Source organism: Streptomyces sp. NPDC036813 (genome assembly GCF_055609245.1).
The window spans coordinates 113920-169467 of record NZ_JBVJPV010000019.1; the positions used below are offsets into that span (position 1 = coordinate 113920).

A 55548-nucleotide genomic window follows, 5' to 3' on the forward strand; every position below is an offset into this window, starting at 1 on the left:
ATCGCCGGGACGCCCAAGGAGAAGATCTTCCGCGTCAAGTGCCCCGAGAAGGACAACCGGGCACACGGCCCCGGCCAGATCGAGGACCACGAGCAGCGCGGTGACGCGGCCTGGGGCGGCCACGACCAGAACGGGCCGCGCGGCGGCGTGCATGCGGGCGGCGGCGGCCTCGTCGACACCGCGGCCGCCTACACGCCGGTGACCGCGGCGGCGGGCGTCGGTGTGGTCGCCATCGGCGCCGCCGTGTACTTCCGGATGATGCGCCGGCGCAACCATGGTGCCGCCTAGGCGCAGACGCAGGCCCTGGTACCGGACCCGTGCCTACCGCCTCACCAGGACGGCCGTGCTGACGGTCGTCCTGGTGACGGTGGGGGTCCGGTGCTCGGGACACGACCACCCGGCCGCCCCGGCGCAGGCGGGCGCACCGGGCGCGGGCCGGGAGGGCGCCGGCACGGCCCCGCCCCGCAGCTCTCCTCCGGCGGTCCGCCCCCGGCCCAGCCCCAAGGTGGCCCGTGTCCGGGCCCGCCCCACGCCCCCGACCGGCCCGCTGCCCAGGTCCCGGCCCACCACGTTCCGCGTCCCGTCGCTCGGGATCGACGCGCCGGTCACCGGCCTGCGGCTGAACGGCGACCGGGAGTTGGAGACGCCCCCGGTCGACCGGCCCAAGCTCGTCGGCTGGTACCAGGGCGGACCCACGCCCGGTGAGCCGGGCACCGCGATCGCCGTCGGGCACCGCGACACCACCAAGGGCCCCGCCGTCTTCGCCGGGCTCGCCCTGGTCAAGCCCGGCAAGACCATCGAGGTGCGGCGCGCGGACGGCCGCACCACGGTCTACACCGTGGACCGGGTGCGGGTGTTCGACAAGTCCGGCTTCCCGGACAAGGAGGTGTACGGCCCGTCCCGGCGCCCGGAGCTGCGCGTGATCACATGCGGGGGCCTGTTCAGCCGGCGCACCGGATACACCAGCAACGTGGTCGTCTTCGCCCATCTGACCGGCGTCAAGTGACCTGCGGTGGCGGCGCTCCCGCCGCCCCGCGGGTCGGCCGACGCCGGCCCCCGGGGACCTGAATGCTCCCGTCCGCTTTCTCATCTGCTGGACGGGAGCGCATGATGCCGCCCGGTGTCTTCCCTCGGCCGAGTGCGTTCCGTTAACTTCCGTGACTCACAGGCCCCGTGCATCCCGGACGGGGCGTCCGACCGCGGAGCTCCAGCGCCCCCGTCAGGCCACAGGGACGACACTCATGACACGCGCCATCTCCCTGCACGACATCAGCAAGGTCTACGCCAAAGGCGCCCGCGTGGTGGACCGGCTCACGCTGGACATCGCGCCCGGCGAGTTCCTCGTCCTGCTCGGCCCCTCCGGATGCGGCAAGTCGACCGTTCTGCGCATGATCGCCGGCCTGGAGGAGGTCACCGAGGGCACGCTGCTGCTCGACGGCGAGTGGGCCAACGACCTGCCGCCCTCCGCCCGGGACATCGCGATGGTGTTCCAGAACTTCGCCCTGTACCCGAGCATGACCAGCCGCGACAACATCGGCTTCCCGCTGCGCATCGAGTCCCCGGGCGCCGACCCGGGACCACGGGTGGACGCCACCGCCCGGATGCTCGGCATCGAGGAACTCCTCGACCGCTTCCCCGCCCAGCTCTCCGGCGGTGAACGGCAGCGCGTCGCGATGGGCCGGGCCATAGCCCGGCACCCGTCGGCGTTCCTGATGGACGAACCGCTGTCCAACCTCGACGCCAAGCTCCGCAACCACCTGCGCGCCGAGATCTCCACCCTCACCCGCGAACTGGGCGTCACCACGGTGTACGTCACCCACGACCAGGGCGAGGCGATGTCCCTCGGCGACCGGGTCGCCGTCCTGCGCGGCGGCGTGCTCCAGCAGGTCGGCACACCGCGCGAGGTCTACGCCCTGCCGCGCAACATCTTCGTCGCCGCGTTCATCGGCACCCCGCGCATCAACCTGCTGCGCGGTCTGGTGCGCGCCCCGCTCGACGGCGCGATGACGATCAGCCTGGGCAAACAGTTCCTGCGCCTGCCCGAACCGCTCTCCCTGGACCACCAGTTGCTCCGCGTCCAGCAAGGCCGCGAGGTCATCGTGGGCCTGCGCTCGGAAGCCGTCCGTATCGCCAAGCACAGCGCGGCCCGCCCCGGCGAGGTGGCGCTCACCGGGCTCGTCGAGCACGTCGAGTTCCAGGGCCACGAGAGCCTGGTCCACTTCAACACAGGGTCCCGGCCCGCCGTCGTACCGGAACTCGAGGCCCCGCGCCCGGCGACGCGCCCGGTGCGCCGGCGCCGGCGTGAGGGGTCCGTCCTGGAGCGGCTGCGCGAGCGGGCGGGGGCGCTGCGGGCCGGCCCCGTCGTGGTTCTGGACCACCCCGCCGAGCCCGAGACCGACCCTGCGCCGACCGCCCGCGTCCCCGGCGACCTGGTCGTACGCACCACCCCCGACCTGCGGCTGCGCCACGGCATGCAGGTCCCGCTCCTGGTCGACCTGGCCCACCTCTTCGTCTTCGACCAACACGGCGAACGCATCTGCCCGTCCCCCTCCCACCTCCCGGACCTGGACGAATAGGAACGGGAAGGCCGGAGCCGCCCCCGTGGCAGCCCGCAGTCGCCCGCGGCCCCGCCCCACAACGCACCGCAGGCGCGACCGCAACCGACCACGCACCGCAACGGGCCGCCGCAGGCAAAAAAGGGGCGCGGGGAACGGCGCGACCAGCCACAACGCACCCGCAGCCGAAAGACGACCCGGCGCCGCAGGCAATGGCGACCAGCCACAACGCACCCCGCAGACGACAATGCACCCGGCGCCGCAGGCACCCGCAGGCACCCGCAGGCACCCGCACCTCCCCCCACCCCACGACTCCCCCCACCCCCACGACGTGATGTCATAAAGCGGCGTCTGGCGCCCGAAAACTATCGCCGCTAGTTTGTGTCGGAAGACAAGCCGCCCCGCCCGGAGGAGCACGATGAAGGCACACGACGGCATGTACCTCGATGGAGCCTGGCGCCCCGCCACGGGCGAGGGCGTGATCGAGGTGGTGAACCCGGCCGACGAGCAGGTCATCGCACAGGTCCCGGCCGGCGACGCCGCGGACGTGGACAACGCCGTACGAGCGGCCCGCGCCGCCCTGCCGGCCTGGGCCGCCACCCCGCCCGCCGAGCGCGCCGCACGCCTGGCCGCCCTGCGGGACGCGCTCGCCGCGCGCAAGGACGAGATCGCCGAGACGGTCACCGCCGAACTCGGCTCCCCGCTGCCGTTCTCGCAGAACGTGCACGCGGCCGTGCCGATCGCCGTCGCCGGCTCCTACGCCGAGCTGGCCGCGACGTACCCCTTCGAGGAGAGGGCCGGCAACTCCACCGTGTACCACGAGCCGATCGGCGTCGTCGGCGCGATCACGCCGTGGAACTACCCGCTGCACCAGATCGTCGCCAAGGCCGCCCCGGCCCTCGCAGCCGGCTGCACGGTCGTCCTCAAGCCCGCCGAGGACACCCCGCTGACCGCCCAGCTGTTCGCCGAGGCGGTGCACGAGGCGGGCGTCCCGGCCGGTGTGTTCAACCTGGTCACCGGCCTCGGCCCGGTCGCCGGCCAGGCCCTCGCCGAGCACCCCGGCGTCGACATGGTCTCCTTCACCGGCTCCACCGCCGTCGGCCGCCGTATCGGCGCGCTGGCCGGTGCCGCGATCAAGAAGGTCGCCCTGGAGCTGGGCGGCAAGTCCGCCAACGTGATCCTTCCTTCCGCCGACCTCGCCAAGGCGGTCAACGTGGGCGTGGCCAACGTGATGTCCAACTCCGGGCAGACGTGCAGCGCCTGGACACGCATGCTGGTCCACCGCGACCAGTACGACGAGGCCGTCGCCCTCGCCGCGGCCGCCGCCGCCAAGTACGGCGACCGCATCGGCCCGGTCGTCAACGCGAAGCAGCAGGAGCGCGTGCTCGGCTACATCGAGAAGGGCGTCGCCGAAGGCGCCCGGCTCGTCGCCGGCGGCCCCGAAGCCCCCCGCGAGCGCGGCTGGTTCGTCAGCCCGACGGTCTTCGCCGACGTCACCCCCGACATGACGATCGCGCAGGAGGAGATCTTCGGCCCGGTCCTGTCGATCCTGCGCTACGACGACGAGGACGACGCCCTGCGCATCGCGAACGGCACGGTGTACGGCCTGGCCGGCGCGGTGTGGGCGGGCGACGAGGCGGAGGCGGTGGCCTTCGCGCGCCGCATGGACACCGGCCAGGTCGACATCAACGGCGGCCGCTTCAACCCGCTCGCCCCCTTCGGCGGCTACAAGCAGTCCGGCGTCGGCCGCGAGCTGGGCGCCCACGGCCTCACCGAGTACCTCCAGACCAAGTCCCTGCAGCTCTAGGAGAGTTCACGTGGTTCGCGCTGCCGTCCTGCCCGCCGTGGGCGCCCCGCTGGAAATCACGGACATCCAGCTGCCCGATCCCGGCCCCGGCCAGGTCCGGGTCCGCCTCGCCGCCGCCGGTGTCTGCCACTCCGACCTGTCGCTGTCCAACGGCACCATGCGTGTCCCGGTGCCCGCCGTGCTCGGCCACGAGGGCGCCGGCACGGTCGTCGCCGTCGGCGAGGGCGTCACGCATGTGGCGCCCGGCGACGGAGTCGTCCTCAACTGGGCCCCGGCCTGCGGAAACTGCCCCGCGTGCGCACGCGGGGAGGTGTGGCTGTGCGCCAACGCCCTCAACGGCGCCGCGGACGTCCACGCCCGCACGGCCGACGGCACCGAGCTGCACCCCGGCCTCAACGTCGCCGCCTTCGCCGAGGAGACCGTCGTCGCCGCCTCCTGCGTGCTGCCGCTGCCGGCCGGTGTCCCGCTCGCCGACGCGGCCCTGCTGGGCTGCGCGGTCCTCACCGGCTACGGCGCCGTCCACCACTCCGCGCGGGTGCGGCAGGGCGAGAGCGTCGCCGTGTTCGGCGTCGGGGGAGTGGGCCTGGCCACCCTCCAGTCCGCCCGGATCGCCGGGGCGTCGACGATCGTCGCGGTCGACGTCTCGCCCGAGAAGGAGAAGCTGGCCCGCGCGGCGGGCGCCACGCACTACGTCGTCGCTTCCGAGGACACCAGCCGCGAGATCCGCGCCCTCACCGGCAAGCAGGGTGTCGACGTGGCCGTGGAGTGCGTGGGGCGCGCGGTGTCGATCCGGGCGGCCTGGGACTCCACCCGGCGCGGCGGCCGTACCACGGTCGTCGGTATCGGCGGCAAGGACCAGCAGGTCACTTTCAACGCCCTGGAGATCTTCCACTGGGGCCGCACCCTGTCCGGCTGCGTGTACGGCAACTGCGACCCGGCGGCCGACCTGCCGGTGCTGGCCGAGCACGTGCGGGCCGGCCGCCTGGACCTGTCCGCGCTGGTGACGGAACGCATCGCGCTGGACGGCATCCCGGCGGCCTTCGAGAACATGCTCGCGGGCAAGGGCGGCCGCGCCCTGGTCGTGTTCTGACCCGCGCGTACCCCGTCCCCGGCCGTGAGCGGCGGCCGGGGACGTCGGCATGCCCGCTGCCGAAACGAGTGCCACGTACAGGTAAAAGTCGGGGTGCGCGACCCGTTGACGGCCATACCGTCCGGTCAGTACGGTCCCGGGAACTCGAGCCGCCCCCCGTTCCGTCCCCCGCACCCACCGGAGTGTGCACGCATGGACACGGCACCTTCCGCTCAGCCGCTCACCACCACCGCACCGCCCGCCGGCAACCGCCGGCGCGTCGCCACCGCCGCGGCCCTCGCCTCGGCGGTCGAGTGGTACGACTACTTCGTCTTCGGCATCGCCGCGGCCCTCGTGCTCGGCGACCTCTACTTCCCCGCCGGCAGCTCCTCCGCCGGGGTCCTCGCCTCCTTCGCCACCTTCGCCGTCGGCTTTCTCGCCCGCCCCCTCGGCGGCATCGTCGCCGGGCACCTGGGCGACAAGCGGGGCCGCAAGCCCATGCTGGTCCTCGCGCTCACCCTGATGGGCCTGGCCACGACCGGCATCGGCCTGCTCCCGACGTACGACACCATCGGCGTCGCCGCCCCGATCCTGCTGGTCGTCCTGCGCGTCGTGCAGGGCGTCGCCGTCGGCGCGCAGTGGGGCGGCGCCATGCTGCTGGCCACCGAGTACGCTCCCGAGGGCAAGCGGGGGATCTACGGCAGCGTCGTCCAACTCGGCGTCCCGATCGGCGTGGTGACCGCCAACACGGTCTTCCTGCTGGCCGGCGCCTTCACCTCCGACGCGGCCTTCGCGTCCTGGGCCTGGCGCGTCCCGTTCCTGGCCGGCCTGCTCGTGCTGGTCCTCGCCTGGTACATCCACACCCGCGTCGAGGAGACCCCGGAGTTCCGGCAGGCCGAACAGGCGCTCGCGGAGCGGGAGAAGACCAAGGCCCCCTCGCCGCTGCGCACGATCCTGCGCCACCACCTCGGCACGGTCCTGCTGGCCGGCGGCTCCTTCGCCGTGAACACCGCGACGTTCTACATCCTCATCACCGGCGTCCTCGACTACACGACCCGCGAACTGCACATGAACCGCGGCGCCGTGCTCACCGTCTCCCTGTGCGTCAGCCTCACCCAGCTGGCGCTGATCCCCGCCTCCGCCGCGCTGTCCGACCGGGTCGGCCGCATCCGGATCTACGCCCTCGGCGCGGCCGGCATCGCCCTGTGGGCGGTCCCGCTGTTCCTGCTCATCGACACCGGCTCGCTGCTGTGGCTCGCCGTCGGCAGCTTCGTCGCCAGCTGCTTCCTCAGCATCATGTACGGCCCGCAGGCCGCCCTCTTCGCCGAGCTGTTCACGCCGGAGATGCGCTACACCGGCGCCTCCCTCGGCTACCAGATCGCCGCGGTGGCCGGCGGCGGTCTGGCGCCCTTCGTGATGGTGCTGCTGCTGGATGCGACCGGCACCTCGATGTCCGTCGCCGGCTACATCATCGGCCTGTCGGTCATCGCCCTGCTGTCCATCAAGGTGCTCGCCTCCCGCGCGCGTTCACGCTGACTCGCGGGCCTTCTCGGGTCGTGACGACCCCGCCGCCACGACCCGGGCGGCCCGCGACCGGGAGCGGGACACCGCAACGCCCGCAAGGCACAGCACACCGCCCGCCAGCGTCAGCAGTCCCGGTACCTCGCCCAGCGCCAGCCACGACATCCCCACCACCAGCGCGGGCACCGCGTACGTCGTCGCGCCCATCCGGCTCGCCGTCGTCCGGGCCAGCGCGTACGCCCACGTCGTGAAGGCCAGCGCGGTCGGGAAGACACCCAGGTAGACCATGTTGAGCGTGGCCGACACCGGGGCGCCGGCCGCCTCGTGCACCAGCTGTCCGGCGAACGGCAGGCACACCACCGCACCGATCAGACAGCCGAACGTGGTCGCCTGCAGCGGGGTCGCCGTCCCCAGCGCAGGCTTCTGCGAGACGACACCGCCCGCGTAGGCGATCGCGGCCAGCAGGCACAACACCACTCCGAGGGCCGAGGCGCCGCCCTCGCCGGACATCGACAGACCCACGGTCACCGCGCCCGCGAACGACACCGCCATCCCCGCCAGCAGCCGCGGCGGCATCGGATCGCCGAGCAGCCGGGAGCCGAGCAGCGCCATCAGGATCGGCCCGATGTTGACCACCAGGGCGGCCGTTCCGGCGTCCACCTGCTGTTCGCCCCAGTTCAGGACGACCATGTAGAAGCCGAACCACAGCACCCCGGAGATCGCGATGCCGCGCCAGGCGGCCCGCGGCGGCCACCCCTCCCGCCGTATCAGGCAGATCAGGCCGAGCGTCAGCGCTCCCGACAGCAGACGCCCGAGCGCCAGCGCTCCGGGGGAGTACGCGGTGCCCGCACTGCGGATGGAGACGAAGGCGGAGGCCCACAGCACCACGCTCACCGTGGCCGCGGCCGCGGCGAGCAGTTCGGGGCGGCGGGACGGCGTGGTGGTCATCATGCTCCCGAGGCTAGGGGACGGAGAGTCAGGAGTCTCGCGCTTTTCGGACCTGACGGCGGCGTGGCGTACCGAGGGACGGTCAGTGCAGCTCGGCGGGCTCGATGCCCAGCAGTTCCGACAGCGCGCGTTCGCCGCTCGCCGTCACCTTCACCGCCCGCTCGGAGCCGATCCGCACACACCAGCCGGAGTCCAGGGCGTGCCGGCACAGCGCGGCGCCCGCGACCCCGGCCAGGTGCGGCCGGCGTTCGGTCCAGTCCAGGCAGGCCCGGGCGAGCGGGCGGCGGGCCGAGCGCCGCAGACCGATGCCGACGCGTCCGAACCAGGTGACCCCCGCGTCCGTGAGCGCGAATCCGGTGTCCTGGCGCAGCAGTCCGCGCGCGGTGAGCGCGTCCGTGACCGCGATGCCGAGCCGGCCGGCGAGATGGTCGTAGCAGGTGCGCCCGCGGGCCATGGCCGACCCGGCGCTCGCCGCGCGCAGCGACCGCGGCCGTACGACGGCGTCCTGCGCGACCTGTGCCGCCAGGTCCTCCACGAGCTGTGCGACCCGGGCGTCGGCGAGCCGTACGTAGCGGTGGCGGCCCTGGCGTTCCTCGGTGAGCAGGCCGCCCGTGACGAGTTTGCCGAGGTGCTCGCTGAGCGTGGACGCGGCGACACCGGCGTGCCGGGCCAGCTCGCCCGCGGTCCACGCCCGTCCGTCGAGCAGGGCGAGCAGACAGGCGGCCCGGGTCTCGTCGGCGATCAGCGCGGCCAGCCGGGCAAGGCCCGGGGCCTGAGGGTCCCTGGTGGTCATGCCTTCCAGCATGCGGCACCGACGCTTCGGCACCCGCCGAAGTGTCGTGACCGGCGAGACACCGCCTAGGGCAGCAGTGCGTACTGCTGGGCCAGCCCGTCCAGCAGGGCCGTCAGACCGGTCTCGAAGGCCCGCTGGTCGATCTTCTCCTGCTGCTCGGCGAGCAGATGGGCCTGGCCCAGGTGGGGGTAGTCGGCCGGGTCGTAGGCGCTCGGGTCCTCGACGAAGCCCGCGGCGAACGAGCCGAGCGCGGAGCCCATGATGAAGTACCGCATCAACGCGCCGATGCTGGTCGCCTGCGCCGGCGGCCAGCCCGCGTCCACCATCGCGCCGTACACCGCGTCGGCCAGTCGCAGGCCCGCCGGGCGGCGGCCGGGGCCGCGGGCCAGGACCGGGACGATGTTGGGGTGGTCCCGCAGTGCGGCCCGGTAGGAGACGGCCCAGTCGTGCAGCGCGGTCCGCCAGTCCCGGCCGTCCTCGAACATCGACAGGTCGACCTGGGCGCTCACCGAGTCCGCGACCGCCTCGAGGATCTCGTCCTTGGTGCGGAAGTGGTTGTACAGCGACGGTCCGCTCACGCCCAGTTCGGCCGCCAGGCGCCGGGTGGAGACGGCCGCGAGGCCCTCGGTGTCGACGAGTTCCCGCGCCGTCTCCACGATGCGGTCGGTGCTCAGCAGGGGCTTGCGCGGTCGGGCCATGGCGCACATAGTAGGGCTGCGCATTGAAACTAGCAGTGCTAATTTAAATGTGCAGCTTTCAAGGTCCTTAGTCTGTGGGGTGGTCGCGTGGTGAACCTGGAGCTGAGCGAGGAGCAGGTGGCCGTCCGCCGGCTCGCGCGGGACTTCGTGGAGCGGGAGATCGCCCCCAACGTCGTCGTCTGGGACCGCGCCGAGGAAGTCGACCGGGCGATCGTGAAGAAGCTGGGCGAGGTCGGCTTCCTGGGCCTGACGATCGACGAGGAGTACGGCGGCTCCGGCGGCGACCACCTCGCGTACTGCCTGGTCACCGAGGAGCTGGGGCGCGGCGACTCCTCCGTGCGCGGCATCGTCTCCGTCTCCCTCGGACTGGTCGCCAAGACGATCGCGGCCTGGGGGAGCGAGGAGCACAAGCGGCGGTGGCTGCCCGGGCTGACCGCCGGCGAGCTGGTCGGCTGCTTCGGCCTCACCGAGCCCGGCACCGGCTCCGACGCGGGCAACCTCGCGACCCGCGCGGTGCGCGACGGCGACGACTACGTCCTCGACGGCACCAAGATGTTCATCACCAACGGCACCTGGGCCGACGTCGTGCTGCTCTTCGCCCGGTCCACCGACGCCCCCGGCCACAAGGGGGTGACCGCCTTCCTCGTCCCCACCGACACGCCCGGCCTGACCCGCCGCACCATCCACGGCAAGCTCGGCCTGCGCGGCCAGGCCACGGCCGAGCTGGTCCTGGAAGGCGTGCGCGTGCCCGCCTCGGCCATGCTCGGAGAGGAGGGGCAGGGCTTCAAGGTCGCGATGTCCGCACTGGCCAAGGGGCGGATGTCGGTGGCGGCAGGCTGCGTCGGCATCGCCCAGGCCGCGCTGGACGTCGCCGTGCGCCACGCCGGTGAGCGCGAGCAGTTCGGCAAGAGCATCGCCCACCACCAGCTGGTGCAGGAGCTGATCAGCGACATCGCCGTCGACGTCGACGCGGCCCGGCTGCTGACCTGGCGCGTCGCCGACCTCATCGACCGCGGGCAGCCGTTCGCCGTCGAGTCCTCCAAGGCCAAGCTGTTCGCCTCCGAGGCCGCCGTGCGCGCCGCCAACAACGCCCTGCAGGTCTTCGGCGGCTACGGCTACATCGACGAGTACCCGGCGGGCAAGCTGCTGCGCGACGCCCGCGTGATGACCCTCTACGAGGGCACCAGCCAGATCCAGAAGCTGGTCATCGGGCGGGCGCTGACCGGAGTGTCGGCGTTCTGACGCGCTTTTTGAGTACGTCCTGAGTATCCCGGCGGATGTGGCGGGCGCCACGTCCGCCGAGGCTTGTCCCCATGAGTGACACACCGGTCAAGCAGCAGAGCACGGCCGCCTTCTACGGCCAGGCCGTGGCCTCCTTCGCCGTGGCCATGGCGGCCACCGCCGTCGGCATCTTCCGGCTGAACGCCGACGCCTGGGTGCGCGGCTTCCTCGCCATCGCCGTCCTTTACCTCGTCACCTCCGCCTTCACCCTCGCCAAGGTGATCCGCGACCGGCAGGAGGCAGGGCAGATCCACAGCCGGGTCGACCAGGCCCGGCTGGAGAAGCTGCTCGCCGAACACGACCCGTTCGAAAAGCTCTGACCTCGCGGCGCCGCGCGACCGCCTGCTCTAAGCGGCCGCTCAGCTTCGGCGGTATGGTGGTGTCCCTGTCACCGGAAGGGGCGAACAGCAGATGAGTACGGCGGAGGAGACGGCCGGCGGCGAGAACGAGCCGTGGGACGAGGTCACCCCTGAGGCGGCCCGGCGATTGCTGGTCGCCGCCGTGGAGGCCTTCGCCGAGCGGGGCTACCACGCGACGACCACCCGCGACATCGCGGGCCGCGCCGGGATGAGCCCGGCCGCGCTCTACATCCACTACAAGACCAAGGAGGAGCTCCTCCACCGCATCAGCCGTATCGGCCACGACCGCGCGCTGAGCATCCTGCGCACGGCGGCCCGCGGTGAGGGCACCGCCACCGAGCGGCTTGCCGAGGGCGTCAGCTCCTTCGTCCGCTGGCACGCGGGCCGGCGCACCACCGCGCGGGTCGTGCAGTACGAACTGGACGCGCTCGGCCCCGAGGCCCGCGCCGAGATCCTCGCGCTGCGCCGTCAGGTGGACGCCGAGGTCCGGGGCATCATCCAGGAGGGCGTCGCGAGCGGCGAGTTCGACGTCCTCGACGTGCACGGGACCACCCTGGCGGTGCTCTCCCTCTGCATCGACGTCGCCCGCTGGTTCAACGTGGACGGCCCCCGCACGCCGGAAGAGGTCGGCGCGCTCTACGCCGACCTCGTGCTCCGGATGGTGGGGGCGAAGTGAGCCCCGCGTCCTACACGTAGTACCGGGACACCGACTCCGCGACGCACACCGGCTTGTCGCCGCCTTCGCGCTCCACGGTGAAGGCGACGCTCACCTGCACCCCGCCCGGCACGTCCTCGACACCCGTGATCGTCGCCGTGGCGCGCAGCCGGGAACCGACCGGGACGGGGGCGGGGAAGCGGACCTTGTTGGTGCCGTAGTTGACGCCCATCTTCACGCCCTCGACCGCGATCAGCTGGGGGCCGAACAGCGGCAGCAGCGACAGGGTGAGGTAACCGTGCGCGATGGTCGTCCCGAACGGGCCGGAAGCGGCCTTCTCCGGGTCGACGTGGATCCACTGGTGGTCGCCGGTGGCGTCCGCGAACAGGTCGATCCGCTTCTGGTCGACCTCCAGCCAGTCGGTGTACCCCAGCTGCTCGCCCACCGCCGCCTTCAGCTCGTCGGTGGACGTGAAGATCCTCGGCTCTGCCATGGTCCCGGCCTCTCGCGTCGCCTGTCGGGGAATCGACCCCATATCTCTAAGCAACTGCTTAGCATGGTCGCGCGGGCGGCCGCTGTCAACGTCAGACGAGCCGCCCGGTGCGGTCGGTAGGCTTCGAGGAGTGCCACAGATTCCCGAGAAGATCCACGAGCTGACCGTCGGGCAGCTGTCCGCCCGCAGCGGCGCCGCCGTCTCCGCCCTGCACTTCTACGAGGCCAAGGGGCTGATCAGCAGCCGCCGCACCTCGGGCAACCAGCGCCGCTACACCCGTGACACCCTGCGCCGGGTCGCCTTCATCCGTGCCGCGCAGCGCGTCGGCATCCCGCTGGCCACGATCCGCGACGCCCTCGCCCAGCTTCCCGAGGAGCGCACCCCGACCCGCGAGGACTGGGCGCGGCTCTCGGAGACCTGGCGCTCGGAACTGGACGAGCGCATCAAGCAGCTCAACCGGCTGCGCGACCACCTCACCGACTGCATCGGCTGCGGCTGCCTGTCCCTGGAGAACTGCGTGCTGTCCAACCCCGACGACGTGTTCGGCGAACGACTGACCGGATCCCGCCTGATGGCGGAGCCGAAGCGCTGAAGCCCTACTCGAACTCGGTGCCGCCCTTGCGGGTCAGATACGCCGGGCTCACCGCCTTGGCGATCGCCCGGCCCCCGGTCACCGGGCTGTACCGCTCGCGGGCGGGCCGTACGACCACGCCCTCCCGCAGGTGCAGCCCCCTCCCGGAGACGGTCTCCCGCCCACTGGCCCACTCCAGTACCCGCTCGATGGCGAACGGCCCCTCGTACAACTGCGGTACCAGCGGCAGCTCCCCGTCGAGCAGACCGTCCGGGTCCAGCCACCGCACCGCCCCGTCGATCTCCGCGGACACGTCGAACACGGCGTACCCGAGCGCGTGGTCGCGGCGCCCGTCGGCCCCGTACGACAGGTCCTGTACGCCCTCGCCGTAGACCTCGCCGAAGATCCCGACCCGGCGCGCCCCGAGCTGCCGCGCGAGCCGGGCCGCCGCCTCGGCGACCCCGTGCGTCCGCACCGCGCGCCAGTAGAGGTTGCGCGCGTCCTCCTTCAGCGCCAGCGACTTGGCGCCGAAGCCCTTGGACGACACGTACACCCGCTCGTCGTCGGCCACGTAGGTCACCAGGCACGCGGTCCCGTGCAGCTTCTCCGTGAGCACCACCGGCTCGCCCGGCGCGAAGACGTCCGGATACCGCTGGATGTTCTCGATGTCGACCCACGGCAGCAGCTCGGGCGCGGACTCCACCTCGCCGCTCATCGTCGGCGGCACCGGCGGCACCCACTTGGTGATGCCGAGCAGCTCCGCGAAGTCCGTGCCGTCCTTCGCGGCCTGCGCCAGGTCCACCCCGGCCAGCGCCTTCGGCCGGCACACGATGCCCTGCGACAGCTCGCCGCGCAGCCGCACCGCCTTGACCCGGTTCGCCGCGCCGCCCGCCAGCCGCCCGGTCAGCCCCAGCTCCTCGATCAGTCCGGCGGGGAGCACGGCCTGCTCGGGGATGTACACGGCGGCCTCTCCCGTGCGGTACGCGCCCTTGGCGACGACTGCGCGGTACAGGCCCACCTGGGCCAGCTCCAGCGCGTCGGCGTCGGGATGCGCGTGCACGGTCAGCACCTCGGCGGTGACGCGAAGCGTCGACATCGGTAACTCCCTGCTCGATCAGCGGTGTTCATCACCTCCGACTCTCCACGACCGAAACCGCTGGATCGAACGAATTACCGCCTGCTAACGTCCCGCGCCCAAGGGGCGCGGGGAACTGCGCGAGCAACCCTCCACGCACCCGAACGGGTCGCCGCAGGCGTTTGAGGGGTGCGGGGAACTGCGCGAGCAACCACCCACGCACCCGCACACATCGCCGCAGGCGTTCAAGGGGCGCGGGGAACTGCGCGAGCAGCCACGACGAACCAGCACAGGCCGCAGCAGGCCCCCACGCCCGTTGCCCGACGGAGTCACCCGGCCCCCGAAGGAGTCACGTCGCCCCTCCGACGGAGTCACCCGGTCCCCGACGGAGTCACCCCGCCCCCGACGGAGTCACCCCGCTCACGCCGACACGAGCAGCCGGCCGAACCGGGCCTGCGTCAGGGCCTCCGGCGTGAGTACCGGCCGCGGCACCAGGATTCCGCAGTGAACGCAGACCGGCCCCGCCGAGGGCTCGTGATCCAGGCCGTACCGCCACACCAGCCTGGAGCCGTCGCACACCGGGCACGTCGCACCCGGCTCACGCTCCAGCGCCGCGATCAGCCGGCGCAGCACCTCCGCCAGCGGCTCGTGCGGGTGCACCCGTGGGTCGTCGCACCAGGCGACACCGAAACCGCCCCAGGTCATCCGGTGCCAGTCGTCCACGCTGCCCGGCCTGCGTAGCCCGTCGTGCTTCTCCTTCCTGCGCCGCTCGGCGAACTCCACCTCGTAGGCGAGCCAGACCGACCGCGCCTCCTCCAGCTCGCCCAGCGCGGCCACGAGCCGCGCCGGGTCCGCCGACCTGTCTTCAGGCCCGAACCCCCACCGGGTGCACAAGTGGTCCCAGGTCGCCCTGTGCCCGTACGGCGCGAACCGCTCGAGGCACTTGCGCAACGAGTAGCGCCGTAGCGCCAGATCGCTCCGCGGATCACGTACCTGTCTCGCCAGACTCCGGAAACCGGCCATCGCCTTGCACCTCCGTCACACCTGCACCTGTACTTCGGTCACGTCGGCGTCGTCGTGCGGACGTCGCCGAATAGACGTATCGACACGCGATTCGGCTCCATCCGTTTTCCGATGCCGTCCATAAGCGCCTCCCGCTTGACCACCGACTTCCCCCGGCCCGGCGGGAGTTGACCTCCAAACTTGACGCATGTTCATCTTCAAACGCGGGGATACCGCCGGTAACATCCGGCCAACCCCCACGTCGGTAGGAGCCGCCCATGTCTTGGCGCACCCCACGAAGCACGCTGGACAGACTGAGAACTCCCCGCAGATTCCCCGGGTTCCTGAAGACCGCCTCGGTATGCGTCCTCGTTGCCGGGCTTTTGTCACCCTTTTCCCAAACCGCGGTGGCGGCCCCCGACGCCACGGCCGCCAACGACCACTGCGGCGGCCAGTGTTCGGACATCCTGCCGCCCGGTGAGAACGGCAACGCCACCCTCGCGCAGATCCTGCTCAACCAGGCTTTCGGCACCCAGCCGAGCCACGCCGAGGACCAGCTCGGGCCCTACGCCAACCTGGCCACCGGCTACCCGTCGCTGACCACCGACAAGATCAACACCTTCTTCGCCGATGCCTCCTTCGGCGTCCCCGCCGACCAGGTCGCCTCCACCCTCCAACCGGCCGGCCGCACCGACGTCACGATCGTCCGCGACAAGAAGACGGGCGTGCCGCACATCACCGGCACCACCCGCTACGGCACCGAGTTCGGCGCCGGTTACGCCGCGGCCCAGGACCGGCTGTGGCTCATGGACGTCTTCCGCCACGTCGGACGAGGGCAGCTGACCTCATTCGCCGGCGGCGCCCCCTCCAACCAGGGCCTGGAACAGCAGTTCTGGCGCAACGCCCCGTACACCGAGGCCGAGCTGCAGGCCCAGATCGACCGCGCCGTCGCCGCCGCGGGGGCCCGCGGCCGGCAGGCCCTCGCGGACGTCGACGCCTACCTGGCCGGAGTCAACGCCTACATCGACGCCTCCGACAGCGGCCGCTACTTCCCCGGCGAGTACGTCCTGACAGGCCACAAGGACTCCATCACCAACGCCGGCACCATCGAGCACTTCAAGGTCACCGACATGGTCGCGCTGGCCTCCGTGATCGGCGCGCTGTTCGGCTCCGGCGGCGGCGGTGAGGTGAACAACGCGCTCTCCCTGCTCGCGGCCCAGGAGAAGTACGGCGCGGCGGAGGGCACCCGGGTGTGGGAGTCCTTCCGTGAGCGCAACGACCCCGAGGCCGTCCTCACCCTCCACAACGGCGAGCGTTTCCCCTACGCCACCCGCCCCGACGACCCGCAGGGCGAGGCCCTGCCCGACGCCGGCTCGGTCGCCGAGGAGCCGCTCGTCTTCGACCGCACCGGCAGCGCGGCCACGGCCGGCGCCGGCACGGCCTCGAAGACGGCCGCGAGCAGCGCCCTGTCCTCGGCCCGCCGGGGCATGTCGAACGCCCTCGTCGTCAGCGGCGCGCACACCGCGAGCGGTCACCCCGTCGCCGTGTTCGGCCCGCAGACCGGCTACTTCGCGCCTCAGCTGCTCATGCTCCAGGAGATCCAGGGCCCGGGCCTGAGCGCCCGCGGCGCCTCCTTCGCCGGTCTGAGCATGTACGTCGAACTCGGCCGGGGCCAGGACTACGCCTGGAGCGCCACCACGTCAGGCCAGGACATCATCGACACGTACGCCGTCGAGCTGTGCCAGGACGACCACCACTACCTCTACCGCGGCACCTGCACGGCGATGGACCAGGTCGAGCAGAAGAACGCCTGGAAGCCGACCGTCGCCGACGGCACCGCGGCCGGCTCCTACACGATGCGGGTGTGGCGCACCAAGTACGGGCCGGTGCAGTACCGGGCCACCGTGGGCGGCAAGAAGGTCGCCTACACCACCCTGCGCTCGTCCTACCTGCACGAGGCCGACTCCATCATCGGCTTCCAGATGCTCAACGATCCCGACTACGTCAAGGGGCCGAAGGACTTCCAGAGCGCGGTGCAGCACATCAACTACACCTTCAACTGGTTCTACGCCGACGCCGCGCACACCGCGTACTACAACAGCGGCGACAACCCGGTCCGCGCGAACGGCGTCGACGCCGACTTCCCGGTGTGGGCGCAGTCCGCCTACGAGTGGCGTGACTGGGAACCGGCGAGCAACACCGCTGCCTACACCCCGCCCTCCGCGCACCCCAACTCCGTCGATCAGGACTACTACATCTCCTGGAACAACAAGCAGGCCGCCGACTACGCGGCCGCACCCTGGGGCGAGGGGTCCGTGCACCGCGGCAACCTCCTCGACGACCGGGTGAAGAAGCTGGTCGCGGCCGGCGGCGTCACACGCGCGTCCCTGACCCGGGCGATGGCCGAGGCGGCCCTGACCGACCTGCGTGCCGAGGACGTCGTACCGGACCTGCTGAAGGTGATCGACCGCGCCCCGGTGAGCGACCCGACGGCCGCCGCGGCCGTCGAGAAGCTGCACAACTGGCTCTCCTCGGGAGCCCGGCGCACCGAGACCTCCGCCGGGTCGAAGACCTACGCCGACGCCGACGCGATCCGCGTCCTGGACGCCTGGTGGCCGCTGCTGGTGAAGGCCGAGTTCGAACCGGGCCTCGGCGCGGACCTGTACAGCGCCCTCAGCCGCAACCTGCCGATCGACGAGGCTCCCTCGGCCGGCCACGGCCCCACCGGGGCGCACGCCGGAAGCTCCTTCCAGTACGGCTGGTGGAGCTATGTCGACAAAGATGTCCGCGCGGTCCTCGGGGAGCCGGTGCGTGGCCCGCTGGCGCACACCTATTGCGGCGGCGGCGACCTCGGCGCCTGCCGTGACCTGCTCGTCAGCACGCTGAAGGAGGCAGCCGGCAAGACCGCCGCCCAGGTCTACCCGGGCGACGACCAGTGCTCCGCGGGCGACCAGTGGTGCGCGGACGCGATCGTCCAGCGCACGCTGGGCGGCATCAAGCACGGCAAGATCAGCTGGCAGAACCGGCCGACCTACCAGCAGGTCGTGGAGTTCACCTCACACCGGTGACGTCCTCAGGCGGCGGGCCGGGCGATCCGGCCCGCCGCCACCACGACCCGGGCCAGCTCGGGGTGCAGGATGTCGCCGTGGGCCCCGGCCGGCGGTCCGCCGTGGCAGACCACCGCCGCCGCGTCCACGTTCACACAGCCCGACGCGGGCAGCGGCCCGGACAGCGCCTCGGCGAGCGGCATCGCACGCGTGCCGGGCACCGCCTGAACCCCGTCGTAGCCCATCGCACCCCACTTCACGCCGAGCAGCTGCCCCACGCCGAACTCCTCCACCGCCCCCTGCGCGTCGCCCGCCATCCTCGACGCGAGCGGGTAGAACGTGCCGAGCGCCGTGTCGTGCCGGGAGTGACAGCACACGACGGGGCCGTCCACCCGGTGCTGCTGGCCCTGGAGCACCCCTCCCGCGCGCGCGTCGTACGGCAGCCGGGTGGCGAACGCGTAGTGCGAGAAGGCGCCCTGCAACAGCGTCACCGAGGCCACCGTGCGCACCCCGTCGGGCAGCCCGCGCAGCGCGAACGACACCAGCCGCCCGCCGAAGCTGTGCCCCACCAGATGCACCCGCACCCCGGGCACCGCGGCGGCCAGCTCCCCGACGACCCGCCCGAGCCCCCGCTCGCCGACGGTCCCCGCGCGTCGCTTCATCGCGTAGTACGTCGCCTGCCGCAGCAGCTCATGGGCCCCGTCCCAGGGGTTGGGCAGCGCGAACCCCTCGGCGCCCGCCAGCGCTTCCGCGAACTCGGCGCACACCTCGGCGGCCGGCCGCGTGAACATCGCCGGCTCGTCCTGCGGCACGCCTTCCGCCACCGTGTCGGCGGCGAACAGCGCCTGCGGGCCGGGCGCCACGACCTCCACCAGCAGCCGCACCAGCCGTCCGAACTCCGCGAGTTCCGCCTCGTCGCCCGGTTGCTGTTCCAGCAGCCGGCCGATCTGCTCGACGATCGGCGCCCGCCCGGGGAAGCTCTCCAGCAGCGCGTGCCGGGTGTCCTTGTCGAGCGCCGGGCGGCGTGCCGGCTCGGCGGCGAGTGCCCGCGGGAAGTTCGGGATCGGCTCGTCGGAGAACCGCATCGACGGCCAGATCACGCCCACGTACCCGGTCCGCGCGCCCGGCGTCAGCTGCGGAAAGGGCGCGAAGAAGCTGCTGTAGAGCCGGGTGGCGCCGGAGCGGTCGCTGTTCCAGCCGTGCGCGAAGACCACCAGGTCCCGCACCCGGCGCTCGGCCGCCTGGGCCAGCAGCCGGTCCCGCTCCGCGCGGTCGACGTCGCCGTCCGCGTCGAAGGTCAGCTCCCAGTACGGCGTCACACTCATCGCCGGCTCTGCCATGACGGACTCCTTCGTCCCCCCATGCGCTGCGCGTTGTGGCGCATCGTCCTGCGAAAGGGGGAGATTGGCCATACGTCACGGCACCACCCGTACGACGGTTTTTCCCGGGTACGGGTGGTTCACCGCTGCGGCTTCGTCACCGGTACGGCTCGGCCACCGGCACGGCCGCGTCACCGGTACAGCAGATACCGCTCCCGCACCCGCCGGAAGGCGGCCAGTTCGTCCTGCCAGCCCGCCACCACCGTGTCCGTGTCGGCGCCCGCGTCGATCGCCGTGCGCACCCCGGCGGAACCGGTCAGCTTGTCGATCCAGTTGTCGGAGCGCCAGGCGAAGCCGCTGAAGACCTGCCTGGCGGTCACCAGCAGGGCGATCCCGGTGCGCACCGGGTCGTAGGCCGCCCGGTCGTGCACATGGATCTGCACGCCGCCGATCGTCTTCCCCTGGAACTTGGAGAACGTCGGCGCGAAGTACGCCTCCCGGAAGCGCACCCCCGGCAGACCGAGGGCGTTCGCGGCCGCCGCCCAGCGCCCGTCCACGCCCTCGGCGCCCAGCAGTTCGAAGGGACGGGTCGTGCCGCGTCCTTCGGAGAGGTTGGTGCCCTCGAACAGGCAGGTGCCGGAGTAGACGAGCGCCGTGTCCGGTGTCGGCATGTTCGGGCTCGGCGGCACCCACGGCAGCCCCGCGGTGTCGTAGAACTCCGTCCGTTTCCAGCCGGTCATCGTCACCGTCTCCAGGGGCACCGGCGTGGTCAGGAACTCCCCGTTGAACAGCCGGGCCAGCTCCGCGACCGTCATGCCGTGCGCCTGCGCGATCGGCTGCCGGCCGACGAAGGTCGCGAACTCCCTGTGCAGTACCGGGCCGAGCGCGGCGCGTCCGGTGACCGGGTTGGGCCGGTCCAGCACCACGAACCGCTTCCCCGCGAGCTGGGCTGCCTCCATGCAGTCGTAGAGCGTCCAGATGTAGGTGTAGAAGCGGGCCCCCACGTCCTGGATGTCGAAGACGACCGTGTCCACGCCGGAGGCGGTGAACACGTCGGCGAGCGGCCGGCCGCTCTTGAGGTAGGTGTCGAACACCGGCAGCCCGGTCGCGGGGTCGTCGTAGCGGCCCTCGGAGCCACCGGCCTGGGCGGTGCCCCGGAAGCCGTGCTCGGGCCCGAAGACGGCCCGCAGGTCGACGCGGGGGTCGGCGTGCAGGACGTCGACGATGTGGCGGGCGTCCCGGGTGACGCCGGTCGGGTTGGTGACGATCCCGACGCGCTGCCCGGCCAGCAGGGCGTAGCCGTCGTCGGCGAGACGCTCGAAGCCGGTCCGTAACCGCCTGCGGTCAGCGGCCGCGATGGCGGGGGGAGCGGCGGCCAGTGACGTCGCCGCGGTCGTTGCTGCGAGGAGGGCTCGTCTGGAGAGGCGCATGGGGTGCACGGTAGGCGCTCCCGTCGCTCGTGGGGAGAGTGCGGGTGGCGGCGGGTCGCCCGCGTCCCGGGTGACCAGCCTTGCCCTTCCGCTCGACATACCGACCGGTTAGTGTGGCCGCATCGGGGGGAGCCGAGCCGCGTCGAAGGAGACCGATGGTGCAAGCCGTTCAGGGAGCTGGAGTGGTCGTCACGGGGGCCGGAGGCGGGATCGGGGCCGCGCTGGCCCGCCGCTTCGCCGCCGAGGGGGCCCGGGTCGTCGTCAACGACCTGGACGCCGCGAAGGCGCAGGCCGTCGCCGACGAGATCGGCGGTACCGCCGTTCCCGGCGACGCCTCCGCGATCGTCGAGGCGGCCCTGGACACGCTCGGCACGGTCGACGTCTACTGCGCCAACGCCGGCGTCGGCTCAGGCGGCTCGGAGGCGGCCGAGGAGAGCGTCTGGGAGCTCGCCTGGGACGTCAACGTCATGGCGCACGTGCGCGCCGCCCGCGCCCTCCTGCCGGGCTGGCTGGAGCGCGGCAGCGGCCGCTTCGTCTCCACCGTCTCCGCCGCCGGACTGCTCACCATGATCGGCGCCGCCCCCTACAGCGTCACCAAGCACGGCGCCTACGCCTTCGCCGAATGGCTGTCGCTGACCTACCGCCACCGCGGGATCAAGGTGCACGCCATCTGCCCGCAGGGCGTGCGCACCGACATGCTCTCCGCCACCGGAAGCGCCGGCGACCTGGTCCTGAAGCCCACCGCGATCGAACCGGACGACGTCGCCGACGCGCTGTTCAAGGGCATCGAGGAGGACCGCTTCCTCATCCTTCCGCACCCCGAGGTCGCCGGGTACTACCAGGCGCGGGCCGCAGACCCCGACCGCTGGCTGGGGAACATGAACCACCTCCAGCGCAAGTGGGAGGCGGCGCAGTGACCGATTCGCGGTATGCGGCCAAGCCCTGGCTGGCCCTCCTCAGCGACGCCCAGAAGGCCCCGGTCGAGCCGGCCGACTCCCTGGTGCACGCCCTGCGCCGGGCCGTCGTCGAGACCCCGGAGCGCACCTTCCTGGCCTACTTCGACGGCCGGCTCACCTACCGCGAGGCCGACGCGCTCAGCGACTCCGTCGCCGGGCACCTCGCCGCGCGAGGTCTGGAGCCGGGGGAGCGGGTGGCGGTCCTGCTGCAGAACTCGCCGCACTTCGTGCTCGCCGTGCTGGGCGCATGGAAGGCCGGCGCGGTCGTCGTCCCCGTCAACCCGATGTACAAGTCCGGCGAGGTGTCCCACATCCTGCGGGACGCCGAGGTGGCGGCGCTGGTGTGCGCCGACCGGGCGTGGGAGGCGTATATGCGCGACACGGCCGCGGACTCGCCGGTGCGGATCGCGCTGACGGCGTGCGAGCTGGACTTCCAGACCGAGAACGACGCGCGCGTGCTGTCCTTCGAACGGCTGCCGAAGGCCCCGGACGCCGACGACCTGACCGCCGTCGCCCGCGCCGGCCACCGGGCGCCCGAGGGCCGCGATCCCGCACCCGACGGCATCGCCCTGATCAGCTACACCTCCGGCACCAGCGGTACCCCCAAGGGCGCCACCAACACGCACGGCAACATCATGTACAACGCCGAGCGGCAGAGCACCGGGCTCGGTCTGCCCGAGGAACCCGTGTACTTCGCGCTGGCGCCCCTGTTCCACATCACCGGCATGGTCTGCGAGTTCGGCGCCTGCCTGAACAGCGCGGGCACGCTGGTGCTGGCCTACCGCTTCGAGGCGGGCGTCGTCCTCGACGCGTTCGCCGCGCACCGCCCGCACTACACCGTCGGCCCGTCGACCGCGTTCATGGCGCTGGCCGCCCACCCCTCCTGCACCCGTGAGCACTTCGCGTCCTTCACCGTCATCTCCTCCGGCGGCGCCCCGCTGCCGCCGGCGCTGGTGGAGAAGTTCCGGGCGGGCTTCGGCCCGTACATCCGCAACGGCTACGGCCTCACGGAGTGCACCGCCCCCTGCGCCTCCGTGCCGCCGGGCCTTCAGGCGCCCGTCGACCCGGCCTCCGGGACCCTCGCGGTCGGCCTGCCCGGCCCCGACACCGTCGTGCGGATCGTCGACGAGCGCGGCGAGGATGTGCCGTTCGGCGAGCAGGGCGAGATCGCCGTGCGCGGGCCGCAGGTCGTCCCCGGGTACTGGCGCCGTCCCGACGCCACCGCCGAGACCTTCCCCGGCGGCGAGCTGCGCACCGGCGACATCGGCTTCATGGACGAGCAGGGCTGGCTGTACGTCGTCGACCGCAAGAAGGACATGATCAACGCGTCCGGTTTCAAGGTGTGGCCGCGCGAGGTCGAGGACGTGCTCTACACCCACCCGGCCGTCCGTGAGGCCGCCGTGGTCGGTGTGCCCGACGGCTACCGCGGCGAGACCGTGCGTGCCTACATCAGCCTGCGCCCGGGCGCCGAGACCGACCCGGGTGAACTCGCCGCGTACTGCAAGGAGAGACTGGCCGCCTACAAATACCCTCGGCAGGTCGAGATCCTGCCCGACTTGCCCAAGACGGCAAGTGGCAAGATCCTCCGTCGGGAACTGCGTTCCCGCGCACGAGACAGCCAGTAGACACACGGAAAGGCAGGTGGCGGCAGTGCCCAGGACGACGGACAAAGACGGCACCCCGGTGCCGCAGCGGCTCCTGGCCGCCGCCACCCGGCTCTTCGCCGAGCAGGGATACGACCGCACCTCGGTGCAGGAGATCGTCGAGGCGGCAGGCGTCACCAAGGGGGCGCTGTACCACTACTTCGGCTCCAAGGACGACCTGCTGCACGAGGTGTACGCGCGCGTGCTGCGCGTCCAGCAGGAACGTCTCGACCACTTCGCCGGGCTGGACGCGCCGGTGGACGAGCGGCTGCGCGGCGCGGCGGCGGACGTCGTGGTGACCACCATCGAGAACCTCGACGACGCGTCGATCTTCTTCCGGTCGATGCACCACCTCAGCCCGGAGAAGAACAAGCAGGTGCGCGTCGAGCGCCGCCGCTACCACGAACGCTTCCGCGCGCTCATCGAGGAGGGCCAGCGCGAGGGCGTCTTCTCCACGGCGACCCCGGCCGACCTCGTCGTGGACTACCACTTCGGCTCGGTCCACCACCTGTCGACCTGGTACCGCCCCGACGGCCCGCTCACCCCGCAGGAGGTCGCCGGCCACCTGGCCGACCTGCTGCTGCGGGCACTGCGCCCGTGAGACGCCCTGCCGTCCCGGCTGCTCCGCCCGTGAGCTGACGGCCCGCCTCGGGCGCTCGGCCGGTGAGGTGACGGGTGAGGGCCGCGGCCGCCGGATTCCGCGGCTGCGGCACCCGCCCCGCCAGCACCACCGTGCGGCCGGGCTCCGGCTGCCGTATCCGCACACACGGCAGCCCGGCCCGCTCCCCGATGGCCCGGGGCACGAAGGCGACCCCGATCCCGGCCCGCACCAGGTCCACGAGCAGCCCGATCTGCGTGACGTCACAGGTGATACGGCGGTCCAGCCCGCAGTGAGCGGCCAGGCGCCGTACCGCCGTCTCCAGGCCCGTCCCGGCCCGGAAGTCGACGAACGGCTCGTCGGCGAGGTCCTTGATGAGCGTGCGGCCGGCCCGGGCGAGCGGGTGCCCCGGCGCGGTGATCAGCACCAGCTCCTCCTGCCACGACGCGTACGCGCTGAGCCCCTCGGGCAACTCCCGCGCGTCCGGGGCCAGGAAGGCCAGATCCAGTTCCCCCGCCCGCAGCGCGTCGGTCAGCTCACCGACGGGCGCGTCCCGCACGGACACCTGTACGCCGGGGAACTCCTGGTGGAAAGCCGCCAGTTCGGCGGGCAGGTCGACGCAGGTCAGCGTCTGGATGGTGCCGACCGACACCCGGCCGGTGGCCAGTCCCGCCACGGCGGCCACCGCGTCCCGCGCGGCCTCGGCACCGGCGAGCAGCGCACGCGCCTGCGGCAGCAGGGCACGTCCCGCCTCGGTGAGCACCACCCGGCGGCCCGTCCGCTCGAACAGGTCGGCGCCCAGCTCCCGTTCGAGATTCCGGATCGAGGTGCTGAGCGCCGACTGCACGATGAGTTCGGCCCGGGCGGCGGCCGTGAAACTGCCCTCGGTCACCACCGCCATGAAGTGGCGGAGCTGGCGGATCTCCATCCATCCATTCTAGAGATGGGTGCCAGCGAAACCATCTGTTGGACCGGTGGGAGGCCGGCGCGCCACGCTGGACGCATGACACGCAGACCCTCTCTTCTCCACCGGCTCCTGTCGTTCCTCCAGGCCCTCGCCCGCGAGGACCACCACTACTCCGGCGGCTACTAGAGGTACTTCTTCAGCTCCCGCCGCGCCAGCGAGCGCTGGTGGACCTCGTCCGGGCCGTCGGCGAGCATCAGGGTGCGGGCGCCGGCGTACAGCTCGGCCAGCGGGAAGTCCTGGCTCACCCCGCCCGCGCCGTGCAGCTGGATCGCCCGGTCCAGGATGGAGACCACCGCACGCGGCGTGGCGATCTTGATGGCCTGGATCTCCGTGTGCGCGCCCCGGTTGCCGACGGTGTCCATCAGCCAGGCCGTCTTCAGCACCAGCAGCCGCAGCTGCTCCACCGTCACGCGGGCGTCGGCGATCCAGTTCTGGACCACGCCCTGCTGGGCCAGCGGCTTGCCGAAGGCGGTGCGGCCGACGGCCCGCTTGCACATCAGCTCGATGGCCCGCTCGGCCATGCCGATCAGCCGCATGCAGTGGTGGATACGGCCGGGACCGAGCCGGGCCTGGGCGATGGCGAAGCCGCCGCCCTCCTCGCCGATCAGATTGGTCACCGGCACGCGCGCGTGGTCGAAGATCACCTCGGCGTGCCCGCCGTGGTAGTGGTCCTCGTACCCGAAGACCTGCATCGCGCGCTTGACGGTGACGCCGGGGGTGTCGCGCGGGACCAGGACCATGGACTGCTGGCGGCGGATGTCCTCGCCGTCCGGGTCGGTCTTGCCCATCACGATGAAGATCTTGCAGCGTGGGTCCATCGCGCCGGAGATGTACCACTTGCGCCCGGTGATGACGTACTCGTCGCCGTCCCGCTCGATGTGCGTGGTGATGTTGGTGGCGTCCGAGGAGGCCACCTCCGGCTCGGTCATCGCGAACGCCGAGCGGATCTCCCCGGCAAGCAGCGGCTCCAGCCACTGCTTCTTCTGCTGCTCGTCACCGAACTGCGTGAGCACCTCCATGTTGCCGGTGTCCGGCGCGGCGCAGTTGGTCGCGGTGGGCGCCAGCTGCGGGGAGCGGCCGGTGATCTCGGCGAGCGGCGCGTACTGGAGGTTGGTCAGCCCGGCGCCGTACTCCGTGTCCGGCAGGAACAGGTTCCACAGGCCCTGGCGGCGGGCCTCGGCCTTGAGGTCCTCGACCACCTGCGGGGTGTCCCACGGCGAGGAGAGCGCGGCCCGCTGCTCCTCGGCCACCGCCTCGGCCGGGTAGACGTACTCGTCCATGAAGGCGAGCAGTTTCGCGCGCAGTTCCTCGGTGCGTGCGTCGAACGCGAAGTCCATGGCCTACTCGCCCTTCTTGAGAGTCGTCAGTCCGTGCTCGATGAAGACCGGGACCAGTTCGCCGATGCGGTCGAAGCCGCGACCGACCGTCTGGCCCAGGGTGTAGCGGTAGTGGATGCCCTCGAGGATGACGGCGAGCTTGAACCACGCGAACGCCGTGTACCAGTCCACCGCCGACACGTCGCGCCCCGAGCGCGCGGCGTACCGCTCGATCAGTTCCCGCGGCGCCGGGTGGCCCGGGGCCTGCGCGGTGGTGGAGACCGGGGAGTCCGGCATCCCCAGCGGCCGGCTGTACATCACCAGCAGGCCCAGGTCGGTGAGCGGGTCGCCGAGCGTGGACATCTCCCAGTCGAGCACCGCCTTGATCCGGTCGGCGCCTTCGTTCGTCTCCGGGGCGCTCCCCGCCGGTGCCGAGGGTCCGATCAGGACGTTGTCCAGCCGGAAGTCGCCGTGCACGACCGTCGGTGCGGGGGAGCGGGGCAGCTCCCGGCCGAGCGCGGCGTGCAGCTCGTCGATGCCGGGCAGCTCGCGGTTGCGGGAGGCGTCCAGCTGCTTGCCCCAGCGGCGCAGCTGACGGTCGAGGAAGCCCTCCGGGCGGCCGAAGTCGCCGAGGCCGACCTCATCGGGGTCCACGTCGTGCAGGTCGACGAGGGTGTCGACGAGCGAGAGCACCGCCTGCCGGGTGCGCTCCGGGCCGAGCGACTCGAGCTGTTCGGCGGTGCGGTACGGGGTGCCCTCGACGAACTCCATGACGTAGAAGGGCGCGCCGAGCACCTCCTCGTCCTCGCACAGCAGCAGCGGCTCGGGCACCGGCACCTTCGTCGGGTGCAGCGCGCTGATCACCCGGTGCTCGCGCTTCATGTCGTGCGCGGTGGCCAGCACATGGCCGAGCGGGGGCCGGCGTACGACCCACTGCTCTGTGCCGTCGCCGACCAGATACGTGAGATTCGACCGTCCGCCCTCGACCAGCCGGCCGGTCAGGGGACCGGTCACCAGGCCGGGCCGCTCGCGCTCCAGCAGACCGCGCAGCCGGTCGAGATCGAGACCGGGCGGGTGGTCGGGGCTCATCGTCGCTCCTACAGGCAGGTGAACGTGACGTACCCCATCATGCTGACCGGTCGGTATGTCGTCCAGTGCCCGAGCCGAACGTGATCGGTGCCACGATAGTCAACGGCCCCCGCCGCGCACCCGCGCACGCGTGGTCCATCCGGGCTTGCGCGGCGCCCGGGGACCCCCGAGGGTCGGTGCCATGAAGGCGATCAGCTACAGCCGGTACGGCGGACCCGAGGTGCTGGAGTACGGGGAGGTGCGCGAGCCCAAGGTCGGCCCCGACTCCGTGCTGGTGAAGGTGCGGGCGGCGGCGGTGAACCCGGTGGACTGGAAGTGCCGCGAGGGCTATCTGGACGGCATGTTCGAATCCGTCTTCCCGGTGGTGCCCGGCTGGGACGTCTCCGGCGTGGTGGTCAGACCCGGTGTGTCCGTCACGGAGTACGCGGAGGGCGACGAGGTCATCGGGTACGTCCGAGAGGACTTCCTCTGCCGCGGCACCTTCGCCGAGTACGTGGCCGCGCCCGTGCGCACCCTCGCCCGCAAGCCGCGCAGCCTCTCCTTCGAGGAGGCCGCCGGGCTGCCGCTGGCCGGGCTGACCGCCTACCAGGTGCTGGTCAAGGCGCTCGGCGTCAAGCGGGGCGAGACGGTGCTGGTGCACGCCGCGGCCGGCGGCGTCGGGTCGATCGCCGTCCAGCTCGCCCGGCACTTCGGCGCCCGCGTGATCGGTACGGCGAGCGAACGCAACCACGACTTCGTGCGGGGGCTGGGCGGCGAACCGGTGAGCTACGGCGAGGGGCTGGCCGACCGGGTGCGCGGACTGGCCCCCGAGGGTGTGGACGCGGCCTTCGACACCGTCGGCGGCGACGCCCTCCAGGCCTCCGTGGCCCTCCTGAGCGCCGGCGGCCGGCTCGCCTCGATCGCCGACCCGGACGTGCTGACCTACGGCGGCCGCTACGCGTGGGTGCGTCCCGACGCCGAGGACCTGCGCAAACTGTCGGACCTGGCCGACCAGGGCGTGCTCTCCGTGCACGTCGACGCGGCCTACCCGCTGGAGCGCGCGGCGGACGCCCACCGGCACAGCCAGGAGGGCCGCACCCGCGGCAAGATCGTGGTGACGGTGGCCGAGGACGGCTGACGCACCGGGGAAGGGGCGCAAGCGTGCTGCCGACCACCGGCACCGGTGCCGGCAGGAACGGCTGGCGCCCGGCTCAGAGCACCAGCGCCGTGGCGCACGCCGCCATCGCCACCGTGCACAGCGCCGCCGCCGACGCCAGCCGCGCCGGCATCGGCCGGGGGCGGCCCGTCGCCGCCAGTTGGCGGATGCGGTGATGGGCGACGAGCAGGAACCCCACCCACAGCACACAGCACAGCGCCCCCGCGACCACACCGCCCGCCGACGCACCGCCGTGCAGCGCGGCCCTCACCGCGAGCACGGCCGCGACCGTGCACGCCAGCGTCGTACGACGCCAGGCGAGCCGGGTCCGCTCGGGTTGCAGCCCCGGGTCCCGCTCGTCGCTCAGGTCGCCCACCCGACGGGCACCGCTCACCCCGCCCACCCGATGAGCACGACGACGACCATCGCCACCGCGACCACGGCGACGACGAGGCTCAGCACCACCGGGAACCGGGACACCGGCAGGTCCTCCCCGCGGCGCATCGCCCGCTCGCAGCGCACCCAGTGGTTGACGGCCCGCAGCGCGCACAGCACACCCGCCGCGAGCAGGGCGAGTGCGAGCCCCACGCGCCAGCCCCAGCGCAGGTCGGGCAGGAACTGGTCCACCGCGAACCCGCCTCCGATCAGCGCGAGCGCGGTGCGCAGCCACGCCAGGAAAGTGCGCTCGTTGGCCAGCGAGAACCGGTAGTCGGGCGTCCCGCCCTCCTCCCGCACCCGCTCCGGTGCGAACCACAACCGGACGTTCCGTACGAGTTCGATCACGTGGAGGACCCTATCCTCACGGTCGGCGCCACCCGCTCAGTGCGCTGAGCGATGGTCCGCAAGCCGTTCGTACGCCGCCATGCCGTCCGGCACCCACTCCCACTCCGTGAGCCGCCCGCGCAGCTCGTCCTCCGTGAGGAAGGCGTGCCAGGCCACCTCCTCCACCTGCGGCCGCACCGGCAGCTCGCAGCGGACCTCGTACACCGCCGACCACCAGCTGCACCCGGCCCCGTCGTCGTAGAGGAACTTGAACAGGTACGTGGGGCGGGGCAGCCCCGTCACACCCAGTTCCTCCTCGGCCTCGCGCAGCGCGGCGTCGTCGTAGGACTCGCCCGCGCCGACGACTCCGCCGACGAACATGTCGTACCGGGAGGGGAAGACCAGTTTGGTCGGGGTGCGGCGGTGGACGAAGACACGGCCGTCCGCGTCCCGGGCCTGGATGAAGACGCACCGGTGGCGCAGCCCGCCCGCGTACGCCTCGCCGCGCGGCGACTGCCCGATGACCTGGTCGTTCTCGTCGACGATGTCGAGGATCTCGTCAGCAGGGTTCATGGGGCCATCCAAGCAGGGCCGCCGCCGTCCCGGCGGACCCCGGCCCCCACCGGGGCCCCGGCCGAGCAGCAGGGGCCCCACCCGGGTGGGTCCCCGGCCGAGCGGCCGACCGCCGTACTCCCGGTGGGATCTTGACGGGCGCCGAGTGCCCGCCATCGTGAGGGGCCCCGGCGGGCGGCGCTCTCGTCTTCCTGGCGGGGCCTTGCCCGGACGGGGGCTCTCGTCTCCCTGGCGGGGCCTTGCCCGGCGGGCGGCGCTCTCGTCTTCCTTGCGGCGCCTTGCCCGGCAGGGGGTCTGCGTTTTTCCGGCGGGCCTCGGTGGGCGGGCGGTTTGCGGCTTCCCAGCGGGACCTCGCCGGGCGGTCTTCCCGGTCCGTGGCGCTCTGGTGCGCGCACGGACCTGGCGGGGTCAGGAGGTGGAGGGGGCCGCCGGGTCCATGAGGATGCTTGACGGGGTCGACGTGGTCGAGGTGGGGCCGGGGCCTGACGGGGTCACGGGGTGCGTCATAGCCCCGGCCGCCGGCCGAGCCCCCGGCCGCCGGCCGAGCCCCCGGCCGCCGGCCGAGCTTCCCCCGGCCGCCGGCCGAGCTTCCCCCGGCCGCCGGCCGTGCCCCCCGGCCGCCGGCCGAGCCCCCGGCCGAGCTCCCCCCCCCCGGCCGCCGGCCGAGCCCCCCGGCCGCCGGCGGTGCCCCCTCGGCCGCCTCGCGAGGCCCTCGGGCCGGCCCTCAGCCCCGGCCGACCCCCAGCCATGCCCCCGAGCAAGGAACCGTCAGCCCCCCGCAGGGACTCAGCGTCCCTGGAGCGCGTCCACCCGTTCCTCGCCCGCCGTGCCCTGCGGCAGGCAAGGGTGCAGGCCCAGCAGGACGATGCCCGCGACGATCGCCGCGAGGCCCGCCGCCTCCCAGGCCAGTGCCCCGGTGTCGGTGTGCAGCCGGTCGCCGAGGAAGCCGACGCCGCAGGCGATCCCGGCCAGCGGCTGGGCGGCGGTGAGCGCGGGCAGCGACATCCGCAGGGGAGCCGTCTCGAAGGCGCTCTGGACCAGGACCAGTCCGGTGATCCCGAGCGCCAGCACCGTGTACGGCTGCCAGCCGGTGAGCAGTCCGGTGAGGCCGCCGGCGGAGAAGCGCTGCCCGCTGACCCGGGTCAGGGCGTCCTGGACGCCGTAGAGCAGACCGGCCGCGAGGGCGAGCAGGACCGGCCCCCAGCGCAGCCGGGAGCGTTTGGCACAGGCGGCCAGCAGCAGCGCCGAACCGGTCATCACGCCGATGATCACCCAGTGGCGCACCGGATCGGTCACCGCGCTGCCGCCGCGCGGCTGACCGGCCAGGATGAACGCGCTCACCCCGCCCGCCAGCAGCGCCAGTCCCGCCCACCCCTGCCGGCCGAGCGGTTGCCGGGTGCGGCGCCGGGAGAGCGCGAGCGCGAAGAGCAGATTGGTCGCCAGCAGGGGTTCGACCAGGGACACCTCGCCCCGGCCGAGCGCGATCGCGCCGAGGACCATCCCGGCCACCATCAGCGCGAGTCCGCCCAGCCAGCTGGGCACCCGCATCAGGTCCAGGAGCAGCCGGGGCGAGAGGAAGTCACCGAGCGGAGCCCGCTGCGCGGCGCTCTGCTGAAGGACGAAACCGAAACCCACACAGCACGCGGCACTCACGGCGAGAACAAGAACCAGAACCGACACGCTGCGTCCCTCGATCGTCCGGCCGGGTCACGGGGTCGTGAGGCCCGACTCTAACGTCCCGGGACTCACGGCGCCCCCGGAGTACGCGGAACGGTCCCTTGCGTATGCCCGCGCCCGGGCGTTCCAGTCCGGCCCGCCGCGCTGTCTGGCCGCGCCACCCGGGCTCAGCCTGTCTCGTCCACGGCGGCACAACGGCGCAAGCGGCCACGCCACCGCGGCCCCGACCGCTCAAATCCCGCCAACCAACGGCCAGTTGACGCGTGTCATCGACCCGTCGGCCCTTGACGCGCCTCACCCGCTGGCGGTTGGCTGTGCGTGATCGCACGGTGGCAGGTGCATGCCCGTCCGTGGAGGAGCCCGACCAGCCCTCCGACAGCGGACCGCCATCACGCACCAGGAACACGGAACACGAGGTAGCCCCGCGGTGCCCCCACCCCCGCCTCCCCTGGGCCGCGCCCGCAGACGCGCCGCCCACGCCTTCGACGCCGCCCTCGACGACGCCGAACTCGCCGACACCCGCGCCGCGCTGGCGCAGGGCCGGTGGCAGTCCGCGCGCTCGCTGCTGGCCCTGACCGGTGACGACCACGACCGCCGCGGCCACCGCGTCGTCGTCCTGGCCGCCGAGCCCTACAGCGCCGCCTGGGCCAAGGACTGGCTCCTCGCCGAACCCGACTCCGTCGACGCCGCCGTGCTGCTCGCCGCCGCCCGCGTCCAGCGCGCCCTGCGCGGCAAGGACAAGCCCGACGCCGCCCGCGAGGCCTGCCACGCCGCCGCCGCGCTCGCCCCGGCCGACCCCACGCCCTGGCTGGCCCTGCTCCTGCTGGAACGCACCCATGGGGACGACACCGCGGTCGTCCGCACGTTCGAGCACGTGCGCGCCCGCCACTCCGAGCACCACCACGCCCACCACCTGATGGTCGCCCGGCTCGCCGAGCGCCGCGCCGACGTCGGCCCCGACCCGCTGCACGAGGTGTACGACTTCGCCGCCTGGGCCGCCGAACAGGCACCCGCCGACTCCCCGCTCGCGATGCTCCCCGTCATCGCGCACGCCGAGCGCTACCGCGTGCTCGCCACCGCCGGCCGTGTCTCCGCCGACCCGCCGGCCTCCGGCCACTGGACCGACCGCCGCGCCCGGCAGGTGATGAAGGCCGCCTTCGACTGGTGGCTGGAATGGGAGCACGAGGGCCACCCCCGGCGCCTGGTCGACCTCAACCACCTCGCCCACGCCAAGGTCTGCGAGGGCCGCGGCGCCGAGGCCGCCGCCCTCTTCCACCGCATCGGCGAGCACGCCACCCCCGCGCCCTGGTCCTACCCCGACCGCGACCCCTACGCAGCCTTCCGTGCCGCCCGCGACCGCGCCCTCGGAACCGGCTGACACGCCCCCGCACGGCCCCCTCGGGCCCCCGCCCCGCGAGGCCCCGCCCCCGAAAGGACCCCGCATGACGACCGGCAGTCCCCGCACCACCAGACCCGCCGCCGAGGGCATCAGCACCTACCTCGGCCCCGACCGGGCCCTGCGCGCCGACCGCCTCGGCACCTCCGGTCTGCTGCTCTCCGTGCTCGCCGCGACCGCCCCGCTCATGGTCGTCGCCGGTGTCATGCCGACGACGTACGCGGTGATGGGCATCGTCGGCCAGCCGCTGCTGTTCGTCGCGCTCGGCGCGGTCCTGGTCCTGTTCAGCGTCGGCTATGCCGAGATGAGCCGGCACGTCCACAACGCGGGTGCCTTCTACGCCTACATCGCCCGCGGTCTCGGCGGCACTGCGGGCGCCGGCGCGGCCCTGGTCGCCCTCGTCGCCTACAGCGCCCTCCAGGTCGGCATCTACGGCATCTTCGGCTTCGAGGTCTCCGGCCTGCTCGCCACCTACGCCGACGTCACCGTCGCCTGGTGGATACCGGCGCTGGCTGCGGTCGCCGTCGTCGGCGCGCTCGGCTGGCTGAAGATCGACGTCAACGCGCGCGTGCTCGGCGTCCTCCTCGTCATCGAGGTCGCCCTCGTCGTGATCTTCGACATCGCGGCGATCTCCGACCCCGGCAAGGAGGGCCTGTCCCTGCACGCCTTCGACCCCGGCACCCTCACCGGCGCCGGCGTCTCCACCGCCCTGTGCTTCTGCATCGCCGCCTTCACCGGCTTCGAACAGGCGCCGGTCTACGCCGAGGAGACCAGCCGCCCGCACGTCCTGGTGCCACGCGTGATGTTCCTCGCCGTCGGCTCCGTCGCCGTGTTCTTCGCGATCAGCTCCTGGGCGCTCACCGTCGCCACCGGCCCCTCCGCGATCGTCGGCACCGCCCAGAAGGAGAGCGCAGGGCTGCTGTTCACGCTCACCGAGTCCCGGCTCGGCGCCACCTTCACCGACGTCCTGCACGTGCTGTTCGTGACCGGCATGTTCGCCGCCACCCTCAGCTTCCACAACGTGGTCGCCCGCTACGCCTTCGCCATGGGCCGCGAGGGCCTGCTGCCGCGCGCCTTCGGCCGCACGACCGGCGCGAGCGGCGCTCCCGGCACCGGCTCGCTGCTGCAGACCGCCGTGTCCGCGGCCGTCGTGATCCTCTTCGCCGCCACCGACGGCAAGCCGGCGGGCGACCCGACCGCGCCCGTGCTGCACCTGTTCACCTGGTGCGGCAACCTCGGCGCCCTCGGTGTGATCCTGCTGATGGCGGCTGCATCGCTGTCCGTGATCGTCTTCTTCGTCCGGCGCGGCGCCGCCCGCACCCAGGGCTGGCGGCTGCTCACCTCCGCGCTGGCCGGGCTCGCCCTGCTGGTGCTCGCCGGCTACACCGTCAAGGACTTCGACGTCCTGGTCGGCGCCGGCCCCGGCTCCGCCCTCAGCTGGGCGCTGCCCGCCGTGATCGGCCTCGCCCTGGTCGCCGGGCTGGCGCAGGGCCTGCTGCTGCGCTCCCGGAATCCGCGGGCGCACGCCCGCATCGGACTCGGCAACGAGGCGTTCCAGCTGGACAAGGCCGCCGCCACGGCCGCACCCGGCGAGCAGTGATTACGGAAGGCTGACGAGCACCCGTGAACCCTTCACCTCAGGGGCCGCGGGTGCTCGAATGAAGAGGTGAACCCCGAACCACCACCGCCCGGGTCGCCAGACGAGGAGGGCCGCCCGATCGGCCGCCGCGTCCTGCTCGGCACCCTGGGCCTGGGCGCGCTGGGCCTGCTCACCGCGCCGGCGCTGCAGAGCGGCCTGGAGTCCCTGTCCAGCGGCGACCCCACCGGCCTGACCGGACTGCTGCCCAACGGCGGCGGCTTCCGCTACTACTCCGTCGCCGCGTCGGTGCCGCACCTCGGCGCCCGGGACTACCGTCTCACCGTGAACGGCCTGGTCGACCGCCCCCGCGGCTACACCCTGGCCGAGCTGCGGGCCCTGCCGCAGACCCGGCTCGTCAAGGACGTCCAGTGCGTCACCGGCTGGCGGGTCCCCGGCACCGCCTTCCAGGGGGTGGCCCTGTCCCGGCTGCTGGACGCCGCCGGAGTGCGCCCCACCGCCCGGGCGGTCCGCTTCACCTGCTTCGACGGCACCTACAGCGAGTCGCTCACCCTCGCCCAGGCCCGCCGCCCCGACGTCCTGGTGGCGCTGCGCATGCAGGACAAGGACCTGGTCCACGCCCACGGCGGCCCGGTCCGCCTCTACGTCGCCCCCATGTACTTCTACAAGTCCGCCAAGTGGCTCTCCGGCATCACCGTCACCGACGACGTCGAGCCCGGCTACTGGGAAGAGCGCGGCTACGACGTCGACGCCTGGGTGGGCCGCTCGAACGGACGTGACGATGAGCCTACGAGCTGACGCCCCCACGGCCCCGGCCACGGGGCAGGTGCGGCGCTTCAGCCCGGCCGAACGCTGGATCCACCGCACGACGGCCGCGCTGATGGGCGTCTGCGTGGTGACCGCGGCCTTCCTCTATGTCCCGCAGCTCGCCGAACTCGTCGGCCGTCGCGAGCTGGTGGTCCGGGTCCACGAGTGCGCCGGCCTCGCCCTGCCGGTGCCGGTGCTGCTGGGCCTCGCCTCCCGGGCCTTCCGTGCCGACCTCGGCCGGCTCAACCGCTTCGGCGCGCACGACCGCCGCTGGCTGCGCGCCGCCCTGCGGCGCGACAAGCGGCACGCGTCGCGCCCGGCGGGCAAGTTCAACGCCGGGCAGAAGATCTACGCCGCCTGGATCGCCGGGGCGACGCTGGTCATGCTCGGCACCGGGCTGCTGATGTGGTTCACGCATCTCACCCCGCTGAAGTGGCGCACCAGCGCGACCTTCGTGCACGACTGGCTGGCGCTGACCATCGGCGTCGTCCTGGCCGGCCACATCGGCATGGCCCTGGGCGATCCGGAGGCCCGCCGCGGGCTGCGCACGGGCCTGGTCGGCCGGTGGTGGGCGGAACGCGAACACCCGCTGTGGCGCCCGTAGGCCACAGCGGGTGTGTCGTCATCGCGGGCCGGATCCCGGTATGACCCCTATATGACCAGGGAAAGGAGCAGGACCAGGCCGCCCCCGACCACCGAGATGATCGTCTCCATCACCGACCAGGTCTTGATGGTCTGGCCGACGTTCAGCCCGAAGTACTCCTTCACCAGCCAGAAGCCGGCGTCATTGACATGGCTGAAGAAGAGGGAGCCCGAGCCGATCGCGAGGACGAGCAGGGCCGCGTGCGTGGTCGACATGTCGGCCGCGAGCGGCGCCACCAGACCGGCGGCCGAGACGGTGGCGACGGTCGCCGAACCGGTCGCCAGCCGGATCGCCACGGCGATCAGCCAGGCCAGCAGCAGCGCCGGGATGTTCCAGTCCTTGGAGATGTCCAGGATCATCTGGCCCACGCCGGTGTCGATCAGCGTCTGCTTGAAGCCGCCGCCCGCGCCCACGATCAGCAGGATGCCGGCGATCGGCGCGAGACCCTTCTCGACCAGTGGCGAGACGCGGTCCTTGCCGAATCCGGCGGGCCGCAGCAGCGTGAAGATGCCCACGAGGACGGCGGCGAGCAGGGCGATCAGCGGCGAGCCGACCACGTCGAAGATCCGCTGCACGGTCTTGTCGGGGTCGTCGACGGTGATGTCGACCAGCGCCTTGGAGAGCATCAGGACGACCGGGAGCAGAATCGTGGCCAGCGTCGGGCCGAAGCCCGGCCGCGTCTCCAGCTCCTCCGAGGCCCGCTGCGGGATCATCCGTTCCGGCGCCTGGACGTCCACCCAGCGGGCCGCGACCTTGGAGAACAGCGGACCGGCGATGATCACCGTCGGGATGGCGATCAGCACGCCGAGCGCCAGCGTGACGCCGAGGTTGGCCTTCACCGCGTCGATCGCGACGAGCGGACCGGGGTGCGGCGGGACCAGTCCGTGCATCACCGACAGACCGGCCAGGGCCGGGATGCCGATCCGCATCAGCGAGTAGTTGCCACGCTTGGCGACCATCAGCACGACCGGGATCAGCAGCACGACGCCGACCTCGAAGAACAGCGGCAGCCCGATCACCGAGGCGATCAGCACCATCGCCCACGGCATCGCCCGCCCGCCGGCCTTGGCCAGGATCGTGTCCACGATCTGATCGGCGCCGCCGGAGTCGGCGAGCATCTTGCCGAGGATCGCACCGAGGGCGATCAGTACACCCACACCGGCCACAGTGGAGCCGAGCCCGGTGGTGAAGCTGGTGATGGCCTTGTCGAGCGGCGCCCCGGCGACCGCGCCGAGGACGAGCGTGCCGAGCGTCAGGGACAGGAACGCGTGGAGCTTGAACTTGGTGATCAGCAGGACGATGACGGCGATGCCCGCCAGCACGGCGATGCCCAGCTGGGCGTGGCCGGCCGAGGTGATCGGCTCGACTTTGTCCGCTGCCAGCATCTCGACGCTGAGTCTGGTCACGGGGGTTTCCCTTGCGGTTACGGGGATGGGGAGGGAACGGGGTGCCGACGGCCCTACCGGAGGAAGGGCCGGGACGGACCCGCGGGGGAGGGGGGTTACCGGGTCGTCGGCTCGGGCAGCGCGGCCAGAGCGGACACGGCCCGCTCGGTGATCTGCTCCGGGCTGCCCTCGACGTCCACCTCGACGCCCGCCTCGTCCACCCCGAGCGGCTGCAGCGTGGCGAACTGGGAGTCGAGCAGTGCCGTGGGCATGAAGTGACCCTGGCGGTGCGCCATCCGGTCGGCGATGAGGGTGCGGTCACCGGTCAGGTGCACGAACACCAGCCCGGGCGCGGCGGCCCGCAGCCGGTCGCGGTACGACCGCTTCAGCGCCGAGCAGCTGACCACCCCGCCGAGCCCCGCCCGGCCGTCGGCCCAGTCGCCGATGGCGTCCAGCCACGGCCACCGGTCCGTGTCGGTGAGCGGAACGCCGGCCGACATCTTGGTGATGTTGGCCGCGGGGTGGAAGTCGTCGCCTTCGGCGTACGGGACGCCGAGCCGGGCGGCCAGCAGGGGACCGATGGTCGTCTTGCCGGTGCCTGCCACGCCCATGACCACGACGACGTGGGGGGTGTTCATCGCTGCCTCGCTGTCTTCGTCGACACGTTGATGCCGGGCCACTGAAACCCATTAGGTACGACGAATTCAAGAGTCTGTGACAAATAAGTCTGACTTTTTGTTCCCGTGACCCGGCCCGTACTCTGTGTGCATGACCACTCCGGGCCGGGGGCTGCACGGCCATGTACTGGACACCCTCGGCCCCGCCATCACCGCGGGCGAGTACCCGCCGGGCAGTGTGCTGCGCACCGACGAGCTCGCGCAGCGCTTCGACGTGTCACGCTCCGTGATGCGCGAGGCGGTACGGGTCCTGGAGTCGATGCACCTGGTGGAGTCACGCCGGCGGGTGGGCGTGACCGTCCGCCCGAAGGCCGAGTGGAACGTCTACGACCCGCAGGTCATCCGCTGGCGCCTGGCCGGCGCGGACCGGCCGCACCAACTGCGTTCACTGACCGTGCTGCGCTCGGCCGTCGAACCGATCGCGGCCGGCCTCGCCGCCCGCAACGCCACCGCCGAGCAGTGCGCCGAACTCACCGAGTGCGCCCTCGGCATGGTCGCCAACTCCCGCGGTCACCGGCTGGAGGGCTACCTCCTCCACGACGTGGCCTTCCACCGGGTGATCCTCAACGCCTCCGGCAACGAGATGTTCGCCCGCCTCGGCGACGTCGTCGCCGAGGTCCTCACGGGCCGCACCGAGCACGAGGTGATGTTCGAGGACCCGGACCCGGCCGCTGTCACGCTCCACGTCCGGGTCGCGGAGGCGGTCCGCGCGCGCGACGCCGAGCGCGCCGAACAGCTGACCCGGGAGATCACGGTGGGGGCGCTGCAGGAACTGGACATCCTGGCGCCGTAGCCGGACCTATTCCCCGGGGAAGTCCCCGTCGACGTACACCCATGCCCCTTCGACCCGTTCGAAACGGCTGTGCTCGCGCAGCGAACCGCCTCGGTAGGAGGCGCGGAACGTCACGGTCCCGGTGGAGTGGAACGCCGAGCCGTCACTCGTGGCGAGGATCTCCAGCCCCGTCCAGCGCATCCCGGGGTCCAGATCGAGCCGCGCGGGCCGGGTCCGCGGGTGCCAGGTGCGCAGCAGATAGCCGGCGTCGCCCTGAACGAAGGCGCTGTAGCGCGAGCGCATCAGTGCCTCGGCCGTCGGCGCGGCCGCCTCGCCGCGGTGGTAGCGGCCGCAGCACGCGGCGTACGGCTCCGGCAGACCGCAGGGGCAGGAACGCGTCGTCATGCGCGCCATTGTGCCCGGTCGCCGTGGCGCCACGAAAACGCCGAAGGCCCCTGCTGAGCAGGGGCCTTCTCGATGTGTCCGAGGGGGGACTTGAACCCCCACGCCCGATAAAGGGCACTAGCACCTCAAGCTAGCGCGTCTGCCATTCCGCCACCCGGACAAGGTGTCTGTCGTGCGGGGTTTCCCTCGCGGCGACGACGTAAACATTACCAGGCTTTCCGGGGTGGCCGATCACCCCCCGGTGCGGCCGTCGTCACGTGAACGACGTGTGACGGGCCGGGACCGGTCTTGGGCCGCGGCGGGGGGCGGGGGGAGGATGAGGGGGACCACCAGCAGGGACACCGCAGTGACACCGGGAGGAAGCAGCGTGAGCGAGACGGACACGGCCAGGGGCGTCACCGGCGAGGACGAGGTCGTGGACCTCTGCCGCGAGCTGATCCGGTTCGACACCAGCAACTACGGCGACCACTCCGGCCCCGGTGAACGCAAGGCGGCCGAGTACGTCGCCGAGAAGCTCGCCGAGGTCGGCCTCGAGCCGAAGATCTTCGAGTCCCACCCCGGCCGCGCCTCCACGGTGGCCCGTATCGAGGGCGAGGACCCGTCCCGGCCCGCGCTGCTCATCCACGGCCACCTCGACGTCGTACCGGCCAACGCCGCCGACTGGACCCACGACCCCTTCTCGGGCGAGGTCGCCGACGGCTGCGTCTGGGGCCGCGGGGCGGTCGACATGAAGGACATGGACGCGATGACGCTCGCCGTCGTGCGCGACCGGCTGCGCTCCGGGCGCCGCCCCCCGCGCGACATCGTGGTCGCCTTCCTCGCCGACGAGGAGGCGGGTGGCACCTACGGCGCCCGTCACCTGGTCGACCACCACCCGGACCTCTTCGAGGGCGTCACCGAGGCGATCAGCGAGGTCGGCGGTTTCTCCTTCACCGTCAGCGAGCAGCGGCGGCTGTATCTGATCCAGACGGCCGAGAAGGGCATGCACTGGATGAAGCTCACCGTGGCCGGCACCGCCGGGCACGGCTCGATGATCCACCGGGACAACGCGATCACCGAGCTGAGCGAGGCGGTCGCCCGGGTCGGCCGCCACAAGTTCCCGGTGCGGGTGACCAAGACGACCCGCGCCTTCCTGGACGAGCTGGGCGACGCCCTCGGCACCGAGCTGGACCCGGAGGACATGGAGTCCACGCTCGCCCGGCTCGGCGGCATCGCCAAGCTGATCGGCGCGACCCTGAGCAACACCGCCAACCCCACCCAGCTGAACGCCGGTTACAAGGTCAACGTCATCCCCGGCGAGGCCACCGCGCACATCGACGGCCGCTTCCTGCCCGGTCACGAGGAGGAGTTCCTCACCGACCTCGACCGGCTCCTCGGCCCGAACGTCCGCCGCGAGGACGTGCACGCCGACAAGGCCGTCGAAACCTCCTTCGACGGCGCGCTGGTGGAGGCCATGCAGTCCGCGCTGGTCGCCGAGGACCCGGCCGCCAAGGCGATCCCGTACATGCTCTCGGGCGGCACCGACGCCAAGTCCTTCGACGACCTCGGCATCCGCGGCTTCGGCTTCGCGCCGCTCAAGCTGCCCCCGGAGCTGGACTTCGCCGGCATGTTCCACGGCGTCGACGAGCGAGTGCCGGTGGACGGGCTGAAGTTCGGTGTAAGGGTGCTCGACCGCTTCATCGACGCGTCCTGAAAGGCCTTGCTGAATTTCGCCGTTGAAATCGGGCGTGCGTGCGGCAACCACTGAGAAGAGTGAATGCGACGATACGCTCGTAGCCTCATTACACCCTCCTCGTTACAGGTGATGCGGTCCGCAATGCTGGGACCGCTTTTGCCAACAAGGAGGAATAATGATCAAGAAGGTCGTCGCTGCTGCGGCTGCCACCGGTGGACTGGTTCTCGCGGGCGCGGGCCTCGCCGTCGCCGACGCCGGTGCCCAGGGTGCCGCCGTGAACTCCCCGGGCGTCGTCTCCGGCAACGTCATCCAGGTGCCCGTGCACGTCCCGGTGAACGTGTGCGGCAACACGATCAACGTGATCGGGCTCCTGAACCCCGCCTTCGGCAACACCTGCGTCAACGACTGACGTCCCCTTCCAGGGGTTGGTCCTTCGCGGGTCGGTCCTCTGAGGGTCGTCCATACCGTCGACCCCGGAGCGCGCGCCATGCGCTCCGGGGTCGTTCGGTCTTTTGCGCGTTTCACGATGCGACTTGATCTGCGAGTTGATGTGCGAGACATCGCGGAAGGCAGGAATTCAGCAATGCGACAGGTCACCCGCAAAGGCCTCATGACGGTGGCGGCCGCGACCGGCGTGCTCGCCGCCGCCGGCGGTTACGCCCACGCCGACTCGGGCGCGAGCGGCTCCGCCTCCAACTCGCCGGGCGTGCTGTCCGGCAACTCGGTCCAGGCGCCGGTGCACGTCCCGGTGAACGTGTGCGGCAACACGGTCGACGTCGTCGGGGCGCTCAACCCGGCGATGGGCAACTCCTGCGCCAACAACGGCGCGCACGCCGGCTCCGGCGGACACGGTGGTTCCGGCGGGCACGGGGGCTCCGGCGGCTCGGGCGGCGCGCAGGCCGGCGGACACACCAGTGGCTCGCCCGGTGTCGGCTCCGGCAACCACGTCGAGGCCCCCGTCGACGTACCGGTCAACGTGTGCGGCAACAGCGTCGACGTCGTCGGGGCACTCAACCCCGCCATGGGCAACAACTGCGCCAACAACGAGGGTGGTCACACCACACCTCCGGGCGGCGGGGACACGCCCGGCAACCCGGGGACCCCGGGCAACCCCGGAACTCCGGGCAACCCCGGTACCCCGGGTCACCCCGGCACACCTGGTCACCCAGGCACCCCGGGTCACCCCGGTACGCCGGCCACCCCGACCACTCCGGGGCACGGGACGCCCGGTGCGCCCGGCCACTCCCACCACCCCGGCACCCGGTCGGTCAGCCGCGCCGGGGGCTCGGACCAGCTCGCCCACACCGGCAGTGACCTGCCGATGGGCGTCGTCCTGCCGGTGGGCGCGGGCGCGCTGCTCGCCGGAGCGGTGATGTACCGCAAGGCGCGCGCCTCGGCCTGAGCGGCGCGGTGCCACGGCGGCACACGAACGGAGCGGGCCCCGCACCAGCGGGGCCCGCTCCGTCTGCCTCACGTCACCACGTGGCGCGCACCTGGCGGATGATCCGCCGCCGCAGCCGCACCCTGCGGCTGCCGTCGCGCAGCAGACTCAGACGGTACAACTCCCAGTGTCCGTACTCGGCATGGTCGGTCAGCAGACGTGTCGTCTCCTTGCGGGAGACCCCGCGCGGTAGATACACGTCGACAAATTCGTATTCCGGCATCGCATCTATTGTGCGGGCTGGGGCCCGGTACGGATAGCGTCTGCACTATGTCTGATGCTGCGCAGCCCACCGCTGCCGAGGTACGCGCCGCCGCCGAGGCGGTCAAGACCGCGCTCGACCGCCACCTGGCCGCGGTCGAACGCAGGTCCGGCGAGGACGACCCGGATGTCTACGAGGCCTTCAACCAGCTGGCCGCTGCCGCCGAGGCGTACGACGAGCTGCTCTACGACCGCTACGACGAGGTCACGCCCTTCGAGATCCCGGGGGCCGACGACTCGCTGCCGCCGTACACGGGCCCCGAGGAGCCGAACGCGCTCAGCGTGCTGATCCGGCGCGACTACGCGGTCGCGCAGCCGCAGCGGCTGAGGGCGCACGCCCAGCGCATCGAGGCGGCGGACGAGGAGAGCACGGACGAGGGGATCTCCGGCACGGTGCACGGCGCGCTGGGCATCCTGTTCGGCGAGTTCGAACCGGACGAGATCGCCTCCCGGCACAAGGAGTTCGGCCTGGAGGAGGGCGACTCCACCCTGTGGGTGGTCGCCTCCGACGAACCGGCTGATCCCGGCGAATGGCTGGAGGCGCCGTTCGAGCAGATCGATCCGCAACGGGTGGTCTGCCGCTTCGACGTGAGCGCCGTGTTCGACGACGACCTCGACGACGACGAGGACGACGACCCGCACCCGGATCTCGCCGCGGACGAGGACGAAGACCTGGAGCCCCTGGACGCCGACCACTGACCGTCGGCGGCTGACAGAGCCCGCACCCCCCGCAACCGGCCCGGGACGACACGTCCCGGGCCGCACGCGTTCCCGGCCGCCCCCCGCAGCGCCGTGCCCCAGGGGGCAGCGGCGAGCGGCCGGTGGGCGGTCAGCCCGCCGTCGGGACCTGTGTGCGCAGCAGGAGGGGCAGGCGGGTCGTGCGGGGCTTGCCCGGGACCTCGGCGACCGCTCTGGGGAGCGCCTGTTCCACGCCGTGCACGACGGACAGATGCCGCTCTCCCCGGCCGAACGCCGTGTAGACCCACGGCCGGCTCAGGGCCTGCGCGGCGTCGCCCGGCAACACCACGACGGCCGCCGGCCACCGGCTGCCCACCGCCTGGTGCGCGGTCAGTGCCCAGCCGTGCCGCACACTCTGCTCCACCCGCTCACGCGGTACGACGACCGGGACACCCGCGCAGGTCAGGTGCAGTCCGTCGGCGTCGGCGCCCGTCACCTGCCCGGGCACCGTGCGCCCCGGCGCGGGGGAGTAGGCGATCCGGTCGCCCGCGTCGAAGCCGCCGAACCGGCCGGGGCCGGGGTTCAGGCGCTCCTTGAGCGCGGCGTTCAGCGCCCGTGTCCCGGCGGCGCCGCCATGACCCGGGGTGATCACGACCGTCTGCTCCGCGGGCACGCCGAGGGCTCGCGGCACCGAGTCGGCGACCAGCTGCACGGTGCGGTGCACGGCCTCGCCGGCGTCCCGCACCGGCACGATCACGACCTCCTTGCCGGGCGCCTCGACCTTGGTCAGCTCGCCGACGCCGATCCCGGACACCAGCTCGCCGATGGGCCCGGGGTCGGGGATGCGGGAGGCGATCTGCGGGCACACTCGCGCGGCCAGCAGGTCGGCGAAGACCCGCCCGGGCCCGGCCGACCACAGCACCGCGGGATCGCCGCTCAGCACCAGCCTGGCCCCGTCCGGCAGCGACTCCACCACCATCGCCGCGCTCTCGACGTCCAGTTGGGGAGCGTCCAGCACCACCAGCAGATCAAGGGCGAGCGCGCCGTCGGCGTCCCGGCCGGGCCCCTCGGCACCGGAGAGCAGCCCGGCGACGGTGACGACGTCCGCACCGGCCGCGGCGTCGTCGCCGGGGAGCAGCGCGGTGAAGCGGCGCCGGCCGTCCGGTGTGTGGCAGGCGGCGACGGCCCGCAGCCCCAGCCCGCGGGCCGCGGTGACGAGGGCCGCCGGCTCCGCGCGGGCCGCCTCTGCGCCGGTGTGCAGCACCAGTCCGTGCCCGGCGACGGCGCGGATCAGTTCCGCCGCGCTGCCGGACACCGACGCGGCGGCCGACGTCCAGTCGGTGCCGTCCTGCTCGGCCAGGGAGTTGGCCACGCGGGCGAGAGAGTCGGCGAGGCTCTCCTCCGCGAGCGCGTACCGCTCCAAGCCGATCAGGACGCGCACCGGGCGCTCGGCCTCCTCCTCGTCGCCCTCCTCCCGGGCAGCGGCGGGCGGCTGTTCGTCGAGGGCGTCCTGGAAGGCCAGCGCCTCGCCCTCGGCGAGCGCGTCCTGCACGGCGGCGTCCGGGTCGGGCACCCCGCGCTGCCCCAGCGCGGCGGTCAGCGCGGTCAGCTCCAGCGCGGTGTGCCCCGCGACGGCGGCCTGCTCCAGCAGCCAGCCGGTCAGCGCGCGGCCCCGCCGCTCGTCGTCCGGACGGCTTTCCGGGCCGATCAGGGCCCGGGCGAAGCCGTCGGCCTGCTCGGGGCGCACCCCGGTGACCCGCAGCAGCTGCCAGGGGTCGTCGCGCAGCACGTCGGCCGCGCCCTCGCCGAGCACCGCGGCGGCCTGCGCGGCCAGCGCCTGAGGGGCGTCGCCGTCGGCCAGCACGCGTCCCACGGCGGCGACGCTCTCCGGGGAAGCGGCAACGGAAGCGGAGGCGGCCGCGGGAGCCGCAGGCGTGGGCTGCGCCGGCTCCGGACGCCGTACCGGCTCCGGGGCTGGACGGCGAGGGGAGGCCGGTTCGCTGAACACGGTCCGGGCCGGCTTCTGGCCGCTCTCCACGGCCCGTACGGCGGCGAGCAGGTCGGCCGCCGTCCCGCTGAGCTTCGTACCGCTCTCGATCGGCGCCTGCTTCTCGGCCTTGCGCCGCTCGATCCGCTCCCGCTCGATCTGCTGTGCCCGCAGCTCGGCCTCCGCCTCCGACAGCCCCCCGGCGCCCTCACCGGAGGCACCCTCGGCGCCGCCGGTGCCGCTGCTGCCCCCGGTGCCGTCCGCGCCCTCGCCTCCGGCCTCCGTACCGCCCTCGTCCTGCGCGCCCTCGGCAGCGTCCTCAGCGCCCGCGGTTGCGGTGTCCCGGGCCGGCTCCTCCTGCGGAGTGCCGGGCTCCGCCCCGGTCTCCGGCGTCCCCGGCCCGGCGTCCTCCGTGGTCTCCGGCTCCGTGCTCACAGCGTGCTCCAGTCGTGATCGGGATAGCGGTGCACGGGCGCCGACACATCGTCGAGCGCCCGGCAGATCTCGTCAGGAAGACTAAGGGCCTCCACTGACAACGCGGCCGTGAGCTGCTGCGCCGTGCGTGCGCCGACGATCGGTGCGGTCACGCCGGGCCGGTCGCGGACCCAGGCGAGGGCCACCTGCAGAGGCGTCACGGCGAGCCCGTCGGCGGCCGTCGCCACGGCGTCCACGATCCGGCTCGCCGTGTCGTCGAGGTACGGCGCGACGAAGGGCGCCAGATGCTCCGAGGCGCCGCGGGAGCCCGGCGGCAGGGCGTCGCCCCGGTACTTGCCGGTGAGCACCCCGCGGCCCAGCGGCGAGGACGGCAGCAGCCCGATCCCCAGGTCCAGCGCGGCCGGCAGCACCTCCCGCTCCACCCCGCGCTGCAGCAGCGAGTACTCCATCTGCGTTCCGGCCAGCCGGGTCCGCGTGCCCGGCGCCGCCAGCTGCCAGGTGCCGGCCTTGGCGAGCTGCCAGCCGCAGAAGTTGGACACCCCGGCATAGCGGGCCCGCCCGCTGCTCACCGCGATGTCGAGGGCCTGGAGGGTCTCCTCCAACGGTGTGCAGGGGTCGTAGGCGTGCAGGTGCCACAGGTCGACGTAGTCCGTGCCGAGCCGGGCCAGCGAGGCGTCCAGCGCTGCCAGCAGATGTCCGCGTGAGCCGTCGAACCGGCGGTCCGGGTCGGGCACACCGCCCGCCTTCGTGGAGATGACCAGGTCCCGGCGCGGGACCAGCCCCTCTATGAGCCGCCCGAGCAGATACTCGGCCTCCCCGTCGCCGTACACGTCCGCGGTGTCGACCAGGGTGCCGCCGGCCTCCCAGAACGTCTTCAGCAGGTCCGCGGCGTCGTGCTCGTCGGTGTCCCGGCCCCAGGTCAGGGTGCCGAGCCCGATGCGGGACACACGCAGGCCGGTGCGGCCGAGATGCCTCTGCTCCATGAACGCCGAGATTACTGGCCAGGGATGCGCCGTGGGTTGCCTGTGGACAACGAGAATCCCGGCTTTCCACAGGGGTTGCGCGGCGCGCGGGCGCGACGCTCGCCACACCACCCTGCCCCCGCGGCGGGCCCCGCGCTAAGGTCGGCGCACACGGGACATTACTGATCGGTAAGGGGAGCGGAGATGCAGCTCGGGATCAACCTCGGCTACTGGGGCGCCGGGATGGACGCGGACAACCTCGCCGTCGCCCAGGAGGCCGACCGGCTCGGCTACGCGGTCTGCTGGGCCGCCGAGGCCTACGGCTCCGACGCGGCCACCGTGCTCAGCTGGGTCGCCGCCCAGACCGAGCGCATCGACGTCGGCTCGGCCATCTTCCAGATCCCGGCCCGCCAGCCGGCGATGACCGCGATGACCGCCGCGACCCTGGACTCCCTGTCCGGCGGCCGTTTCCGGCTCGGTCTCGGCGTCTCCGGCCCGCAGGTCTCCGAGGGCTGGTACGGCGTCAAGTTCGACAAGCCGCTCTCCCGCACCCGCGAGTACGTCGAGATCGTGCGCCGGGCGATGAGCCGCGAGCGCCTGTCGTTCGAGGGCGAGCACTGGACGCTGCCGCTGCCCGGCGGCCCGGGCAAGCCGATCAAGCTGACCGTGCACCCCGAGCGCGAGCACATCCCGCTGTACATCGCCGCGATCGGCCCGAAGAACCTGGAGCAGACCGGCGAGATCGCCGACGGCGCACTGCTGATCTTCCCCTCCGCCGACCACCTGGAGGACACCGCGATCCGGTATCTGCGCGCCGGACGCGAGAAGGCCGGCCTGACCATGGACGGCTTCGACGTCGCGCCCACCCTGCCGCTCCACCTCGGCGACGACAAGGACGTGACCGGCCTCGCCGACGCCTTCCGCCCCTACACCGCGCTGTACGTCGGCGGCATGGGCAGCGCCAAGCAGAACTTCTACAACCAGCTCGCCCGGCGCATGGGCTACGAGCAGGCCGCCGCCGAGGTCCAGGAGAAGTACCTCTCCGGCGACAAGCAGGGCGCCGCGGCCGCCGTACCGCACGACCTGATCGACGCCACCACCCTGCTCGGCTCCGTGGACCGGATCGCCGACCGGATGAAGGCCTACGCGGCCGCCGGTGTCACCACCCTGAACCTCAACCCGGCCGGCTTCACCCTGGACGAGCGCGTCGCCGCACTGCGCGCCGGTGTCGAGGCCCTGGAGCGCGCCGGCCTGGCGTAGCCGACAGGGTCCGGACAAGCACTACGGCCGTGGTGGGGGCTCGGGGGTCTTCCCCGCCACGGCCGTCATCCGGAACAACGCGCCCGGCGCCCCCGGGTTACGGCCTTTCCCGACCCGGACGTTCCCCCGTCCGGCGGAGCCGTGCGACACCCGTGTTGCAGCACCTCTCCCACCCCACTTGACTCGTTCTTTGCGGAGACCTGCAGAGAGGTGCCCCAGATGCTTTCGCCGAAGAATCTGTTCCAGGAGATCCTCGACAACGACGAGTCCTTCGCGCTGTTCTGCTCCATCGCCGCCGGCGGAGAGTCACAGGGGGGCTGGGAGAACGGCCGCATCGCAGCGCTCGTGCCGCAGAGCGAACGCGCCATGGCCCCCAAGATCGCCCGGCACGGCGCCGACGAGGACAAGCACGGCCGCATCTTCCACGCCCTCATGCGAAAGCGCGGCCTGCGACCGGTGCCGGTGCCGGACGAGACCGACTACACGATGCTCCTGGAGAAGCACGGCATCGGCCTGTCGCACGACAAGCTCAAGGCCGACCGGCCGCTCACGGCGGAGGACATCGTCGTCTACCTCGCGCACAGCCGGGTCACCGAGCAGCGCGCCGCGGAGCAGATGCTCATGCTCCGCACGTACTTCGCCGACCACCCGGACGTCGGCAAGGCCGTCCGGATGATCTCCGCCGACGAGGACAACCACCTGGCCTACACGCACGAGGAACTGCTGCGCCTCGCGGCCGCCGGACACGGCCGGCTCATCCAGCGCACCCTGCGCGCCTGCGCCCTCGCCGAGATCCGCATCTACCGCGACGTCAGCCTCGCCGTCATGGCACACATGGGCCGCATCCTGGGCTGGTCCCGCGCGAAGGCCGCGCTGCTCGCCGCAGGCATCCACGCGGTGTACGCCTGGGAGCGGATCGCGGGCTGGCACCGCATGGTGTCCCTGCGCATGCCCGAACGCCGCGACGCACTCGGCGGCGCCCCCACCACGGCCCCCGAGTTCGCCTGACCGTGCCGCGCGCACCCACTCACCGCGCCGGTGTCACATCCAGCCCCGCCGCTTGAACAGCCGGTACAGCAGCACCACCAGGCCGACCATCACGATGATCACCGCCGGGTACGACCACACCCAGTGCAGCTCGGGCATGTGGTCGAAGTTCATGCCGTAGATCCCCGCGATCATCGTGGGCACCGCGGCCATGGCCGCCCACGCGGAGATCTTCCGCATGTCGTCATTCTGCCGGACGCTCATCTGCGCCAGGTGCGCCGAGAGTATGTCCGACACCAGCCGGTCCAGCCCTTCCACGGACTCGTTCACGCGCGTGAGGTGGTCGCTGACGTCACGGAAGAACGGCCGCGCCTTGTCGTCCACGAACGGCACCTTCCCCCCGTACTCGCCCGCGCCCGCCATCCGGCTCAGCGGCTTCGCCAGCGGTCCGGTCGCCCGCCGGAACTCCAGCACCTGCCGCTTGAAGGTGTAGATCCGCGACGCCGTGTGCCGGGTGCCGCCGCCGGACGGCGAGAACACCTCCGTCTCCAGCTCCTCCAGATCGGTCTGCAGTTCCGTCGCCACCTCCAGATAGTGGTCCACGACGGCGTCGGCGATGGCGTACACCACCGACGTCGGCCCCTTGCCGAGCAGCTCCGGCTCGTGCTCCAGCCGCTGCCGCACCGCCCCCAGCGGCGCCCCCTCGCCGTGCCGCACGGTCACCACGAAGCCGTCACCGAGGAAGACCATGACCTCGCCGGCCGAGACGGTGTCGCTCTCCTGCTCGTACACCACCGGCTTGAGCACCAGGAACAGCGAGTCGTCGTACACCTCCAGCTTGGGCCGCTGGTGCGCCTTCAGGGCGTCCTCCACCGCCAGCGGATGCAGACCGAACTCCTGGGTGACCCGGGCGAACTCCGGCTCGGAAGGCTCGTACAGCCCCACCCACACGAACCCGCCCGCGGCCCGTGCCTCCTCCAGGGCGTCGGAGAAGTCCCCGGGCCCCTCGGTCCGCCTGCCGTCGCTGTAGATGGCGCAATCGACGATCACGGAGCGCATTCTCCTTCCTGCGGGCCGACAGCGCAGCCCTGCGTACGCCTACCCTGGGGCGCATGCCCACGTTGATCCTCGTAAGGCACGGACGTTCCACCGCCAACAGCGAGGGCCTCCTCGCCGGCTGGACCCCCGGCGTCGCCCTCGACGAGCGCGGCAGCGCGCAGGCCGCGGCGCTGCCCGACCGGCTCGCCGCGCTGCCGCTCGCCGAGATCGTCACCAGCCCGCTGCAACGCTGCCAGGAAACCGTGGCGCCGCTGCTGGCGGCCCGCCCCGGCCTGACGCCGCACACCGACGACCGCATCGGCGAGTGCCACTACGGCGACTGGTCGGGCCGCAAGCTCGCCGAGCTGAGCGACGAGCCCCTGATGGAGGTCGTCCAGTCCCACCCCTCCGCGGCAGCCTTTCCCGGCGGGGAGTCCATGCGCGCCATGCAGACCCGCGCCGCCGAAGCGGTCCGCGAGTGGAACGCGCGCGTGGAGCGCGACCACGGCGCCGACGCGGTGTACCTCATGTGCTCCCACGGCGACATCATCAAGTCGCTCGTGGCCGACGCCCTCGGCCTGCATCTCGACCTCTTCCAGCGGATCTCCGTCGAACCGTGTTCCATCACCGCGATCCGCTACACCCGGCTGCGGCCCTTCCTCGTGCGCCTCGGCGACACCGGCGACCTCACCTCCCTCGCCCCCCGCGAGCAGCCGCCGGGCGACGACGCGACCGTGGGGGGTGGTGCGGGCGCACCGTGATCGTCGGCCGCAGTAGGGTGAAGCGGTCGCAGTAGCGCAGCGATCGCCCCTCACGATTCTTGGAGCTGGACGTGTCCCGTCAGGTGTTCCTCTACGACCAACCGGACCGCTTCGTGGCCGGTACGGTCGGACTGCCCGGGCGCCGTACCTTCTTTCTGCAAGCCAGCGCCGGCGCCCGGGTGACCAGCGTGGCACTGGAGAAGACTCAGGTCGCCGCGCTCGCCGAGCGCATGGACGAGCTCCTCGACGAGGTGGTGCGTCGCAGCGGCGGCAACGCCGCCGTCCCGGCCGTCGCGCCCGCCGAGATCGCCGACAGCGCCCCGCTGGAGACTCCCGTCGAGGAGGAGTTCCGGGTGGGCACCATGGCCCTCGCCTGGGACGGCGAGGAGCAGCGCATGATCGTCGAGGCGCAGGCCCTCGTGGAACTCGACGCCGAGTCCGAGGAGGACCTCGCCGAGGCCGAGGAACGCCTCCTGCAGGACGAGGAGAACGGGCCCCCGATGCTGCGGGTCCGCCTCACCGGCGCCCAGGCCAGAGCCTTCGCCAAGCGCGCCCTCGACGTCGTCAACGCCGGCCGGCCGCCCTGCCCGCTGTGCAGCCTGCCGCTCGACCCGGAGGGACACGTATGTCCGCGCCAGAACGGATACCGCCGCGGAGCGTGACCGCGGCGCAGCTCCTCGCCGAGGGGGAGCTGACCGTCCGCGGGCGCATCCGCGAGGCCTCCAACGCAGCCCTGTACTGCACGGTGGCCCTCGACGGCCGGGAAGCCGCCTGCATCTACAAGCCGGTCGCCGGTGAGCGCCCCCTGTGGGACTTCCCCGACGGCGCCCTGGCCCGCCGCGAGGTCGCCGCGTACGAGGTGTCCGAGGCGACCGGCTGGCACCTGATCCCGCCGACCGTGCTGCGCGACGGGCCCTACGGCGAGGGCATGTGCCAGCTCTGGATCGACGTCGAGCCCGAGGGCGCCGAACTCCTCGCCCTCGTCGACGGCGAGGAGCCGGAACCGGGCTGGAAAGCGATCGGCTTCGCCGACGTCGGCGAGGACCGCGCCGCCCTGCTCGTGCACGCCGACGACCCCCGGCTGCGGCGGCTCGCCGTCCTGGACGCCGTGATCAACAACGCCGATCGCAAGGGCGGCCACCTGCTGCCCGCCGCCGAGGGGCGCCTGTACGGCATCGACCACGGCGTCACGTTCCACGTCGAGAACAAGCTGCGCACCCTGCTGTGGGGCTGGGCGGGCGAGCCGCTGACCGAGGAGGCCGTCGAGGCCCTGACGCGGCTGCGCGCCGAGCTGAAGGAGGGCGGGCCCCTCGCCGAGCGGCTCGCGGGCCTGATCAGCCCCGCCGAGACGGACGCCACACGCGCGCGTGTCGAGGCGCTGCTCGCCTCGGGGAAACATCCCGAGCCGAGCGGGGAATGGCCCGCGATTCCCTGGCCACCCGTCTGACACGCCTCATCCCCTCCGACACACGCCGACTGCACATCCGCCGGGAAGACACAAGAGCGCCTTCCCGGCCATCCGGCCCGCTCCGGTTCGTATGTGAAACCCCGGTCCGGTTAGGCTCATGACATGCATGCCTGGCCCGCTTCCGAAGTCCCCGCCCTGCACGGTCAGGGCCGCGACCTGAGGATCCACGACACCGCGACCGGCCAGCTGGTCACCCTCCAGCCCGGTCCCGTCGCCCGTATCTACGTCTGCGGCATCACCCCGTACGACGCCACCCACCTGGGGCACGCGGCGACCTACAACGCGTTCGACCTCGTGCAGCGCGTGTGGCTCGACACCAAGCGGCAGGTTCACTACGTCCAGAACGTCACGGACGTCGACGATCCGCTGCTGGAGCGCGCGGAGCGGGACGGCCTCGACTGGGTCGCCCTCGCCGAGAAGGAGACGGCCCTCTTCCGTGAGGACATGACGGCCCTGCGGATGCTGCCGCCGCAGCAGTACATAGGCGCCGTCGAGGCCATACCCGGCATCGTCCCGCTCGTGGAGCGCCTGCGCGATCTCGGCGCGGCCTACGAGCTGGAAGGCGACATCTACTTCTCCGTCGAGTCCGACCCGCACTTCGGCAAGGTCTCCAACCTGGACGCCGCCGCCATGCGGCTGCTGTCCGCCGAGCGCGGCGGCGACCCGGACCGCCCGGGCAAGAAGAACCCGCTCGACCCGATGCTGTGGATGGCCGCCCGTGAGGGCGAGCCCAGCTGGGACGGCGCCTCCCTCGGCCGGGGACGCCCCGGATGGCACATCGAGTGCGTGGCCATCGCCCTGGACCACCTCGGCATGGGCTTCGACGTCCAGGGCGGCGGCTCCGACCTCGCCTTCCCGCACCACGAGATGGGCGCCTCGCACGCCCAGGTGCTCACCGGCGAGTTCCCCATGGCCAAGGCCTACGTCCACGCCGGCATGGTCGCCCTGCACGGCGAGAAGATGTCCAAGTCCAAGGGCAACCTGGTCTTCGTCTCCCAGCTGCGCCGGGACGGCGTCGACCCCGCCGCCATCCGGCTGTCGCTGCTCGCCCACCACTACCGCGCCGACTGGGAGTGGACCGACCAGGTCCTCGCCGACGCCGTCGCCCGGCTCGGCCGGTGGCGCGCGGCGGTCTCCCGGCCCGACGGCCCGTCCGCCGACGCGCTCGTCGAGGAGATCCGCGACGCCCTCGCCAACGACCTCGACGCCCCGGCCGCGCTGGCCGCCGTCGACCGCTGGGTCGCGCTCCAGGAGGAGCAGGGCGGCACGGACGCCGGCGCACCCGGCGTCGTCTCCCGCGCGGTGGACGCGCTGCTGGGTGTCGCCCTGTAAGGGCCTGCGGCACAGACGAAGGGCGGTGCGCCAGGCGCACCGCCCTTTTTCGTACTCCGCTCAGTCCTCCGCGTCGTCCTCGTCGTCCTTCGCACCGCCCGAGGCAGGCGGCTTCGGCGGACGCGCGCCGTCACGGCGTCGCAGATACCGCTCGAACTCCCGTGCGATCGCCTCGCCCGACGCCTCCGGCAGCTCCGCGGTGTCCCGGGCCTCCTCCAGCGTCTGGACGTACTCGGCCACCTCGCTGTCCTCCGCGGCCAGCTGGTCCACGCCCACCTGCCAGGCACGCGCGTCCTCGGGCAGCTCGCCCAGCGGGATCCGCACGTCGATCAGGTCCTCCAGACGGTTCAGCAGCGCCAGCGTGGCCTTCGGGTTGGGCGGCTGCGACACGTAGTGCGGCACCGCCGCCCACAGCGACACCGCCGGCACACCCGCGTGCGTGCACGCCTCCTGCAGGACACCGACGATGCCGGTGGGACCCTCGTACTTGGTCTCCTCCAGATCCATCCGCCGGGCCAGGTCCGCGTCGGACGTCGTCCCGCTGATCGGGACCGGACGCGTGTGCGGGGTGTCGCCGAGCAGGGCGCCCAGGATCACCACCAGCTCCACGCCCAACTCGTGCGCGAAGCCCAGCAGCTCGTTGCAGAACGAGCGCCAGCGCATGGACGGTTCGATGCCGCGGACCAGTACCAGGTCGCGCGGCTTGTCACCGCCGACACGCACCACGGACAACCTTGTCGTCGGCCACGTGATCTTGCGGACGCCGCCGTCCATGAACACCGTGGGGCGGTTCACCTGGAAGTCGTAGTAGTCCTCGGCGTCCAGCGCCGCGAACACCTCGCCCTTCCACTCCTTCTCCAGATGCGCGACCGCGGTGGAGGCGGCGTCGCCGGCATCGTTCCAGCCCTCGAACGCGGCCACCATGACCGGGTCGATCAGCTCGGGAACCCCCTCGAGCTCGATCACCCAGTGCCTCCTTCCGACGTGCCCTCGCTTGACCACCCAACCTTACGGCGTGCGGCGGGGGCGCCCGCAGCCCCCTTGCACGGGGGAGTGAACGGAACACTGCCCCGATCGCCACCCCGGAACACCCCGGCCCTCACCCGCTCTCCGCGTCGAACCACTCCTTGCCGGCCGCCCAGTGCCGCACCCAGCCGGCGAAGCCCGACTCGGCGGTCGTATGGCCGAACTCGGCGCCGAACGGGAGCGCCCCCACGTCCGTGACCTGCCATATGTGGCCGCGGTGCGGCCCGCTGACCACGAGATGCCAGTCCATGGCACAGCCGTCCGTACCGAGGACGACCGAGCCGTGGTGGAAGACCCGGTGGATGACGGCGTCCCGCTCGTCGTCCCCCTCGTCCTCCTCCCACAACCAGGCATTTGTCAGCGGGAACGGCTCGCTCAGGTCGCGGTCCGCCTCCTCACCGCCCCAGCCGGTGGGCAGCTCGGCCGGCCCCAGCAGCCCGTACGCCGGTGGGCCCTTGCGGGAGCCGCCCGTGATCTCCGCGACGAACGTGCGGTACGGCTCCGGCAGGACGATCCCGTGCTCCGCCTCGAAGGCGTGCACGGCCTCCCAGCCCAGCGCCGAGGCACCCCCGTCGTCGACTCCGAAAGCGGCCCGCAGAACGTCGAGTTCGGCCGGGTCCGCGTGATCGTTGCGCATGGCTCCATACCTATCAGCCGGCACCGACAACGTCCGCGGCAGGCGAAAGGGGCGACCCCGTGCGGGGAGCCGCCCCTTTGCCGGCGCAGGGCCGTCCGGCCGTCGAACCTGAGCCGGCCCTACTTCTTGTCGAGCAGGTCCTGGACCTTGCCCCGCACCTCGTCCGTGGCCAGGCCGCGGATCGTCAGCGTGGTGCGGCGGCGCAGCACGTCGTCCGCCGTCTCGGCCCACTCGTGGTCACGGGCGTAGACGACCTGCGCCCAGATCTCCGGGGCGTCGGGGTGGACCCGCTCGCCCAGCTCCGGGTTCTCGTTGGCCAGCCGGGCGATGTCGAACGCCAGCGAGCCGTAGTGCGTCGCCAGGTGCCTCGCGGTGTCGGCGGCCATGCGCGGGCCCGGCGCCGGGCGGTCGACCAGCAGGCGGTGCGCGACCGCGCGCGGGTTGGCGACACCGGGCAGCGGCAGCTTCTTCGGCAGCGAGGCGATCGGCTCGAAGTCGTCGCCCAGCGGGTGGCCCGGCAGCGCCTCCAGCTTCTTCATCACGGTGCGGCCGATGTGGCGGAACGTGGTCCACTTGCCG

General features: G+C 72.6%; 55 protein-coding genes and 1 tRNA gene (2 of these 56 cut by a window edge). 30 read left to right on the plus strand and 26 right to left on the minus strand.

Going from position 1 to position 55548, the window contains the following annotated elements; translation table 11 throughout:
* From ACZ67Q_RS32785 to ACZ67Q_RS32810, 6 genes are all read left to right on the plus strand, one after another.
* Positions 1–288, plus strand: partial view of a hypothetical protein gene (locus tag ACZ67Q_RS32785; protein WP_469814450.1) — the end only. The gene continues 369 nt to the left of window position 1, outside the view; 288 of the gene's 657 nt are visible here — the last part of the coding sequence; the start codon falls outside the window, past its left edge; the stop codon is at positions 286–288.
* On the plus strand, positions 275–1006 hold the full coding sequence (locus ACZ67Q_RS32790) for a class F sortase (RefSeq protein WP_471189628.1): 732 nt from the start codon (positions 275–277) through the stop codon (positions 1004–1006). The genes ACZ67Q_RS32785 and ACZ67Q_RS32790 overlap by 14 nt, the downstream gene beginning before the upstream one ends.
* A 235-nt stretch (positions 1007–1241) precedes the next feature.
* Positions 1242–2576, plus strand: a complete 1335-nt coding sequence (locus ACZ67Q_RS32795; protein ID WP_471189630.1) for an ABC transporter ATP-binding protein — start codon at positions 1242–1244, stop codon at positions 2574–2576.
* Positions 2577–2973: 397 nt separating this feature from the next.
* Positions 2974–4362: an aldehyde dehydrogenase family protein gene (locus tag ACZ67Q_RS32800; RefSeq protein ID WP_471189632.1), complete on the plus strand. Its 1389-nt coding sequence runs from the start codon at positions 2974–2976 to the stop codon at positions 4360–4362.
* 10 nt (positions 4363–4372) lie between these two features.
* Positions 4373–5452, plus strand: coding sequence for a Zn-dependent alcohol dehydrogenase (locus ACZ67Q_RS32805; protein ID WP_471189634.1), 1080 nt, complete (start codon positions 4373–4375; stop codon positions 5450–5452).
* Positions 5453–5644: 192 nt separating this feature from the next.
* Positions 5645–6967 carry an MFS transporter gene (locus ACZ67Q_RS32810; RefSeq protein WP_471189636.1) on the plus strand — a complete coding sequence of 441 codons (1323 nt, stop codon included), beginning with the start codon at positions 5645–5647 and terminating at the stop codon, positions 6965–6967.
* On the opposite strand, the gene ACZ67Q_RS32815 is transcribed toward ACZ67Q_RS32810, so the two are convergent.
* The 3 genes from ACZ67Q_RS32815 to ACZ67Q_RS32825 all read right to left on the minus strand — a co-directional run bounded on the left by ACZ67Q_RS32815 (position 6959) and on the right by ACZ67Q_RS32825 (position 9391).
* Positions 6959–7903: a DMT family transporter gene (locus ACZ67Q_RS32815; RefSeq protein WP_471189638.1), complete on the minus strand. Its 945-nt coding sequence runs from the start codon at positions 7901–7903 to the stop codon at positions 6959–6961. The genes ACZ67Q_RS32810 and ACZ67Q_RS32815 overlap by 9 nt on opposite strands.
* Positions 7904–7982: 79 nt before the next feature.
* Positions 7983–8693, minus strand: a complete 711-nt coding sequence (locus ACZ67Q_RS32820) for an ArsR/SmtB family transcription factor (RefSeq protein ID WP_471189639.1) — start codon at positions 8691–8693, stop codon at positions 7983–7985.
* Between the two features lie 65 nt (positions 8694–8758).
* On the minus strand, positions 8759–9391 hold the full coding sequence (locus ACZ67Q_RS32825; protein ID WP_471189641.1) for a TetR/AcrR family transcriptional regulator: 633 nt from the start codon (positions 9389–9391) through the stop codon (positions 8759–8761).
* Between the two features lie 90 nt (positions 9392–9481).
* On the opposite strand from ACZ67Q_RS32825, the gene ACZ67Q_RS32830 reads away from it, so the two are divergent.
* The 3 genes from ACZ67Q_RS32830 (at position 9482) to ACZ67Q_RS32840 (ending at position 11707) form a co-directional block, all read left to right on the plus strand.
* Positions 9482–10633: an acyl-CoA dehydrogenase family protein gene (locus ACZ67Q_RS32830; RefSeq protein ID WP_471189743.1), complete on the plus strand. Its 1152-nt coding sequence runs from the start codon at positions 9482–9484 to the stop codon at positions 10631–10633.
* A gap of 71 nt (positions 10634–10704) precedes the next feature.
* A complete protein-coding gene (locus tag ACZ67Q_RS32835; protein WP_471189643.1) occupies positions 10705–10992 on the plus strand; it encodes a YiaA/YiaB family inner membrane protein in 288 nt (95 codons plus the stop codon).
* A gap of 91 nt (positions 10993–11083) precedes the next feature.
* Positions 11084–11707, plus strand: coding sequence for a TetR/AcrR family transcriptional regulator (locus ACZ67Q_RS32840; protein ID WP_471189645.1), 624 nt, complete (start codon positions 11084–11086; stop codon positions 11705–11707).
* Between the two features lie 10 nt (positions 11708–11717).
* Here ACZ67Q_RS32840 and ACZ67Q_RS32845 read toward each other — a convergent pair whose 3' ends face one another.
* On the minus strand, positions 11718–12179 hold the full coding sequence (locus tag ACZ67Q_RS32845; RefSeq protein WP_361625639.1) for a MaoC family dehydratase: 462 nt from the start codon (positions 12177–12179) through the stop codon (positions 11718–11720).
* A 130-nt stretch (positions 12180–12309) separates the two neighbouring features.
* On the opposite strand from ACZ67Q_RS32845, the gene soxR reads away from it, so the two are divergent.
* Positions 12310–12771, plus strand: coding sequence for a redox-sensitive transcriptional activator SoxR (gene soxR, locus ACZ67Q_RS32850; RefSeq protein ID WP_363266854.1), 462 nt, complete (start codon positions 12310–12312; stop codon positions 12769–12771).
* A gap of 4 nt (positions 12772–12775) precedes the next feature.
* Here the strand turns inward: soxR and ACZ67Q_RS32855 are convergent, their stop codons facing one another.
* Positions 12776–13846: an RNA ligase (ATP) gene (locus tag ACZ67Q_RS32855; protein WP_471189647.1), complete on the minus strand. Its 1071-nt coding sequence runs from the start codon at positions 13844–13846 to the stop codon at positions 12776–12778.
* A 399-nt stretch (positions 13847–14245) separates the two neighbouring features.
* On the minus strand, positions 14246–14848 hold the full coding sequence (locus ACZ67Q_RS32860) for a hypothetical protein (protein WP_471189649.1): 603 nt from the start codon (positions 14846–14848) through the stop codon (positions 14246–14248).
* 257 nt (positions 14849–15105) lie between these two features.
* Between ACZ67Q_RS32860 and ACZ67Q_RS32865 the strand changes: the two genes are divergently transcribed.
* Complete coding sequence (locus tag ACZ67Q_RS32865) at positions 15106–17895, plus strand: penicillin acylase family protein (RefSeq protein ID WP_471189651.1); 2790 nt, start codon at positions 15106–15108, stop codon at positions 17893–17895.
* A gap of 5 nt (positions 17896–17900) precedes the next feature.
* On the opposite strand, the gene ACZ67Q_RS32870 is transcribed toward ACZ67Q_RS32865, so the two are convergent.
* Together ACZ67Q_RS32870 and ACZ67Q_RS32875 are read right to left on the minus strand one after the other, a co-directional pair.
* Entirely contained in the window at positions 17901–19214 is a 1314-nt protein-coding gene (locus ACZ67Q_RS32870; protein WP_471189653.1) for a serine-threonine protein kinase, read from the minus strand.
* Positions 19215–19384: 170 nt separating this feature from the next.
* A complete protein-coding gene (locus ACZ67Q_RS32875; protein ID WP_471189655.1) occupies positions 19385–20623 on the minus strand; it encodes an exo-beta-N-acetylmuramidase NamZ family protein in 1239 nt (412 codons plus the stop codon).
* Between the two features lie 155 nt (positions 20624–20778).
* On the opposite strand from ACZ67Q_RS32875, the gene ACZ67Q_RS32880 reads away from it, so the two are divergent.
* Genes ACZ67Q_RS32880 through ACZ67Q_RS32890 form a run of 3 tightly spaced genes read left to right on the plus strand, consistent with a single transcriptional unit; the run spans position 20779 to position 23823 of the window.
* Positions 20779–21540: an SDR family oxidoreductase gene (locus ACZ67Q_RS32880; protein WP_471189657.1), complete on the plus strand. Its 762-nt coding sequence runs from the start codon at positions 20779–20781 to the stop codon at positions 21538–21540.
* Entirely contained in the window at positions 21537–23204 is a 1668-nt protein-coding gene (locus tag ACZ67Q_RS32885) for a class I adenylate-forming enzyme family protein (RefSeq protein WP_471189659.1), read from the plus strand. The genes ACZ67Q_RS32880 and ACZ67Q_RS32885 overlap by 4 nt, the downstream gene beginning before the upstream one ends.
* A 25-nt stretch (positions 23205–23229) precedes the next feature.
* Positions 23230–23823 carry a TetR/AcrR family transcriptional regulator gene (locus ACZ67Q_RS32890; RefSeq protein ID WP_471189661.1) on the plus strand — a complete coding sequence of 198 codons (594 nt, stop codon included), beginning with the start codon at positions 23230–23232 and terminating at the stop codon, positions 23821–23823.
* Here ACZ67Q_RS32890 and ACZ67Q_RS32895 read toward each other — a convergent pair.
* The 3 genes from ACZ67Q_RS32895 to ACZ67Q_RS32905 form a co-directional block, all read right to left on the minus strand.
* Positions 23762–24748 carry a LysR family transcriptional regulator gene (locus ACZ67Q_RS32895; RefSeq protein WP_471189663.1) on the minus strand — a complete coding sequence of 329 codons (987 nt, stop codon included), beginning with the start codon at positions 24746–24748 and terminating at the stop codon, positions 23762–23764. The two genes, ACZ67Q_RS32890 and ACZ67Q_RS32895, sit on opposite strands and share 62 nt — an antisense overlap.
* 161 nt (positions 24749–24909) lie before the next feature.
* Positions 24910–26124, minus strand: a complete 1215-nt coding sequence (locus ACZ67Q_RS32900; RefSeq protein ID WP_471189665.1) for an acyl-CoA dehydrogenase — start codon at positions 26122–26124, stop codon at positions 24910–24912.
* Between the two features lie 3 nt (positions 26125–26127).
* Entirely contained in the window at positions 26128–27192 is a 1065-nt protein-coding gene (locus tag ACZ67Q_RS32905) for a phosphotransferase family protein (protein ID WP_471189666.1), read from the minus strand.
* A 181-nt stretch (positions 27193–27373) separates the two neighbouring features.
* Between ACZ67Q_RS32905 and ACZ67Q_RS32910 the strand changes: the two genes are divergently transcribed.
* Positions 27374–28309: an NADP-dependent oxidoreductase gene (locus ACZ67Q_RS32910; RefSeq protein WP_471189669.1), complete on the plus strand. Its 936-nt coding sequence runs from the start codon at positions 27374–27376 to the stop codon at positions 28307–28309.
* Positions 28310–28382: 73 nt separating this feature from the next.
* Here ACZ67Q_RS32910 and ACZ67Q_RS32915 read toward each other — a convergent pair whose 3' ends face one another.
* The 4 genes from ACZ67Q_RS32915 to ACZ67Q_RS32930 all read right to left on the minus strand — a co-directional run bounded on the left by ACZ67Q_RS32915 (position 28383) and on the right by ACZ67Q_RS32930 (position 31342).
* Positions 28383–28721, minus strand: coding sequence for a DUF202 domain-containing protein (locus ACZ67Q_RS32915; protein WP_471189671.1), 339 nt, complete (start codon positions 28719–28721; stop codon positions 28383–28385).
* Complete coding sequence (locus tag ACZ67Q_RS32920) at positions 28718–29110, minus strand: YidH family protein (protein WP_471189673.1); 393 nt, start codon at positions 29108–29110, stop codon at positions 28718–28720. The genes ACZ67Q_RS32915 and ACZ67Q_RS32920 overlap by 4 nt, the downstream gene beginning before the upstream one ends.
* A gap of 36 nt (positions 29111–29146) precedes the next feature.
* Entirely contained in the window at positions 29147–29662 is a 516-nt protein-coding gene (locus ACZ67Q_RS32925) for an NUDIX hydrolase (protein WP_471189675.1), read from the minus strand.
* Positions 29663–30448: 786 nt separating this feature from the next.
* A complete protein-coding gene (locus ACZ67Q_RS32930; RefSeq protein WP_471189677.1) occupies positions 30449–31342 on the minus strand; it encodes a DMT family transporter in 894 nt (297 codons plus the stop codon).
* A gap of 424 nt (positions 31343–31766) precedes the next feature.
* On the opposite strand from ACZ67Q_RS32930, the gene ACZ67Q_RS32935 reads away from it, so the two are divergent.
* The 4 genes from ACZ67Q_RS32935 to ACZ67Q_RS32950 all read left to right on the plus strand — a co-directional run bounded on the left by ACZ67Q_RS32935 (position 31767) and on the right by ACZ67Q_RS32950 (position 35743).
* Positions 31767–32717 (plus strand): hypothetical protein, encoded by a 951-nt coding sequence (locus tag ACZ67Q_RS32935; protein ID WP_471189679.1) that lies wholly within the window; start codon positions 31767–31769, stop codon positions 32715–32717.
* Positions 32718–32781: 64 nt separating this feature from the next.
* Positions 32782–34335, plus strand: coding sequence for an APC family permease (locus ACZ67Q_RS32940; RefSeq protein ID WP_471189681.1), 1554 nt, complete (start codon positions 32782–32784; stop codon positions 34333–34335).
* A gap of 66 nt (positions 34336–34401) precedes the next feature.
* The gene (locus ACZ67Q_RS32945; RefSeq protein WP_471189683.1) at positions 34402–35130 is read left to right on the plus strand and encodes a molybdopterin-dependent oxidoreductase; all 729 of its coding nucleotides are present in this window, start codon (positions 34402–34404) and stop codon (positions 35128–35130) included.
* Positions 35114–35743: a cytochrome b/b6 domain-containing protein gene (locus tag ACZ67Q_RS32950; protein WP_471189685.1), complete on the plus strand. Its 630-nt coding sequence runs from the start codon at positions 35114–35116 to the stop codon at positions 35741–35743. Before ACZ67Q_RS32945 ends, ACZ67Q_RS32950 begins: the two co-directional genes overlap by 17 nt.
* A gap of 47 nt (positions 35744–35790) precedes the next feature.
* Here ACZ67Q_RS32950 and ACZ67Q_RS32955 read toward each other — a convergent pair whose 3' ends face one another.
* Both ACZ67Q_RS32955 and ACZ67Q_RS32960 read right to left on the minus strand, forming a co-directional pair.
* On the minus strand, positions 35791–37188 hold the full coding sequence (locus ACZ67Q_RS32955) for a GntP family permease (RefSeq protein ID WP_471189687.1): 1398 nt from the start codon (positions 37186–37188) through the stop codon (positions 35791–35793).
* Positions 37189–37283: 95 nt separating this feature from the next.
* Positions 37284–37805, minus strand: coding sequence for a gluconokinase (locus ACZ67Q_RS32960; RefSeq protein ID WP_471189689.1), 522 nt, complete (start codon positions 37803–37805; stop codon positions 37284–37286).
* A gap of 130 nt (positions 37806–37935) precedes the next feature.
* On the opposite strand from ACZ67Q_RS32960, the gene ACZ67Q_RS32965 reads away from it, so the two are divergent.
* The gene (locus ACZ67Q_RS32965; RefSeq protein WP_471189691.1) at positions 37936–38637 is read left to right on the plus strand and encodes a FadR/GntR family transcriptional regulator; all 702 of its coding nucleotides are present in this window, start codon (positions 37936–37938) and stop codon (positions 38635–38637) included.
* A 6-nt stretch (positions 38638–38643) separates the two neighbouring features.
* On the opposite strand, the gene ACZ67Q_RS32970 is transcribed toward ACZ67Q_RS32965, so the two are convergent.
* Complete coding sequence (locus ACZ67Q_RS32970; protein ID WP_471189693.1) at positions 38644–39021, minus strand: YchJ family protein; 378 nt, start codon at positions 39019–39021, stop codon at positions 38644–38646.
* Positions 39022–39096: 75 nt separating this feature from the next.
* A tRNA-Leu gene (locus tag ACZ67Q_RS32975) sits at positions 39097–39181 on the minus strand.
* Positions 39182–39388: 207 nt separating this feature from the next.
* Here ACZ67Q_RS32975 and ACZ67Q_RS32980 point away from each other — a divergent pair.
* The 3 genes from ACZ67Q_RS32980 to ACZ67Q_RS32990 all read left to right on the plus strand — a co-directional run bounded on the left by ACZ67Q_RS32980 (position 39389) and on the right by ACZ67Q_RS32990 (position 42098).
* Complete coding sequence (locus ACZ67Q_RS32980) at positions 39389–40714, plus strand: M20/M25/M40 family metallo-hydrolase (RefSeq protein WP_471189695.1); 1326 nt, start codon at positions 39389–39391, stop codon at positions 40712–40714.
* A 157-nt stretch (positions 40715–40871) separates the two neighbouring features.
* Positions 40872–41105: a chaplin ChpH gene (gene chpH / locus ACZ67Q_RS32985; RefSeq protein WP_361625561.1), complete on the plus strand. Its 234-nt coding sequence runs from the start codon at positions 40872–40874 to the stop codon at positions 41103–41105.
* 174 nt (positions 41106–41279) lie between these two features.
* Positions 41280–42098 carry a chaplin gene (locus ACZ67Q_RS32990; RefSeq protein WP_471189697.1) on the plus strand — a complete coding sequence of 273 codons (819 nt, stop codon included), beginning with the start codon at positions 41280–41282 and terminating at the stop codon, positions 42096–42098.
* A 73-nt stretch (positions 42099–42171) separates the two neighbouring features.
* On the opposite strand, the gene ACZ67Q_RS32995 is transcribed toward ACZ67Q_RS32990, so the two are convergent.
* A complete protein-coding gene (locus ACZ67Q_RS32995) occupies positions 42172–42360 on the minus strand; it encodes a DUF5703 family protein (RefSeq protein ID WP_190206279.1) in 189 nt (62 codons plus the stop codon).
* Positions 42361–42407: 47 nt separating this feature from the next.
* On the opposite strand from ACZ67Q_RS32995, the gene ACZ67Q_RS33000 reads away from it, so the two are divergent.
* Complete coding sequence (locus tag ACZ67Q_RS33000) at positions 42408–43097, plus strand: hypothetical protein (protein ID WP_471189699.1); 690 nt, start codon at positions 42408–42410, stop codon at positions 43095–43097.
* A gap of 130 nt (positions 43098–43227) precedes the next feature.
* Here the strand turns inward: ACZ67Q_RS33000 and ACZ67Q_RS33005 are convergent, their stop codons facing one another.
* Together ACZ67Q_RS33005 and ACZ67Q_RS33010 are read right to left on the minus strand one after the other, a co-directional pair.
* Positions 43228–45498, minus strand: a complete 2271-nt coding sequence (locus ACZ67Q_RS33005; RefSeq protein ID WP_471189701.1) for a helix-hairpin-helix domain-containing protein — start codon at positions 45496–45498, stop codon at positions 43228–43230.
* Entirely contained in the window at positions 45495–46481 is a 987-nt protein-coding gene (locus tag ACZ67Q_RS33010; protein WP_471189702.1) for an aldo/keto reductase, read from the minus strand. The genes ACZ67Q_RS33005 and ACZ67Q_RS33010 overlap by 4 nt, the downstream gene beginning before the upstream one ends.
* 183 nt (positions 46482–46664) lie before the next feature.
* Between ACZ67Q_RS33010 and ACZ67Q_RS33015 the strand changes: the two genes are divergently transcribed.
* Positions 46665–47720, plus strand: a complete 1056-nt coding sequence (locus ACZ67Q_RS33015; protein ID WP_471189703.1) for an LLM class F420-dependent oxidoreductase — start codon at positions 46665–46667, stop codon at positions 47718–47720.
* A 219-nt stretch (positions 47721–47939) separates the two neighbouring features.
* The gene (locus ACZ67Q_RS33020) at positions 47940–48728 is read left to right on the plus strand and encodes a ferritin-like domain-containing protein (protein WP_471189705.1); all 789 of its coding nucleotides are present in this window, start codon (positions 47940–47942) and stop codon (positions 48726–48728) included.
* Positions 48729–48761: 33 nt separating this feature from the next.
* On the opposite strand, the gene corA is transcribed toward ACZ67Q_RS33020, so the two are convergent.
* Positions 48762–49757 carry a magnesium/cobalt transporter CorA gene (gene corA, locus ACZ67Q_RS33025; RefSeq protein WP_471189744.1) on the minus strand — a complete coding sequence of 332 codons (996 nt, stop codon included), beginning with the start codon at positions 49755–49757 and terminating at the stop codon, positions 48762–48764.
* Between the two features lie 62 nt (positions 49758–49819).
* Between corA and ACZ67Q_RS33030 the strand changes: the two genes are divergently transcribed.
* The 4 genes from ACZ67Q_RS33030 (at position 49820) to mshC (ending at position 53306) form a co-directional block, all read left to right on the plus strand.
* A complete protein-coding gene (locus ACZ67Q_RS33030) occupies positions 49820–50506 on the plus strand; it encodes a histidine phosphatase family protein (protein ID WP_471189707.1) in 687 nt (228 codons plus the stop codon).
* A 71-nt stretch (positions 50507–50577) separates the two neighbouring features.
* Positions 50578–51168, plus strand: a complete 591-nt coding sequence (locus tag ACZ67Q_RS33035; RefSeq protein ID WP_471189709.1) for a DUF3090 domain-containing protein — start codon at positions 50578–50580, stop codon at positions 51166–51168.
* On the plus strand, positions 51132–51953 hold the full coding sequence (locus tag ACZ67Q_RS33040) for an SCO1664 family protein (RefSeq protein ID WP_471189711.1): 822 nt from the start codon (positions 51132–51134) through the stop codon (positions 51951–51953). Before ACZ67Q_RS33035 ends, ACZ67Q_RS33040 begins: the two co-directional genes overlap by 37 nt.
* A gap of 123 nt (positions 51954–52076) precedes the next feature.
* Entirely contained in the window at positions 52077–53306 is a 1230-nt protein-coding gene (gene mshC / locus ACZ67Q_RS33045; RefSeq protein WP_471189713.1) for a cysteine--1-D-myo-inosityl 2-amino-2-deoxy-alpha-D-glucopyranoside ligase, read from the plus strand.
* Between the two features lie 60 nt (positions 53307–53366).
* Here the strand turns inward: mshC and ACZ67Q_RS33050 are convergent, their stop codons facing one another.
* The 3 genes from ACZ67Q_RS33050 to ACZ67Q_RS33060 form a co-directional block, all read right to left on the minus strand.
* Positions 53367–54272, minus strand: a complete 906-nt coding sequence (locus ACZ67Q_RS33050) for a PAC2 family protein (RefSeq protein WP_471189715.1) — start codon at positions 54270–54272, stop codon at positions 53367–53369.
* 133 nt (positions 54273–54405) lie between these two features.
* Complete coding sequence (locus tag ACZ67Q_RS33055) at positions 54406–54969, minus strand: SMI1/KNR4 family protein (protein ID WP_471189717.1); 564 nt, start codon at positions 54967–54969, stop codon at positions 54406–54408.
* 119 nt (positions 54970–55088) lie between these two features.
* Positions 55089–55548 carry the 3' end of a glycerol-3-phosphate dehydrogenase/oxidase gene (locus ACZ67Q_RS33060; RefSeq protein ID WP_471189719.1) on the minus strand. The gene runs 1157 nt beyond the window's last position, so 460 of the gene's 1617 nt are visible here — the last part of the coding sequence; its start codon lies beyond the right edge, outside the window; it ends in the stop codon at positions 55089–55091.

Bases quoted from the DNA above. Each gene is read 5' to 3' on its own strand.
- ACZ67Q_RS32790 (WP_471189628.1), top strand. From the start codon at position 275: ATGGTGCCGCCTAGGCGCAGACGCAGGCCCTGGTACCGGACCCGTGCC.
- ACZ67Q_RS32795 (WP_471189630.1), top strand. From the start codon at position 1,242: ATGACACGCGCCATCTCCCTGCACGACATCAGCAAGGTCTACGCCAAA.
- ACZ67Q_RS32800 (WP_471189632.1), top strand. From the start codon at position 2,974: ATGAAGGCACACGACGGCATGTACCTCGATGGAGCCTGGCGCCCCGCC.
- ACZ67Q_RS32810 (WP_471189636.1), top strand. From the start codon at position 5,645: ATGGACACGGCACCTTCCGCTCAGCCGCTCACCACCACCGCACCGCCC.
- ACZ67Q_RS32815 (WP_471189638.1), bottom strand. From the start codon at position 7,903: ATGATGACCACCACGCCGTCCCGCCGCCCCGAACTGCTCGCCGCGGCC.
- ACZ67Q_RS32820 (WP_471189639.1), bottom strand. From the start codon at position 8,693: ATGACCACCAGGGACCCTCAGGCCCCGGGCCTTGCCCGGCTGGCCGCG.
- ACZ67Q_RS32825 (WP_471189641.1), bottom strand. From the start codon at position 9,391: ATGGCCCGACCGCGCAAGCCCCTGCTGAGCACCGACCGCATCGTGGAG.
- ACZ67Q_RS32835 (WP_471189643.1), top strand. From the start codon at position 10,705: ATGAGTGACACACCGGTCAAGCAGCAGAGCACGGCCGCCTTCTACGGC.
- ACZ67Q_RS32840 (WP_471189645.1), top strand. From the start codon at position 11,084: ATGAGTACGGCGGAGGAGACGGCCGGCGGCGAGAACGAGCCGTGGGAC.
- ACZ67Q_RS32845 (WP_361625639.1), bottom strand. From the start codon at position 12,179: ATGGCAGAGCCGAGGATCTTCACGTCCACCGACGAGCTGAAGGCGGCG.
- ACZ67Q_RS32855 (WP_471189647.1), bottom strand. From the start codon at position 13,846: ATGTCGACGCTTCGCGTCACCGCCGAGGTGCTGACCGTGCACGCGCAT.
- ACZ67Q_RS32860 (WP_471189649.1), bottom strand. From the start codon at position 14,848: ATGGCCGGTTTCCGGAGTCTGGCGAGACAGGTACGTGATCCGCGGAGC.
- ACZ67Q_RS32865 (WP_471189651.1), top strand. From the start codon at position 15,106: ATGTCTTGGCGCACCCCACGAAGCACGCTGGACAGACTGAGAACTCCC.
- ACZ67Q_RS32870 (WP_471189653.1), bottom strand. From the start codon at position 19,214: ATGGCAGAGCCGGCGATGAGTGTGACGCCGTACTGGGAGCTGACCTTC.
- ACZ67Q_RS32875 (WP_471189655.1), bottom strand. From the start codon at position 20,623: ATGCGCCTCTCCAGACGAGCCCTCCTCGCAGCAACGACCGCGGCGACG.
- ACZ67Q_RS32880 (WP_471189657.1), top strand. From the start codon at position 20,779: ATGGTGCAAGCCGTTCAGGGAGCTGGAGTGGTCGTCACGGGGGCCGGA.
- ACZ67Q_RS32895 (WP_471189663.1), bottom strand. From the start codon at position 24,748: ATGGAGATCCGCCAGCTCCGCCACTTCATGGCGGTGGTGACCGAGGGC.
- ACZ67Q_RS32900 (WP_471189665.1), bottom strand. From the start codon at position 26,124: ATGGACTTCGCGTTCGACGCACGCACCGAGGAACTGCGCGCGAAACTG.
- ACZ67Q_RS32905 (WP_471189666.1), bottom strand. From the start codon at position 27,192: ATGAGCCCCGACCACCCGCCCGGTCTCGATCTCGACCGGCTGCGCGGT.
- ACZ67Q_RS32910 (WP_471189669.1), top strand. From the start codon at position 27,374: ATGAAGGCGATCAGCTACAGCCGGTACGGCGGACCCGAGGTGCTGGAG.
- ACZ67Q_RS32925 (WP_471189675.1), bottom strand. From the start codon at position 29,662: ATGAACCCTGCTGACGAGATCCTCGACATCGTCGACGAGAACGACCAG.
- ACZ67Q_RS32940 (WP_471189681.1), top strand. From the start codon at position 32,782: ATGACGACCGGCAGTCCCCGCACCACCAGACCCGCCGCCGAGGGCATC.
- ACZ67Q_RS32950 (WP_471189685.1), top strand. From the start codon at position 35,114: ATGAGCCTACGAGCTGACGCCCCCACGGCCCCGGCCACGGGGCAGGTG.
- ACZ67Q_RS32960 (WP_471189689.1), bottom strand. From the start codon at position 37,805: ATGAACACCCCCCACGTCGTCGTGGTCATGGGCGTGGCAGGCACCGGC.
- ACZ67Q_RS32965 (WP_471189691.1), top strand. From the start codon at position 37,936: ATGACCACTCCGGGCCGGGGGCTGCACGGCCATGTACTGGACACCCTC.
- ACZ67Q_RS32970 (WP_471189693.1), bottom strand. From the start codon at position 39,021: ATGACGACGCGTTCCTGCCCCTGCGGTCTGCCGGAGCCGTACGCCGCG.
- chpH (WP_361625561.1), top strand. From the start codon at position 40,872: ATGATCAAGAAGGTCGTCGCTGCTGCGGCTGCCACCGGTGGACTGGTT.
- ACZ67Q_RS32990 (WP_471189697.1), top strand. From the start codon at position 41,280: ATGCGACAGGTCACCCGCAAAGGCCTCATGACGGTGGCGGCCGCGACC.
- ACZ67Q_RS32995 (WP_190206279.1), bottom strand. From the start codon at position 42,360: ATGCCGGAATACGAATTTGTCGACGTGTATCTACCGCGCGGGGTCTCC.
- ACZ67Q_RS33000 (WP_471189699.1), top strand. From the start codon at position 42,408: ATGTCTGATGCTGCGCAGCCCACCGCTGCCGAGGTACGCGCCGCCGCC.
- ACZ67Q_RS33010 (WP_471189702.1), bottom strand. From the start codon at position 46,481: ATGGAGCAGAGGCATCTCGGCCGCACCGGCCTGCGTGTGTCCCGCATC.
- ACZ67Q_RS33015 (WP_471189703.1), top strand. From the start codon at position 46,665: ATGCAGCTCGGGATCAACCTCGGCTACTGGGGCGCCGGGATGGACGCG.
- ACZ67Q_RS33020 (WP_471189705.1), top strand. From the start codon at position 47,940: ATGCTTTCGCCGAAGAATCTGTTCCAGGAGATCCTCGACAACGACGAG.
- ACZ67Q_RS33030 (WP_471189707.1), top strand. From the start codon at position 49,820: ATGCCCACGTTGATCCTCGTAAGGCACGGACGTTCCACCGCCAACAGC.
- ACZ67Q_RS33040 (WP_471189711.1), top strand. From the start codon at position 51,132: ATGTCCGCGCCAGAACGGATACCGCCGCGGAGCGTGACCGCGGCGCAG.
- mshC (WP_471189713.1), top strand. From the start codon at position 52,077: ATGCATGCCTGGCCCGCTTCCGAAGTCCCCGCCCTGCACGGTCAGGGC.
- ACZ67Q_RS33055 (WP_471189717.1), bottom strand. From the start codon at position 54,969: ATGCGCAACGATCACGCGGACCCGGCCGAACTCGACGTTCTGCGGGCC.